This is a genomic window from Streptomyces gottesmaniae, from assembly GCF_031845845.1.
Taxonomy (GTDB): domain Bacteria; phylum Actinomycetota; class Actinomycetes; order Streptomycetales; family Streptomycetaceae; genus Streptomyces; species Streptomyces akebiae.
This window is the reverse complement of the sequence record NZ_JAVRFJ010000047.1, coordinates 1-57,518: the sequence shown is the minus strand read 5'-3', so window position 1 is coordinate 57,518 and position 57,518 is coordinate 1. Positions and strand designations below refer to the sequence as shown.

Annotated in this window: 49 protein-coding genes and 1 pseudogene (1 of these 50 running past the window's edge); 19 read left to right on the top strand and 31 right to left on the bottom strand. The window is 71.9% G+C overall.

The genetic code is table 11. The features are described from left to right. Window positions 1–1,142, top strand: the 3' portion of a protein-coding gene (cyc2, locus tag RM704_RS38035; protein ID WP_033529485.1) for a germacradienol/geosmin synthase Cyc2. It extends 1,066 nt beyond the left edge of the window; 1,142 of the gene's 2,208 nt are visible here — the last part of the coding sequence; its start codon lies beyond the left edge, outside the window; it ends in the stop codon at window positions 1,140–1,142. A 15-nt stretch (window positions 1,143–1,157) separates the two neighbouring features. Here the strand turns inward: cyc2 and RM704_RS38030 are convergent, their stop codons facing one another. Further along, complete coding sequence (locus tag RM704_RS38030; protein WP_078937268.1) at window positions 1,158–1,985, bottom strand: CTP synthase C-terminal region-related (seleno)protein; 828 nt, start codon at window positions 1,983–1,985, stop codon at window positions 1,158–1,160. A 110-nt stretch (window positions 1,986–2,095) separates the two neighbouring features. On the opposite strand from RM704_RS38030, the gene RM704_RS38025 reads away from it, so the two are divergent. Beyond that, entirely contained in the window at window positions 2,096–2,968 is an 873-nt protein-coding gene (locus tag RM704_RS38025; protein WP_033529495.1) for a LysR family transcriptional regulator, read from the top strand. 92 nt (window positions 2,969–3,060) lie between these two features. Continuing rightward, window positions 3,061–3,708, top strand: coding sequence for a PDZ domain-containing protein (locus RM704_RS38020; RefSeq protein WP_033529484.1), 648 nt, complete (start codon window positions 3,061–3,063; stop codon window positions 3,706–3,708). A gap of 44 nt (window positions 3,709–3,752) precedes the next feature. On the opposite strand, the gene RM704_RS38015 is transcribed toward RM704_RS38020, so the two are convergent. Beyond that, on the bottom strand, window positions 3,753–4,508 hold the full coding sequence (locus RM704_RS38015; protein WP_078937267.1) for a phosphodiesterase: 756 nt from the start codon (window positions 4,506–4,508) through the stop codon (window positions 3,753–3,755). A gap of 186 nt (window positions 4,509–4,694) precedes the next feature. Between RM704_RS38015 and RM704_RS38010 the strand changes: the two genes are divergently transcribed. The 3 genes from RM704_RS38010 to RM704_RS38000 all read left to right on the top strand — a co-directional run bounded on the left by RM704_RS38010 (window position 4,695) and on the right by RM704_RS38000 (window position 7,624). Then, window positions 4,695–5,315, top strand: coding sequence for a LysE family translocator (locus RM704_RS38010; RefSeq protein ID WP_033529483.1), 621 nt, complete (start codon window positions 4,695–4,697; stop codon window positions 5,313–5,315). A gap of 227 nt (window positions 5,316–5,542) precedes the next feature. After that, the gene (locus tag RM704_RS38005; RefSeq protein ID WP_052146237.1) at window positions 5,543–6,616 is read left to right on the top strand and encodes an aminopeptidase P family protein; all 1,074 of its coding nucleotides are present in this window, start codon (window positions 5,543–5,545) and stop codon (window positions 6,614–6,616) included. A 69-nt stretch (window positions 6,617–6,685) separates the two neighbouring features. Then, window positions 6,686–7,624, top strand: coding sequence for an aminoglycoside phosphotransferase family protein (locus tag RM704_RS38000; protein ID WP_033529481.1), 939 nt, complete (start codon window positions 6,686–6,688; stop codon window positions 7,622–7,624). A gap of 138 nt (window positions 7,625–7,762) precedes the next feature. Here RM704_RS38000 and treZ read toward each other — a convergent pair whose 3' ends face one another. Further along, window positions 7,763–9,508, bottom strand: coding sequence for a malto-oligosyltrehalose trehalohydrolase (gene treZ / locus RM704_RS37995; RefSeq protein WP_033529480.1), 1,746 nt, complete (start codon window positions 9,506–9,508; stop codon window positions 7,763–7,765). A 202-nt stretch (window positions 9,509–9,710) separates the two neighbouring features. On the opposite strand from treZ, the gene RM704_RS37990 reads away from it, so the two are divergent. From RM704_RS37990 to RM704_RS37980, 3 genes are all read left to right on the top strand, one after another. Next, window positions 9,711–10,262, top strand: a complete 552-nt coding sequence (locus tag RM704_RS37990; RefSeq protein ID WP_033529479.1) for an FHA domain-containing protein — start codon at window positions 9,711–9,713, stop codon at window positions 10,260–10,262. 193 nt (window positions 10,263–10,455) lie between these two features. Further along, window positions 10,456–11,823, top strand: a complete 1,368-nt coding sequence (locus RM704_RS37985) for a M14 family zinc carboxypeptidase (RefSeq protein WP_311592436.1) — start codon at window positions 10,456–10,458, stop codon at window positions 11,821–11,823. After that, window positions 11,820–12,227, top strand: coding sequence for an SSI family serine proteinase inhibitor (locus tag RM704_RS37980; RefSeq protein WP_033529478.1), 408 nt, complete (start codon window positions 11,820–11,822; stop codon window positions 12,225–12,227). The genes RM704_RS37985 and RM704_RS37980 overlap by 4 nt, the downstream gene beginning before the upstream one ends. Window positions 12,228–12,323: 96 nt before the next feature. On the opposite strand, the gene RM704_RS37975 is transcribed toward RM704_RS37980, so the two are convergent. From RM704_RS37975 to glgX, 4 genes and pseudogenes are all read right to left on the bottom strand, one after another. Continuing rightward, the gene (locus tag RM704_RS37975) at window positions 12,324–13,577 is read right to left on the bottom strand and encodes a M14 family zinc carboxypeptidase (RefSeq protein WP_033529477.1); all 1,254 of its coding nucleotides are present in this window, start codon (window positions 13,575–13,577) and stop codon (window positions 12,324–12,326) included. Between the two features lie 171 nt (window positions 13,578–13,748). Then, window positions 13,749–13,985, bottom strand: a pseudogene (locus RM704_RS37970) (hypothetical protein); the annotation flags it as partial. Window positions 13,986–14,013: 28 nt separating this feature from the next. After that, window positions 14,014–16,338 (bottom strand): malto-oligosyltrehalose synthase, encoded by a 2,325-nt coding sequence (treY, locus tag RM704_RS37965; RefSeq protein ID WP_033527591.1) that lies wholly within the window; start codon window positions 16,336–16,338, stop codon window positions 14,014–14,016. A gap of 55 nt (window positions 16,339–16,393) precedes the next feature. Next, on the bottom strand, window positions 16,394–18,523 hold the full coding sequence (gene glgX / locus RM704_RS37960) for a glycogen debranching protein GlgX (protein WP_033527590.1): 2,130 nt from the start codon (window positions 18,521–18,523) through the stop codon (window positions 16,394–16,396). A gap of 327 nt (window positions 18,524–18,850) precedes the next feature. Between glgX and RM704_RS37955 the strand changes: the two genes are divergently transcribed. The 3 genes from RM704_RS37955 (at window position 18,851) to RM704_RS37945 (ending at window position 21,430) form a co-directional block, all read left to right on the top strand. Then, complete coding sequence (locus RM704_RS37955) at window positions 18,851–20,098, top strand: DUF5919 domain-containing protein (protein WP_033527594.1); 1,248 nt, start codon at window positions 18,851–18,853, stop codon at window positions 20,096–20,098. 127 nt (window positions 20,099–20,225) lie between these two features. After that, window positions 20,226–20,948, top strand: a complete 723-nt coding sequence (locus RM704_RS37950) for a 3'-5' exonuclease (RefSeq protein ID WP_033527589.1) — start codon at window positions 20,226–20,228, stop codon at window positions 20,946–20,948. Beyond that, entirely contained in the window at window positions 20,945–21,430 is a 486-nt protein-coding gene (locus tag RM704_RS37945; RefSeq protein WP_033527588.1) for a GNAT family N-acetyltransferase, read from the top strand. Before RM704_RS37950 ends, RM704_RS37945 begins: the two co-directional genes overlap by 4 nt. A gap of 18 nt (window positions 21,431–21,448) precedes the next feature. Here RM704_RS37945 and RM704_RS37940 read toward each other — a convergent pair whose 3' ends face one another. Next, a complete protein-coding gene (locus RM704_RS37940; protein ID WP_033527587.1) occupies window positions 21,449–22,312 on the bottom strand; it encodes a phosphotransferase enzyme family protein in 864 nt (287 codons plus the stop codon). Between the two features lie 143 nt (window positions 22,313–22,455). On the opposite strand from RM704_RS37940, the gene RM704_RS37935 reads away from it, so the two are divergent. The 5 genes from RM704_RS37935 (at window position 22,456) to RM704_RS37915 (ending at window position 28,107) form a co-directional block, all read left to right on the top strand. After that, window positions 22,456–23,403, top strand: a complete 948-nt coding sequence (locus tag RM704_RS37935; protein WP_033527586.1) for a carbohydrate ABC transporter permease — start codon at window positions 22,456–22,458, stop codon at window positions 23,401–23,403. Then, window positions 23,400–24,233, top strand: coding sequence for a carbohydrate ABC transporter permease (locus RM704_RS37930; protein WP_033527585.1), 834 nt, complete (start codon window positions 23,400–23,402; stop codon window positions 24,231–24,233). Before RM704_RS37935 ends, RM704_RS37930 begins: the two co-directional genes overlap by 4 nt. Further along, the gene (locus RM704_RS37925) at window positions 24,233–25,516 is read left to right on the top strand and encodes an ABC transporter substrate-binding protein (protein WP_033527584.1); all 1,284 of its coding nucleotides are present in this window, start codon (window positions 24,233–24,235) and stop codon (window positions 25,514–25,516) included. The genes RM704_RS37930 and RM704_RS37925 overlap by 1 nt, the downstream gene beginning before the upstream one ends. A gap of 237 nt (window positions 25,517–25,753) precedes the next feature. Then, window positions 25,754–26,944, top strand: coding sequence for a macrolide-inactivating glycosyltransferase (mgt, locus tag RM704_RS37920; RefSeq protein WP_033527583.1), 1,191 nt, complete (start codon window positions 25,754–25,756; stop codon window positions 26,942–26,944). Between the two features lie 218 nt (window positions 26,945–27,162). Further along, window positions 27,163–28,107, top strand: coding sequence for a CDP-alcohol phosphatidyltransferase family protein (locus RM704_RS37915; RefSeq protein WP_033527582.1), 945 nt, complete (start codon window positions 27,163–27,165; stop codon window positions 28,105–28,107). Between the two features lie 86 nt (window positions 28,108–28,193). Here RM704_RS37915 and RM704_RS37910 read toward each other — a convergent pair whose 3' ends face one another. Then, window positions 28,194–30,467: an MMPL family transporter gene (locus RM704_RS37910; RefSeq protein WP_033527593.1), complete on the bottom strand. Its 2,274-nt coding sequence runs from the start codon at window positions 30,465–30,467 to the stop codon at window positions 28,194–28,196. Window positions 30,468–30,703: 236 nt separating this feature from the next. Here RM704_RS37910 and RM704_RS37905 point away from each other — a divergent pair, with 236 nt between their 5' ends. After that, window positions 30,704–31,252, top strand: a complete 549-nt coding sequence (locus RM704_RS37905) for a DUF1697 domain-containing protein (RefSeq protein ID WP_033527581.1) — start codon at window positions 30,704–30,706, stop codon at window positions 31,250–31,252. Between the two features lie 45 nt (window positions 31,253–31,297). Here the strand turns inward: RM704_RS37905 and RM704_RS37900 are convergent, their stop codons facing one another. From RM704_RS37900 to RM704_RS37800, 21 genes are all read right to left on the bottom strand, one after another. Then, entirely contained in the window at window positions 31,298–31,744 is a 447-nt protein-coding gene (locus RM704_RS37900) for a hypothetical protein (RefSeq protein WP_033527580.1), read from the bottom strand. A gap of 142 nt (window positions 31,745–31,886) precedes the next feature. Then, entirely contained in the window at window positions 31,887–32,630 is a 744-nt protein-coding gene (locus RM704_RS37895) for a sirohydrochlorin chelatase (RefSeq protein ID WP_033527579.1), read from the bottom strand. 5 nt (window positions 32,631–32,635) lie between these two features. Then, window positions 32,636–33,550, bottom strand: a complete 915-nt coding sequence (locus RM704_RS37890) for an ABC transporter permease (protein ID WP_033527578.1) — start codon at window positions 33,548–33,550, stop codon at window positions 32,636–32,638. After that, window positions 33,537–34,325 carry an ABC transporter ATP-binding protein gene (locus RM704_RS37885; RefSeq protein ID WP_033527577.1) on the bottom strand — a complete coding sequence of 263 codons (789 nt, stop codon included), beginning with the start codon at window positions 34,323–34,325 and terminating at the stop codon, window positions 33,537–33,539. Before RM704_RS37885 ends, RM704_RS37890 begins: the two co-directional genes overlap by 14 nt. A 36-nt stretch (window positions 34,326–34,361) precedes the next feature. Next, entirely contained in the window at window positions 34,362–35,471 is a 1,110-nt protein-coding gene (locus RM704_RS37880; RefSeq protein ID WP_033527576.1) for an aliphatic sulfonate ABC transporter substrate-binding protein, read from the bottom strand. A 235-nt stretch (window positions 35,472–35,706) separates the two neighbouring features. Then, window positions 35,707–37,041, bottom strand: coding sequence for a sulfate adenylyltransferase subunit 1 (locus RM704_RS37875; protein WP_033527575.1), 1,335 nt, complete (start codon window positions 37,039–37,041; stop codon window positions 35,707–35,709). 2 nt (window positions 37,042–37,043) lie between these two features. After that, on the bottom strand, window positions 37,044–37,982 hold the full coding sequence (gene cysD, locus RM704_RS37870) for a sulfate adenylyltransferase subunit CysD (protein WP_033527574.1): 939 nt from the start codon (window positions 37,980–37,982) through the stop codon (window positions 37,044–37,046). Continuing rightward, the gene (gene cysC / locus RM704_RS37865; protein ID WP_063774480.1) at window positions 37,979–38,563 is read right to left on the bottom strand and encodes an adenylyl-sulfate kinase; all 585 of its coding nucleotides are present in this window, start codon (window positions 38,561–38,563) and stop codon (window positions 37,979–37,981) included. Before cysC ends, cysD begins: the two co-directional genes overlap by 4 nt. A gap of 50 nt (window positions 38,564–38,613) precedes the next feature. After that, on the bottom strand, window positions 38,614–39,384 hold the full coding sequence (locus RM704_RS37860) for a phosphoadenylyl-sulfate reductase (RefSeq protein ID WP_033527572.1): 771 nt from the start codon (window positions 39,382–39,384) through the stop codon (window positions 38,614–38,616). Then, window positions 39,381–39,560 carry a hypothetical protein gene (locus RM704_RS37855; RefSeq protein WP_078937126.1) on the bottom strand — a complete coding sequence of 60 codons (180 nt, stop codon included), beginning with the start codon at window positions 39,558–39,560 and terminating at the stop codon, window positions 39,381–39,383. Before RM704_RS37855 ends, RM704_RS37860 begins: the two co-directional genes overlap by 4 nt. Continuing rightward, window positions 39,557–41,248 carry a nitrite/sulfite reductase gene (locus tag RM704_RS37850; RefSeq protein ID WP_033527571.1) on the bottom strand — a complete coding sequence of 564 codons (1,692 nt, stop codon included), beginning with the start codon at window positions 41,246–41,248 and terminating at the stop codon, window positions 39,557–39,559. Before RM704_RS37850 ends, RM704_RS37855 begins: the two co-directional genes overlap by 4 nt. Window positions 41,249–41,418: 170 nt before the next feature. Next, window positions 41,419–41,502 carry a putative leader peptide gene (locus RM704_RS37845; protein WP_309474722.1) on the bottom strand — a complete coding sequence of 28 codons (84 nt, stop codon included), beginning with the start codon at window positions 41,500–41,502 and terminating at the stop codon, window positions 41,419–41,421. Between the two features lie 92 nt (window positions 41,503–41,594). Further along, the gene (locus RM704_RS37840; protein WP_033527570.1) at window positions 41,595–42,176 is read right to left on the bottom strand and encodes a GNAT family N-acetyltransferase; all 582 of its coding nucleotides are present in this window, start codon (window positions 42,174–42,176) and stop codon (window positions 41,595–41,597) included. A gap of 58 nt (window positions 42,177–42,234) precedes the next feature. Next, window positions 42,235–43,578, bottom strand: a complete 1,344-nt coding sequence (locus RM704_RS37835) for a hypothetical protein (RefSeq protein WP_033527569.1) — start codon at window positions 43,576–43,578, stop codon at window positions 42,235–42,237. Between the two features lie 191 nt (window positions 43,579–43,769). Further along, window positions 43,770–45,098, bottom strand: coding sequence for a helix-turn-helix domain-containing protein (locus RM704_RS37830; protein ID WP_033527568.1), 1,329 nt, complete (start codon window positions 45,096–45,098; stop codon window positions 43,770–43,772). 376 nt (window positions 45,099–45,474) lie between these two features. Next, window positions 45,475–47,118, bottom strand: coding sequence for an acyl-CoA dehydrogenase family protein (locus RM704_RS37825; protein WP_033527567.1), 1,644 nt, complete (start codon window positions 47,116–47,118; stop codon window positions 45,475–45,477). Window positions 47,119–47,233: 115 nt separating this feature from the next. Further along, window positions 47,234–48,244: a 2,3-diaminopropionate biosynthesis protein SbnA gene (gene sbnA, locus RM704_RS37820; protein ID WP_033527566.1), complete on the bottom strand. Its 1,011-nt coding sequence runs from the start codon at window positions 48,242–48,244 to the stop codon at window positions 47,234–47,236. A gap of 43 nt (window positions 48,245–48,287) precedes the next feature. After that, a complete protein-coding gene (gene sbnB / locus RM704_RS37815) occupies window positions 48,288–49,328 on the bottom strand; it encodes a 2,3-diaminopropionate biosynthesis protein SbnB (protein WP_033527565.1) in 1,041 nt (346 codons plus the stop codon). Beyond that, the gene (locus RM704_RS37810; RefSeq protein WP_033527564.1) at window positions 49,325–50,407 is read right to left on the bottom strand and encodes a TauD/TfdA family dioxygenase; all 1,083 of its coding nucleotides are present in this window, start codon (window positions 50,405–50,407) and stop codon (window positions 49,325–49,327) included. Before RM704_RS37810 ends, sbnB begins: the two co-directional genes overlap by 4 nt. Further along, entirely contained in the window at window positions 50,404–52,899 is a 2,496-nt protein-coding gene (locus RM704_RS37805; RefSeq protein ID WP_033527563.1) for a non-ribosomal peptide synthetase, read from the bottom strand. The genes RM704_RS37810 and RM704_RS37805 overlap by 4 nt, the downstream gene beginning before the upstream one ends. A gap of 14 nt (window positions 52,900–52,913) precedes the next feature. Next, the gene (locus RM704_RS37800) at window positions 52,914–55,397 is read right to left on the bottom strand and encodes a Pls/PosA family non-ribosomal peptide synthetase (RefSeq protein ID WP_033527562.1); all 2,484 of its coding nucleotides are present in this window, start codon (window positions 55,395–55,397) and stop codon (window positions 52,914–52,916) included. Between the two features lie 593 nt (window positions 55,398–55,990). Here RM704_RS37800 and RM704_RS37795 point away from each other — a divergent pair. Next, on the top strand, window positions 55,991–57,115 hold the full coding sequence (locus tag RM704_RS37795; protein ID WP_192829665.1) for a YihY/virulence factor BrkB family protein: 1,125 nt from the start codon (window positions 55,991–55,993) through the stop codon (window positions 57,113–57,115). A gap of 165 nt (window positions 57,116–57,280) precedes the next feature. Here RM704_RS37795 and RM704_RS37790 read toward each other — a convergent pair. Further along, window positions 57,281–57,518, bottom strand: a 238-nt coding sequence (locus RM704_RS37790; protein ID WP_311592408.1) for a hypothetical protein, incomplete at its 5' end; no start/stop codon positions are given.

Sequence of the window (57,518 nt, the reverse complement as noted above, 5' to 3'; positions counted from 1 at the left end):
GCACGTCCGCCGCCGACGTGGGGGCCCTGCTCGCGACCGCCGCGGCGGAACGGCTGCGCGCCCATGTGCATGTGCCGTACCAGAAGGTCGGGCCCTCGCGACTCCCCGACTTCTACATGCCGTTCGAGGTCGAGCTCTGCCCCCACCTGGACGGCGCCCGTCCCCGCCTCACGGCGTGGACGCACGCGATGGGCATGCTGAGCGAGGGAGTCTGGGACGAGGAGCGGCTCGCCGCCGCCGACCTGCCGCTCTGCTCGGCGGGCCTCGACCCGGACGCGACCCCGGAGCAACTCGACCTCAGCTCCGCCTGGCTGGCCTGGGGCACCTACGGCGACGACTACTACCCCCTCGTCTTCGGACACCGCCGCGACCTCGCCGCCGCACGCCTGACCACCGCCCGGCTCTCCGACTGCATGCCCGTCGACGGTGAGCAGGTCCCGGTCCCGGCCAATGCCATGGAACGGGGCCTCATCGACCTCTGGTCCCGCACGACGGCGGCGATGACCCCCGACGAGCGGCGCGGCCTGAAGGCGTCCGTCGACAAGATGACGGAGAGCTGGGTGTGGGAGGTGTTCAACCAGATCCAGAACCGGGTCCCCGACCCCGTCGACTACCTGGAGATGCGACGCGCCACCTTCGGCTCCGACCTCACCCTGAGCATGTGCCGGATGGGCCACGGCCCACAGATCCCGGACGAGGTCTACCGCAGCGGACCCGTCCGCTCCCTGGAGAACGCGGCCATCGACTACGCGTGCCTCGTCAACGACGTCTTCTCCTACCAGAAGGAGATCGAGTACGAGGGCGAGGTCCACAACGCGATCCTCGTCGTGCAGAACTTCTTCGGCTGCGACTACCCGACCGCGCTTGGGGTGATCCACGACCTGATGACGCAGCGGATGCGGCAGTTCGAGCATGTCGTCGCCCATGAACTCCCGGTCGTCTACGACGACTTCGCGCTGTCGCGGGAGGCCCGCACCATCATGGACGGCTATGTGGCCGACCTGCGGAACTGGCTGTCCGGCATCCTCAACTGGCACCGGCGCGTCGACCGGTACAAGCCCGAGTTCCTCGCCCGCCGGGCCCACGGCTTCGTCCCGGACCGGCCACCGGTGCTGTCCTTCACCCCGGCGCACGCCCGCTGAGCGGGAGCGGCCGGTTCACGCCGGCCGGCGCACCGCCGCCCGGGTCGCGTGCTCGACCGCGGCCCGGGCGAACGCGCGCACGATCGGGTGCGGGCGGCTGCCGTCACCGGCCAGCTCCGGCTGGAAGAGCGTCGCCAGGAAGAAGGGGTGGTCCGGGAGCTCGGCGATCCGGACGTGCCCGTCCTCGTCGTGCCCGGAGAACCGCAGACCGTGTGCGCGCAGGGTGTCGAGGTGACGGGTCGGACCGTACGCGCAGAAGTACCGCTCGACCGACCGTTCGGCGTTCATCACGGACTGCGCGAGCGAACCGGGTTCGATGACGACCGTCCCCTCGTGCCCGACCAGGGAACACGCGAGCGGCTCGATCAGAAAGTCCTCGGCGTCCGGCTCGGTCTCGGCGTGCGCGACCCGGGTGAGCCCGCACCTGTGCCGGGCGTACTCCAGCAGCGCGTGCTGGAAGCCACCGCACGTGCCGAGGAACGGGATGCCCTCCTCCCGTGCGGTCCGGATGGCGGAGAGCACCCCGGCCTCACTGCGGTACGGGCTGCCGGGCACCACCCACACCGCGTCGAAGCCCCGTACGGCCGCCGCGTCGGCCTCGGCGTCCCCGGAGGGGATCCAGTACGCGTCGAGGACCAGCCGGTCGCGTCCGGCGAGCGCGTCGAGGAGGAGCGGGATCCGGCTGTGCGACACGACGTCGGGCGACCGGTCGCCGACGAGGGCCAGCCGGGCGGACCGGGCCGACAGGACGGACTCGGCCGACTGGACGGACCGGGCCGACCGGGCGTGGGAGGCGGACGGGACCGTGCGGGAAGAGGCGGGCTGTGCCGCGTCGTTCGTCATGCCGTCATCCTGGGCGCGGCCCGGACTTCACGTCCAACGATGATTTCCGTACCCCTCATAAGCATCCCTGATGGACCGCCCTGATGGACCGCTGGGCGATGCTGTCCGCCATGGATCCGCATCTGTTGCGCACGTACGTCACCGTGGCCCGGCTCGCCTCCTTCTCCGAGGCCGCGCGCGAGCTGGGCTACACCCAGTCCGCGGTGTCCCAGCACATCGCGTCGCTGGAGCAGGACCTCGGTGCCCCGCTGCTGACCCGGCGCCCCGTCCTGCCCACGGCGGCCGGCGAGCGGCTCCTCGAACACGCCGGCCCCCTGCTGCTGCGTCTGGAGGCGGCCCGCGCCGACGTCGTACGGATCGCGTCCGCGCCCGAGCACGGGCTGACGCTCGCGGTGACCCCGACGGCACTCGGCCCCCGGGTCGTCGCCGCGCTGCCCGCCGCCGGGGTGACCCTGCGGACCCTCGCCCGTGACGAGATCCCGGCGGCCGTCGCCACCGGCGCCGCCGACCTCGGTCTGGTCGACGGGCTCGCCGCCCCCAGCGACCCCCTCCGGCTCCCCGACGTGGCACCCCTGACCACCCGGGGCGTCGGCGAGGAACCCGTCTGCGTCCTGCTCCCCGCAGGCCACCCCTTCGCGCGGCGCCCCGGCCTCCGCCTCACCGACCTCGTCGACGCCCGCTGGCTCGACGCCCCCGGCGCCGGGCTCCCGCTGGACCGGCTCCGCACCGCGAGCGGTACCGGCGGTGTCCGCACCGCCCTCCGCTACGAGGGCACCGACCTGCGCACCCTCACCACCCTCGCCGCCGCCGGACACGGACTGACCGTCCTGCCGCGCGGCTTCGCCTCCGACGTCCCCGGCGCGGTCGCCGTCCCCCTCGTCGCACCCCGTCTCGTGCACCGTACGGAGATCGTCCACGGCGGAACGCCCGGCGGCGCGGCGGCGGCACTCGTGCGGGAGCTGACCGACCCGCGGCCGCTCTGAGCGCTCTATATGACGGGGCGTCAGTCTCACTCGTTCGTGGCTCGTCGAGCCGTGGTGCCCCGGGTAGGTCTCCGGCCGGAGGTGGCGACACCATGGAACAGACCGCGTTGCGGCCCAAGCCCATGCCCGGCGGGGAGTCCGGCGGCGACCGTCCGTCGGGCACCGCCCGGCGCCCGCACGCCGCACCCCGACGCGCCCGGCAACGACTGATCACCCTGCTGCTCGCCCTGGTCACCTGCGCGGCCCTGGTCCTCTCGGGGGTCGGGCTGGGCACGATGGGCGCCACGGTGATCGGCATGAGCAGGCTCGCCGAACTGCGGGAGCGGGCGCCTGGTGAGCCTGGTGCACCGGGCGCCCCAGGCGCTTCCGGCCGCCCGGACGTCGACGGCCGGGCGCGGGACGGCGTCCCCAAGTCGTCGCGGGGTGAGGGGAGTTCGGTGCACCAGGCCATCGGCGCGCCCGCCCGCCCCACGCTCGGTGTCGAAGCCGTCGACGCTCCCGCAGGCGCACAGGGCGGCGGCGCGCTCGTCGTCGGTGTCCACGTCCCCGGCCCCGGCTACGCGGCGGGTCTGGTCCGTGGCGACACCGTCCTCGCCCTGGGCGGCACCCGGACCGGCTCGGCCGCCGACCTCGCGCGGGCCGTCGCCGCCGCGCGCCCCGGGGTGGCCCTGAAGCTCCTCGTGCGGCACGCGAACGGCACCCGGCGGCACCTGGTCGCCGTACCGGGCGTCGTGACCTGACGGGCTCTCACCTCCTCCTCCGCGCGCCGCTGTACGTCGAACGCCTATGCGGCCACTCGGAAGTGACTGGTCAGCCGCCCCTCGTCGTCCAGCACATGGAACGCGAGCCCGGGCGGTGCCTCCCGGTCCGCGGCCGCGTCGCCCTCCCAGGGCAGCCGCAGCGTCCAGGTGACGCCGGGGCCGACGACCAGCGGACGCCCGGCGAAGGTGGTCGCGGCCGGTGTGTGGGCGTGGCCGGTGATGATCCCCGCGATCTCCGGCCGGCGCCCCAGCAGTCGGCCGAGCTTCGCGGGCTGGCCCAGCCGGTACCCGTCCGGCAGCGGGTGGTGGAGCGCCACCGGCGGGTGGTGGAAGGCGAGCAGGACGTGCCGGTCGCCGTCGAGTCCGTCCAGGGTCTCCTCGATCCAGGCGTACGTCTGTGCGTCCAGTTCGCCGTCGTCCTGACCCGGGATGCTGGAGTCGCACATCAGTACGGCCGCGTCCGCGAAGACGTGCACGCCGTTGACCGGTCCGTCGACGGGCGGTTCCCCGAGGAGCGCCTTGCGGTAGGGCGCCCGGCTGTCGTGGTTGCCCGGGCAGGTCAGCACCGGGAAGGGTGCCCCGCCCTCGCGCAACCCCAGCAGACGGGCCCCCTCCTCGTACTCGGCCTCCGTCCCGTGGTCCGCGATGTCGCCGGTCACCAGCAGCGCGTCCACCGGTCCCGGCAGCCCCCACAGCAGATCCCGTACCCGCTCGGCCCGCCGGGTGGCCCGCTCGCTCCCGTCCAGATGCAGATCACTGATGTGCGCGAGTACGAGCATCGTCGTACGCCTCCCTCGGGGCGTTGCCTTAATGGAACGATCGAATACAAGCATTAGTTCTAATGGAGAAGCAAACGACAAGCGTTAGTCGAGGTGGCCGGAGAGGGGTCGCGGACGGCGTGGACCGTGCGGACGGTCCGTGAAACGCGATAGCCGGATCCGCCGCGTCACGGGCACGATGGCGGGATGCTGAGCACCCTTCTCGCCTTCCTCGGCGCCTGCACCCTGATCGCCGCCTCGCCCGGCCCCAGCACGGTGCTGATCATCAAGGAGTCCCTGCGCAGCAGGCGTTCCGGCCTCCTGACCGTGCTCGGCAACGAGACCGGCGTCTTCGTCTGGGGCGTCGTCGCCGCGTTCGGCCTGACCGCGCTGCTGGCAGCCTCCGAGCTGGCGTACGACGTGATGCGGATCGTCGGCGCGATCGTCCTCGTCGTCTTCGGCGCGCAGACCCTGTGGCAGGCGCGCCGGACGAAGGGGCAGCCGGAGACCGTGGGGGAGGCGGCGGAGAAGAGCGGCTGGGCGTCGTACCGCGGCGGGCTGCTGCTCAACCTCGCCAACCCCAAGGCGGCGATCTTCGCGATGTCGTTCCTGCCGCAGTTCGTGCCTGCGGGCGCGCCCCATCTGCCCACCATGGTGGGGCTCGCCGCGCTGTGGGCGGTCCACGAGATCGGCTACTACAGCCTCTACGTCTGGTTCGTCGGCCGGATGAAAGCCGTGCTGTCGCGCGCGGGAGTGCGGCGGCGGCTGGAGCAGGTCTCCGGTGGCGTGCTGCTGCTCCTCGGCGCCCGGCTCGCACTGGAGAGCTGACAGGCGGGCCGTACGACCGTTGACGCCACGCGTCAATCGGCTCGCGTGTCCTGCGGTGGAGGGGCAGGATGCTGCCCGTAGCCCCAGGGAACTCCGAGCACACGGAGGCATGGATGACCGGCACGCCCAGCGACGGCACCGCGACCGCCACGACCGACGCCGGGCCCACGGCCCTCCCGCCCGGTGCGCCGCCCGCCGCCTTCACCACCGACGACCACCTGGCCCGGATGCGGCGCGCGGCGCGGGCCGCGGCGGAATCCGGGCTCGACGGTCTGCTGGTCGCGCCCGGCCCCGACCTGGTGTGGCTGACGGGGCACCGGCCGCCCGAGACCGAGCGGCTGACGATGCTGGTGCTGCGCGAGGGCGAGGACCCGGTGCTGGTGGTGCCCACCCTGGAGGCCCCCGACGCCGCCGAGGCGCCCGGCGGACCCGCGCTGACGCTGCGCGACTGGACCGACGGCGAGGACCCCTACGAGGCGGCCGTCTCCGTCCTCGGCCCACGCGGCCGCTTCGGCGTCAGCGACAACACCTGGGCACTGCACCTGCTGGGACTGCGGCGCCGGCTGCCGGACACGACGTACGTCGCGCTGACCGAGGCGCTCCCCCTGCTCCGGGCCGTGAAGGACGCGGCCGAGCTGGCGCGGATGGCGGCGGCGGGCGCGGCGGCCGACCGCGCGTACGAGGAGATCCGCCGGGTGCCCTTCGCCGGGCGCCGCGAGACCGACGTCGCCGCCGATCTCGCCGATCTGCTGCGGCGGTTCGGGCACTCCCAGGTGGACTTCACCATCGTCGCCTCGGGCCCGAACGGCGCCAACCCCCACCACGAGGCCGGCGACCGGGTCATCGGCCACGGCGACATGGTCGTCCTCGACTTCGGCGGGCTCAAGGACGGCTACGGCTCCGACACCTCCCGCACGGTCCACGTCGGCGAACCGGCCGCCGAGGAGCGCGAGGTGCACGACGTCGTGCGGGCCGCCCAGGAGGCGGGGTTCCGTGCCGTACGGCCCGGCGCGGCCTGCCAGGACGTCGACCGGGCCGCCCGCGCGGTCATCACCGAGGCCGGGTACGGCGACCGCTTCATCCACCGCACCGGGCACGGCATCGGCGTCACCACCCACGAACCGCCCTACATGATCGAGGGGGAGGAACGGCCCCTGGTGCCCGGCATGTGCTTCTCGGTCGAACCCGGCGTCTATCTGCCGGGCCGTTTCGGAGTCCGCATCGAGGACATCGTGACGGTCACGGAGGACGGCGGCCGACGCCTCAACAACACCCCGCGGGAGATGGCGATAGTCGACTGACCGCCCGCCATCCCGCTCTCCCGCACCCCAGATCTCTCAGATCTCCCGACCCCGGACGACGGCGCGACCATGACCCAGGCACCGACACCCACCGCGGACAGCGTCCGCCGGCTGGTCCGTTCCCTGCTGAAGAACGGGGAGGACAAGCCCGGCGGCAAGGGCGGCGACGGCCCCGACGTGCGACCCGTCGCCGGGGACGACACACACGGCACCTGGTGGGTCGGCACCCGCCATGTGCTGCGCCTCGTGACCGACCGGCACGGCGTCGGGCGGCAACGACGCGAACTGCGGCTGCGGGACCTGGTCCGCCCGCACATCGGCGTCGCCGTCCCGGTGAGCGTCGCGCACGGCGAGTGGTCCGGCGGGCTCACCTACACGCTCGACACGCGGCTGCCCGGGGGCACGGCCGAGGAGCACGAGGTGTCCGCCGTGGGCGAGGCCGATCTCGCGGCGCTCCTCACGGGGCTGCGCGAGGTGCCGCTGCGACAGGCCGAACAGCTCGGGGTGCCTCGGCTCGCTCCGCGCCCGCTGGAGGCGCTGCGCACGGCGGCGGCGCGCGCGGCACGGGATCTGGCGGAGGCCGACGAGTTCGACGCGGCGCGGCTCGGACAGCTGACGTCGGCGACGGCGGCGCAGCTGACGGCGCCGGCCGCCGTCCTGGTCCACCACGGGCTCACCGGCGACCACCTCGTCGTCAGCGCCGACGGCCGGGTCCGGGGGGTGCTCGGCTGGACCGACGCGGCCGTCGGCGACCCCGCCGAGGACATCGCCGGCCTCGCAGCGGCCGTCGGCTCACCGGCCGCCGTCCGCGCCGCCACCCTGGCCGGCTACGGCGCCCGCCCCTGTCTGCGCGGCCTCTGGCTGGCCCGCTGCGACACGGTCGTCCACCTCGCCGACGGTCTGCGGGGCCGGCACACCGCACCCCTGCCGGTCCTCCGCCACCGCCTGCGGCGCTCCTGGGAGCCGATCCTGCTGGAGCGGGTGACGGATCTGCGGGGCGAGGACTGAGGACGGGCGCGGACTTCCACAGGGCGCGGACCGGCCAGGGGCGCCCCAAGGCTCGGGGTCGCCCGTCGTACGGCTACCGCGGGCCGCGTGTGGCTGATCGCGCGGTTCCCCGCGTCCCCGTAGGGCCCGCGGCCCGGTTCACGCCACCGCCAGCACCACGCACGACTCCCCGCCCAGGGTCAGCACTCCGTCGGTCCCCGGCGCCTCCACCGGATCCCAGGCCGCGAGGACGCGTGCGTGGGGCACCCCGAGCGGGATCGCGGCCGTCTCCTTGCCCAGGTTCAGCGCCACGAGGACGTCGCCCCGGCGGAAGCCGAACCACCGGGTCTCCTCGTCGAAGGCGACCTTGACGTCGGAGAGGTCGGGGTCGGAGAGATCGGGCAGGGAGTGGCGCAGGGCGATGAGGGTGCGGTACCAGGACAGGACGCGGGCGTGGGGCTCACGCGGGAGTTCGGACCAGTCGAGGCAGGAGCGGGCCCGGGTCGCGGGGTCCTGGGGGTCGGGGACGTCCTCCTCCGCCCAGCCGTGCTCCGCGAACTCCCGGCGCCGGCCCCGCCGTACGGCCTCCGCCAGCTCCGGATCGGTGTGGTCGGTGAAGAACTGCCAGGGCGTGGACGCGGCCCATTCCTCGCCCATGAAGAGCATGGGCGTGAAGGGGCCCGTGAGGACGAGCGCCGCCGCGCAGGCCAGCAGACCGGGGGAGAGGGTCGCCGCGAGACGGTCGCCCTGGGCGCGGTTGCCGATCTGGTCGTGGGTCTGGGTGTAGCCCAGCAGACGGTGCGCGGAGACGCTCGTACGGTCCAGGGGGCGGCCGTGGCGGCGCTCGCGGAAGGACGAGTACGTGCCGTCGTGGAAGAACCCGCCCGTCAGGGTCTTCGCCAGGCCCGCCGGACCGGCGTGCGCGAAGTCCTCGTAGTAGCCCTGGGACTCGCCGGTCAGCGTGGTGTGCAGGGCGTGGTGGAAGTCGTCGTTCCACTGGGCGTGCAGGCCCAGCCCGCCCTGCGCTCGCGGGGTGACGAGGCGTGGGTCGTTGAGGTCCGACTCGGCGATCAGGAACAGCGGTCGGCGCACCTCCTCGGCGAGCGCGTCCACCGCCGTCGACAACTCCTCCAGGAAGTGCAGGGCGCGGGTGTCCTTCAGCGCGTGGACCGCGTCCAGCCGCAGGCCGTCCAGGCGGTAGTCGCGCAGCCAGGCGAGCGCGCTCTCCCGGAAGTACGCCCGCACCTCGTCCGAGCCGGGCGCGTCGAGATTGACCGCCGCGCCCCACGGGGTGTGGTGCCGCTCGGTGAAGTACGGACCGAAGACGGGCAGGTAGTTGCCGGAGGGGCCCAGATGGTTGTGCACGACGTCGAGCACCACCCCGAGGCCCAGCGCGTGTGCCGCGTCCACGAACCGCTTCAGCGCCTCGGGCCCGCCGTACGGCTCGTGCACGGCCCAGAGCGAGACGCCCTCGTAACCCCAGCCGTGCGTCCCGGGGAAGGGGCACAGCGGCATCAACTCGACGTGGGTGACGCCCAGTTCGGCGAGGTGCCCGAGGCGCTCGGACGCCGCGTCCAGGGTGCCCTCGGGGGTGTACGTGCCCACGTGCAACTCGTAGAGGACCGCGCCCGGCAGCCCGCGCCCGGACCACTCCGTACGCCAGGTGTACCGCCCCTGGTCGACAACCGCGCTCAGCCCGTCGGGGCCGTCCGGCTGGCGGCGCGAGCGCGGGTCGGGGCGCACCGGGCCGTCGCCGACGGCGAATCCGTAGCGCGTGCCGTCCGCGGCCTCCGCCTCGACCGTCCACCAGCCCGGCCGGTGCGGATCGCGCTCCATGGCGTGCGTGGTGCCCGCCCGGTGGAGGGTCAGACGGTCGGCCTGCGGTGCCCACACCTCGAACTGCACGGAACGGTTCTCCCTCGGCTGCCGGTCGTGGTCCTGGGTAGTCAGGGGGTTGCTCGTCCATCGTGCTGCAAACGAGATCGACGCGCGCCACGATCGGCTCTTTTGCACGCGCGAGTCGTACCGTCCTCCGGCATGTCCGCAGATGGTCACCGTTCACGGGTTGTCTGGACACCTCCCGCCTCGCTGACCGACAATCACCAGCGTGACGTCGTCCTTCGAGTTCCACACGTACCCCGCGCGGCTGTCGGACGCGGAGCGCGACCGCGCGCTGAGGGTGCTCCGTGACGGCGTCGCGCTGGGCCGCCTGTCACACGACACGTTCATCCGGCGGATGGAGCTGGCGCTCACCGCCCGCCGCTCCGACGAACTCGCCGCGCTCACCGCCGACCTGCCCGTCGAGAACCGCTGGTCCCGGCTGGTGCTCGGCACCGTGGGGCGGGTCTCCGGTTTCGGCGTGAAGCTGCGCCGGGCCTGGCAGGCCGAGCGGCTCCCCAAGCTCCAGCTGCCGCACCCGGCGAGCGGCCACGCCCTGCGGATAGGCCGCGATCCGGCGAGCGGGCTCCGGCTCAGCCACGAGACGGTCTCCCGGGTGCACGCCGAGCTGAGCCGACAGGGCGGTATGTGGATCCTGCGCGACCTCGGCTCCACCAACGGCACCACCGTCAACGGCCGTCGGGTGATCGGCGCGGCCGTCGTCCGCGACGGCGATCAGGTGAGTTTCGGCCGTATGGTCTTCCGCCTCTCCTCGGAATGACCTTGTGACCGACCCCACGGCAAAGCTCTGGCCTGGGATTTACGCAGCGAGTTTGTCAACTTCCCTTCCGTTCCGGAGTGTTGACGTACGTTCTCGGCCATGACTGACTGTGCTTACGCCATGCACACCAGGTGAACCGACGGCACCACATTCGTGGAGGTGTGCCCTGCCGCCACTCCTCCGCTATCCGACCGTGGACGAGTCGTACGCCCGCGCCGCCGCACTCGTCGCCCGGCATCCGCACCGCGCCCGACTGCGCCGCGTGGGCACCTCACGGGCGGGCACACCGATGTGGTTGCTCTCCGTCGGACGCGGCAGCCGCCACACCCTGATCGTCGCCGGCCCGCACGCCAACGAGCCCGTGGGCGGCGCCACCGTCCTCCGGCTCGCCGAACGCGCCCTGGCCGACCCCCGGTTGAGCGACGCCGCCGACACCACCTGGAACCTGCTGCTGAGCCTCGACCCCGACGGCTCCCGCCGCAACGAGGGCTGGCTGCGCGGCCCGTACACCCTCGGCCACCACTTCCGGCACTTCTTCCGCCCCGGCTTCCTGGAACAGCCCGAGTGGCTGCCCGACGGCGCGGCCGGCGCCGTGCTGCCGGAGACCCGCGCCCTGCTCGACCTCCAGGACGAGCTGCGGCCCTTCTTCCAGTGCTCGCTGCACGGCGTCGACGTGGGCGGCGGCTTCGTCGAACTGACCCGGGACCTGCCGGGCCTCGCCGAACGCGTCGCCCACGTCGCCGCCCGCTTCGCCATCCCGCGCGAGCTGAGGCCGTACGACACGCTCTACTGGCCCTGCCTCGGGCCCGCCGTCTACCGCATCCCGCCCCCGCGCCGGGGTGATCTGGCCGCCGCCATCACCGAGGCGGCCGTCGAGTCCACCTGGTTCCACCCGCACCGCCACGGCACGGTCACCGCCGTCGTCGAGGCGCCGATGTGGGGCGTGGCCGCCGTGGAGGACGCCTCCCCGGCGCCCGAGGCCGACGCCGTACTGCGCACCGTCAGCCGCGGCCTGCGCCGTGACACCCGGCTCCTGGAGGACCTCCTCACCCGCGTCCGCCCCTTCGTGAGCGGCGCCCCGGACGCCGCCCGGTTCCTCGCCCCGGTCGACGACTACGTCCTGGTCGGACCGGGCCTCGCCGACTCCTGGGACCCCGACGTCCACGACGGCGCCGCCCGGCCGCTGCCCCCGCTCGACACCGCCCGGCTCACCACCCTCGCCATCTCCGGCCGCCGGGTCGCCCTGCGCACCGCCGGACTGCTGCACCAACTGGTGACCCGCGCCGGGCACGACCCGGTCGGCGCACTGCCCGAGCTGGACCGCCTGATCGACCAGTGGTGCGCCGACTACCGCGACGGCTACGGGGCCCGTTGGATCCCCGTCGCCCGCCAGGCGGAGTACCAGGCCCGCGTCGTCCTCGCCGCGTTCGAACTGGCGGCCGGGCGCCCGCACCTGCCGGGGCCCGCCCCGCAGGCGCCCTGCCCGGACACCCGTGCGGACTCCCATTCGGGTGAGCAGGGATGGAGTTCCGAGCCCGCCGTGCCGATGCACCGGGAATGACGAACCCCACCCACGCGGTACGCGGCGGACTGCTCGCCGCCCTCGCCCTCCTCACCCTCGGCGCCTCGGCCCCCGACCGCGCGAGCGCCGTCCAGGGCGACTGGCTCTACGTCACCCTCACCCGGGGCGACGACCGCTCCTCCGACACCCGCGGCACCCTCCTTCTCTGCGACCCGCCCCAGGGCCACGGCCGAGCCGCCCAGGCCTGCGCGGAACTCCGCCGGACCGACGGCGACATCACCCGCATCCCCCATCGGAACTCCATCTGCACCGAGATCTACGCCCCCGTACGGGCCACGGCGGAGGGCCAGTGGAGCGGCAGGCCGGTCACCTACGAGCAGACGTTCGCGAACCCGTGCGTGATGGAGGCCCGCACGGGAGCGGTGTTCGCCCTGTCGGACTGACGACCGCCCGCTCCCTCAGGGGCCGGGCAACCGCGCGACCGGCCACCGACGGCCCGCGGCCGCCCGCCGACACGACGAGGCACAGCGGGTGGGCGCTCAGCTCCCCACCCCGTCCCGCGCACACGACGCGGCCGCCAGCACCGTACGAACCTGATGCTCCACCTGGTCGCCCACCGGTACCCACCGGGCACGGAACCGGTCGGTGAAGGACTCGCACCACTCGGCGACGAGCTCCTCCAGGAGGGGCACCCCCGGGTCGTCGGCCTCCCTCAGCACCCGCAACAGCATCGCCGCCGCCCGCAGCGGAAGCCGCCGTCCGAAGGCGTCCACACTGCCCACGTACGCCGTCGAAAGATCCGGCGGCGGCCCGTCCCTCCAGTCCCGGGCCAGCCCGGGCACCAGCGCCAGCGCCCACCGGGCGGCCCGCAGCAGCGGCCCCTCGGGGCCAGGCAGCCGGGGCAGCGCCTCGGCGAGGACCCCTTCCACCCGGCCCGCGTCCGTCAGGAGCCGCCTGGCCAGGTGCCGCAGCGCCGCCGCCGGGGCCGGGTGCGGGGCGGTGTCGTCCACCAGGTCGCTCGCCCACATCGGCACCTCGACGACCGCCGTCAGGCCGCCGTACCGGTGGGCGTGGTACCAGGTGCTGTGCCGGGCGTCGTCCGGCATGCTCGGGTACGCCGCGAGGCCGCCGGGCCGCGGCATCACGAACACCCCGGGCCCGGAGACGGGCCAGCCGGCGGCGTCGGAGGCGCCTCTCTCCACCGGTATGCCCAACTCGGCCGCGGACTTGGCGAACGGCTCGGCGAGCCCCGGTACGTCCTTCGTCAACTGCACCCAGCTGCCGCCCAGATCGGTGCCGTGCAGGGTCACCTGGAGGTAGGGCCGCAGCTCGTCCAGCACCCCCATCAGGGCGTGCGTCTCGGGCGGCAGCCGGTCCGGCGGCAGCACGGACGGCGACCACTCCGGCTGCTCGGGTCCGGCCGGCCGGAAGAACCCGAGGTGGTAGTCGAGGAGCGTGCGCGGCAGGGCGGTGGTGTGCAGGCTCGCCCCGTCCGGGTCCGCGCAGAGCACGAAGTGCCAGGACACGCCGGACCGCAAGGCCCGTTCCCGCACCACCCGTTCGGCCAGGGCGAGCACCGTGGAACCGCCGGTCGGCTCATTGGCGTGGGCGCCCGCGACGACCAGGACGGCGTGTCTCGCGTGCCCCACGGACAGCAGCCGCAGCGGGCGGCCGGCCCGCGAAGAGCCGATGCTCCGCAGGGCGCACAGCCCCGGCCGACGGGCCGCCAGGGTTCTCGCGGCCGACTCCAGTTCAGCCACCGTGGGATAACCGAGCTCCGACAGCAGACCCACCCCCGTCCCGTCCGACTGGCACCAGCGTCCGCGCGCCCGGCCCGGCCGAGCGGGGGACGTACCCAGTGTCCTCGCGCGCAAGGGGCGGCTCCCAGGGGCGCCCAGTCGCATTCACCGTCGTCCGGTACGGGAGCCGTCGCTCCCCGCCGCCCCCGTCGCGGGGCGTCGCCGTCACGTGCCGACCCGCTCCAGCAGCGTGACCGGCAGGGTTCCGAAGAGTTCCTCGACCCGTACCTCGCCGGTGTACTCCCGCTCTCCGCCGAGCACGTCGGCCCAGCGCCCCTCGGGCAGCGCCAGCCGGGTGTCACGCCAGCCTCCGGCCTGCGCCAGGCGCAGCGACAGCCGGGTCACCGCCGTGACCACCTCGCCGGAGCGTGTGAAGGCCGGACAGTGTTCGGCGCCCTCCCCCGCGCCGCCCCCGTCGCGGGGCGTCGCCTCACGTGCCGACCCGCTCCAGCAGCGTGACCGGCAGGGTTCCGAAGAGTTCCTCGACCCGTACCTCGCCTGTGTACTCCCGCTCTCCGCCGAGTACGTCGGCCCAGCGCCCCTCGGGCAGCGCCAGCCGGGTGTCACGCCAGCCTCCGGCCTGCGCCAGGCGCAGCGACAGCCGGGTCACCGCCGTGACCACCTCGCCGGAGCGTGTGAAGGCCAGACAGTGTTCGGCGCCCTCCCCCCGCGCCGCCAGCGGCGCGTACGTCGCCGCGTCCCCGAAGACCTCCGGCCGTCGCCCGCGCAGCCGCAGCGCCGCCTCGGTGAGCCGGAACTTCTCCGATCCGTCCTCGTGCGGAGCGAAGGCCCGCCGGTTGTCCGGGTCCACCAGGGCCCGGTACTCGGCCTCCGTCCCCTGGTACACGTCCGGCACCCCCGGCATCGTCAGCTGCACCAGGGCGGCGCCGAGAGCGTTCGCCCGCACATGGGGCGCCAGCTCCTCGCGCAGCGCGGCCACCCTGGCGTCCACGGCCGGCCCTCGTGCGACGAAGTCCGCCACCTCCTGCTCGTACGCCGGGTCCTGCTCGGTCCAGGAGGTGTGCAGCCCGGCCTCCCGCACATGCTTCAGCAGGGCCCCCTGAAGCCGTTCACCGGCGGCCGGACCGAGCCCGAACGCCGTCTGCCAGGCCGCCCACGCCAGCTGCGGATCCGGCACTCGCGCACCGTCCCCCGTCACCTCCGCCAGCAGGTCGGCCCACCGCCCCGGGCACTGCGCGAGCACCGCGATCGCCGCCCGTACGTCCGCGCTGCGCTTGGTGTCATGGGTCGACAGCACGGTCCCCGTGGCCGGCCAGTCGCGCTGCACCCGCGCGCAGTAGGCGTGGAAGTCCTCGGGCGACACGGCCGGGCGTCCCGGATCGCCGCCCACCTCGTTCGCCGACAGCAGCGGCACATAGCGGTAGAACGCCGTGTCCTCCACCGACTTCGCCCGCAGCGCCGACGAGGTCTGCGCGAACCGGGCCCGGAACTCCACATGGTCCGGCCCGTCGCCCCGGCCCAGCACCAGATCCCGTACGGCGTCCACCGACCGGGCCTCCTCGGGCACCACGAACAGCGCGCGCGCCTCGGCCGCGGCCGCCTCGGTGACGACGAGGGAGGGGTCCTCGGAGGTGTACGGCCGGTACACCTCCATCTGTGCGAGCAACTCGCACAGCGCGGTGCGCAGCGCCCACGGCGCCTGGTCGCGCAGCGCGAGGTCGGCGGAGCGCTCGCACAACCGGTGCGCCACCCGGGTGAGCCGTTCCACCTCCGCCACCAGCTCGTGCGTGAGCACCCGGTACGCGGCCCGTCGCACGGTCGCGTCCCACTCCCCGCCCCGGTCGGACTGCGCGTCCGTGAAGTGCCGGTACCCGCCCAGCAGCTCACCGGCCCCGGCCGGATCGGTGAACAGCCCGTCGACGTGCCGCAGCGCGTCGTAGCCGGTGGTCCCCGCGACCGGCCACGCCCTGGGCAGCGTCTCCCCGTCGGCCAGGATCTTCTCGACGACGGTCCACCGCCCACCGGTCGCCTCGTGCAGCCGCCGCAGGTAGGCGTCGGGATCGGCGAGCCCGTCGGGGTGGTCGACCCGCAGCCCGTCGACGACACCCTCGTCCAACAGCTGGAGGACCTTCGCATGGGTCGCGTCGAACACCTCCGGCTCCTCGACCCGCACCCCGATCAGCTCCGAGATGCTGAAGAACCGCCGGTAGTTCAACTCCGTACGGGCCAGCCGCCACCACGCCGGCCGGTACCACTGCGCGTCCAGCAGCTGTGGCAACGGCAGCTTCTCGGTGCCCTCCCGCAGCGGGAACACGTGGTCGTAGTACCGCAGCTCCCGCCCGTCCACCACGAACTGCTCGATCTCCGCGCCCAGCGGCCCGCCGAGCACCGGCAGCAGCACCCGGCCGCCCTGCGCCTCCCAGTCGATGTCGAACCACCGCGCGTACGCCGATCCCGGCCCCTCCCGCAGCACCTCCCACAGCGCCCGGTTGTGCCGGGGCGCCATGGCCATGTGGTTGGGGACGATGTCCAGGACCAGCCCGAGTCCATGGGCGCGCGCGGTCCGGGCCAGCTCCCGCAGCCCCTCCTCACCGCCGAGTTCGCCCCGCACCCGCCCGTGATCGACCACGTCGTACCCGTGCGACGACCCCGGCACCGCCTCCAGAACGGGGGAGAGATGCAGATGGGAGACGCCGAGCGAGGCGATGTACGGCACGGCCGCCGCGGCGGCGGAGAAGGGGAACCCGGGCTGGAGCTGAAGCCGGTAGGTGGCGGCAGGCACGACAGAGGTCATGGGGTCCTACGTACCCGCTGGGCGGGTTTTTGCGCGACCTGACACGCGACGCGCTCTAAGCCGGCCTCCTGAAGACCACCAGGCTCCGGTCCACCAACCGCACCCGCTCCCCGGCCGCCACCTTCGGCCCGTCCACCGGAACCGCGTCCTCCCGCCCCGTGTCCACCACCATCTGCCACTGCGGCCCGTGGTTCACCGGCACCACGAAGTCCAGTTCCGCCGCCGACGCGTTGACCATCAGCAGGAACGAGTCGTCGCTGATCCGCTCGCCGCGCGCACCCGGCTCGGAGATCGCGTTCCCGTTCAGGAAGACGCTGAGCGCCCCCGCCTGTGACGAGTCCCAGTCCCGCTGCACCATCTCCCGCCCCTGCGGTGTGAACCACGCGATGTCCGACAGCTCGTCGTGCGTCCCCTCCACCGGCCGGCCGTGGAAGAACCGCCGCCGCCGGAAGACGGGATGGTCCTTGCGCAGCCACACCATCGCCCGTGTGAACTCCAGCAGATCCCCGTAGACCTCCGCGCTCTCTCCGTCCTCCGCATCGGGCCAGGGCACCCAGGACAGCTCGTTGTCCTGGCAGTAGGCGTTGTTGTTGCCGCCCTGGGTCCGCGCGAACTCGTCGCCGTGGCTGAGCATCGGCACGCCCTGCGACAGCATCAGCGTCGCGATGAGGTTCCGCATCTGCCGGATCCGCAGCGCGTTCACCGCGGGGTCGTCCGTCTCGCCCTCGGCCCCGCAGTTCCAGGACCGGTTGTGGCTCTCCCCGTCCCGGTTGTCCTCGCCGTTGGCCGCGTTGTGCTTCTCGTTGTAGGAGACGAGGTCCCGCATGGTGAACCCGTCGTGGCACGTCACGAAGTTGATGGAGGCGAGCGGGCGTCGTCCGTCGTCCTGGTAGAGGTCGGAGGAGCCGGTCAGGCGGGAGGCGAACTCCGCGAGCGTCCGCGGCTCGCCCCGCCACAGGTCCCGCACGGTGTCCCGGTACATCCCGTTCCACTCGGTCCACAGCGGCGGGAAGTTCCCCACCTGGTAGCCGCCCTCGCCGACGTCCCAGGGCTCGGCGATCAGCTTCACCTGGGAGACCACCGGGTCCTGCTGGACGAGGTCGAAGAACGACGACAGCCGGTCCACCTCGTGGAACTGCCGGGCCAGGGTCGCGGCGAGGTCGAAGCGGAACCCGTCGACGTGCATCTCGGTGACCCAGTACCGCAACGAGTCCATGATCAGCTGCAGCACGTGCGGGGACCGCATGAGCAGGGAGTTGCCGGTGCCCGTCGTGTCCATGTAGTAGCGCGGGTCGTCCGTCAGCCGGTAGTACGACGGGTTGTCGAGGCCCTTGAAGGAGAGCGTGGGGCCCAGGTGGTTGCCCTCGGCGGTGTGGTTGTAGACCACGTCGAGGATGACCTCGATCCCGGCCTCGTGCAGTGCCCGGACCGCCGACTTGAACTCCAGCACCTGCTGACCCCGGTCGCCCCAGGAGGCGTACGCGTTGTGTGGGGCGAAGAAGCCGATGGTGTTGTAGCCCCAGTAGTTGCTGAGGCCCATGTCGGCCAGCCGGTGGTCGTTCACGAACTGGTGGACGGGCATCAGCTCCAGCGCCGTCACACCCAGCTCGGTCAGATGTTCGATGATCGCCGGGTGGGCGAGCGCCGCGTAGGTGCCGCGCAGTTCCTCGGGCAGCCCCGGGTGCCGCATGGTGAGGCCCTTCACATGGGCCTCGTAGATCACCGTGTGGTGGTACTCGGTGCGGGGCCGCCGGTCGTCGCCCCAGTCGAAGTACGGGTTGACCACGACCGAGGTCATCATGTGCGGAGCCGAGTCGAGGTCGTTGCGCTCCTCGGGCGCGCCGAAGTGGTAGCCGTACACCTCCTCCCCCCACTTGACCGAGCCGCTGATGGCACGTGCGTACGGGTCGAGCAGCAGCTTCGCGGAGTTGCAGCGCAGCCCCCGCTCCGGCGCGTACGGGCCGTGCGCACGGAAGCCGTACCGTTGGCCCGGCATCACGCCGGGCAGGTACGCGTGCCGCACGAACGCGTCCGTCTCGCGCAGTTCCACCGCCGTCTCGGAGCCGTCGTCGTCCAGCAGACACAGCTCTACTCGATGCGCGGCCTCCGAGAAGACCGCGAAGTTGGTACCGGCGCCGTCGTACGTGGCGCCGAGCGGATACGCCTGTCCAGGCCAGACCTGCATGGATACGACTCTTCCAGTTGTCGCGCGCCGCTGGGGCGACTCCGGGTGGAGTCTCCCCCAAACTGACGGAACCTCCTAGGACATACGTCCCTCCTGCCCAGCGGTGGCCACATCGTGACGCTCCGAGGGCCACCGGTGTCGGCTCCCGGTGGCCCGATCGCTATGAATCGCCTCACTCCTCGGGCGGTGGCTGACCGGAACAGCCAAGTGACGTGCGGTAGTTGAGAAACGACCTGTCCATCCGGCTGTATCGTCACCCGCTACCGGAGTACCCTTCCTTGATCGTTGAGTAGGGGTGAGCTCAGGGGAGCGGAAGGCGGTGTGTGGGTGGGCTCGGGAGGGCTGGAGTTGCCTCCTGGTGACGCGGGCGACACGGGTCACGAGGGGGACCCCACAGATGTCCCACCCGGCGCGGTGTCCCTGGCGCGGCCGATGGAGCGGGGCTCCATCGGCCCGGAACTGGACTGGAACGCCGACGCCTGGCTCGAAGTGCGTACGCGCGCCCAGCGGGCCGGCCGGGCCTACATCTGGCTGAACCTCGTCGAACAGCGGTTGCGCGCCGTGGTGGCCGCCGTGCTGCGCCCCATCTACGAGCCCGTCCACCACGACGACTGGGTGGTCGCCGCCGCCGGACCCGCCGGACAGGAGTGGGTGCAGCGGGCCGTCGCGGTCCGCGAGGTCAGCCGCCGCAAGGGCTATCTGCTCGACCCCGCCGACGACAACGTGCTGAGCTTCCTCACCCTCCCGCAGCTGCGCGAGCTGATGGTGCAGCACTGGCCCTGCTTCGAGCCCTACCTCGACGAGCGGCGCGACGTGGAACTGGCCCTGGACGAGCTGGAGGTCACCCGCAACGTCGTCTCCCGCAACCGGGCCCTCTCCGAGGCGGTCCTCGCCCAGGCCGAGCGCGCCTCCGCGAAGCTGCTGGAGATCCTGGGAGCCGGCAGCGACGTGCCCTCCGCGCGCAGGCTGCCCGTCGACGCGGTCGAGGACCTCGTCGGCGACCGGTACGCGGACGTCGTCGGCGTCCATCCCGACCGGGTGCGGCTGCTGCGGCAGTTCCCCGCCGAGGACCTCTTCGGCGGTGCCCGCCGCCTCGACGCCATCGGCATAGGCCTGAACCTCCTCGTGCAGAACTTCTCCGGGCGGCGGCTGGTACGGCTCGCCGAGTCCGGCTGCCGGGTGCGGCTGCTCTTTCTCAACCCCGCCTCCAGCGCCGTGAAGCGGCGCGAGCGCGAACTGGGCATAAAGAGAGGTGAGTTGAGCCGAGCCGTGGAGATGAACATCCTCCATATGCGCCGGGTCCGCTCCCGGCTGCGCGACCCCGACGCCTTCGAGATCCAGGTCTACGACGAGACCCCGCGCTTCACCGCCTACCTCGTCGACGGCGACGGCACGGACGGTGTCGCGGTCGTCCAGACCTATCTGCGGCGCACCCGGGGCATGGAGGCGCCCGTCCTCGTCCTGCGCGGCGGCAACCGGGTCCTCAAGGCGGACGAGAACGGCGAAGTCGGCCTTTTCGATACATACCGCGAGGAGTTCGAAGTGGCGTGGGCGGACTCCCGACCGGTGTCGTGAAGCGCGCCCCGACGCCGTGCCGACGGGCCCGGAGCGCGGGGAAGCGGAATGCGGTCCTCGGATTGTCAGTGGCCCATGCGATGGTGGTCGTCACTGGGGGAAAGCACCACCAAGAAGGGGGGCCAGCATGGGTTGGCACCGGCAGCTGCTGATCGGCTTCGACCTGGAGACCACCGGGACGGACCCGCGCGAGGCGCGCATCGTCACGGGCGCGGTGATCGAGGTCAGGGACGGGGAGCCGGTCGGACACCGGGAATGGCTCGCCGACCCCGGCATGGAGATCCCGGCGGAGGCGGTGGCGGTGCACGGCATCACCAACGCCCGTGCGACGGCCGAGGGCAGACCCGCCGACCAGGTCGCCGACGCCATCGCCGACGTCCTCGTCTCCTACTGGAAGACGGGCGTCCCCGTCGTGGCGTACAACGCGGCCTTCGATCTGACCCTGCTCTCCGCCGAGCTGCGCCGGCACGCCCTGCCGTCCCTGCGCGACCGGCTCGGCGGCCTCGACCCGGCGCCCGTCATCGACCCGTACACGATCGACCGCTCCGTGGACCGCTATCGCCGCGGCAAGCGCAACCTCGAAGCGGTCTGCGGGGAGTACGGCGTGCCGCTGGACGCGGCGCACGACGCCTCGGCCGACGCCCTGGCCGCCGCCCGGCTCGCCCGTGCGATAGCCGGGCGCCACCCGAAGGTCGCCGCCCTCGGCCCGGCCGAGCTGCACCGCCGCCAGATCGAGTGGTACGCGGAGTGGGCCGCCGACTTCCAGGCCTTCCTGCGCCGCAAGGGCAACCCCGAAGCGGCCGTGGACGCGATCTGGCCCCTGCGCGAGCTGGAGGACGAAACGGTATGACCGGCACGGAGATCTCCCTGCGCGAAGTACGCGACAGCGACCTGCCGTTCTTCTGGAGGCACTGGTCCGATCCCGAGGCACAGCGGGTGGCCGCCTTCACCGGGGCGTACCAGTACGACCGGGCGCTCTTCGACGCCCACTGGGCGAAGCTCCGCGCCGACCCCGAGGTGCTGAACCGCACGGTGGTCGCCGACGGTGCGGTCGTCGGCTCGATCGCGGTCTTCGGCCCACCGGACGAACGCGAGATCACCTACTGGATCGACCGCGCCCACTGGGGCCGGAACATCGCCACGGCCGCCCTCACCGCCCTGATCGACCTCGTGCCCACCCGTCCCCTGCACGCCTGTGCGGCCGCCGACAACACCGGCTCGATCCGTGTCCTGCAGAAGTGCGGCTTCGTCATCACCGGCCAGGACCGGGGCTTCGCCCGGGCCCGCGACGCCGAGATCGACGAAGTGGTGCTCATGCTCCCGGCCGCCTGAGCCGGTTGCCAGCCCGGATCAGAACGGGTACCAGCGGACCGTCTCGTCCCCGTCGCGCAGCGAGGCGACGCGGCGTTCGAACTCGGCGGCCGCCGCCGGGTTGCTCGGCGCGTGCTGGGCCACCCAGGCGCAACTCGCCGTCTCACGGGCGCCCCGCAGCACGGAGCAGCCCTCCCACTCCCGCACGTCCCAGCCGTACGTGGCGGTGAAGGCGTCGTAGTCCGGCGTCGGCAGGCCGTAGCGGTCGTGGGAGAGGGCCATGACGACGAGGTCGTGTTCGCGGAGGTCGCCGGAGAAGGTCTCCAGGTCGACGAGGACCGGGCCGTCCGGGCCGATGTGGACGTTGCGGGGGAGCGCGTCGCCGTGGATCGGCCCCCGTGGCAGGTGCGGGGTGAGTGCGGCCGCGGCCGCCGCGAACCCGTCCCGGCGCTCACGGAGATACGCCGCGTCCGCCGGGTCGATCGCGTCACCGGCGAGGCGCAGCCAGCGCTCCACGCCGCCGAGGAGCTCACGGCGGGGCAGGTCGAAGGGCGGCGTGGGCAGCGCGTGGACCAGCCGAAGGAGTTCGGCCAAATCGCGCGGTCCGGCGGGGCGTACGGGATCGGGCAGGCGGTGCCACACCGTCACCGGATGTCCCTCCACCAGCAGTGCCTTCGCCTCGGCGGCCCGCACCGCCGGGACGCCCGCCTCGGCGAGCCAGGCGGCGACGTCCAGCTCGCGGCGGGCCCGGTCGAGGAGTTCGGCGTCGCGGCCCACCTTGACCACCAGGTCACCGGCGGCGAACACCGCGTTCTCGCCCAGCGCGAGCAGCCGTGCCGTGCCGGCCGCGCCGGGCAGCACCTCGGCCGCGACCAGTACCTCCCTGGCCCGTGCCTCGTCCATCCGCCGCCTCCCTGTCCGTACCGCCGACGCCGCGCTCGTGGCATCGGGTTCACGCCATCTGGGGGACAGTCTCGCATTCGCACAGGTCGGACCCGGTGCGCGGTGCCTTGACGCCCTGTCATGCCCTCAGCACCATGACGGACATGACCTTGGCGACCGCGCAGCCGAAACGCCCGCGACCGGCCAAGCGACGCACTCCGGCGGACGGCCCGGACCGGCGCCTGATCGACCACGGCGCCTGGTTCCTGGTGCTGCCCGCGCTCATCCCCGTCCTGGTGCTCAGCGTCGGACCGCTGCTGTACGGGATCGCGCTGGCGTTCACCGACGCGCAGTCCGGCCGGACCGAGCCCACCCGGTGGATCGGCACCCTCAACTTCCAGGACCTGCTGCACGACACCCTCTTCTGGGACTCCTTCCGCATCGGTCTGCTGTGGGCCGTCGGGGTGACCGTCCCGCAGTTCGTGCTCGCCCTCGGCCTCGCTCTCCTGCTCAACGAGCCGCTGCGGCTGCGCTGGCTGGCGAGGGCGCTCGCGATCATCCCCTGGGCGATGCCGGAGGTGGTCGTCGGCATCATGTGGCGGCTCGTCTACAACCCCGACGCGGGCATCCTCAACGAGACGGTCCGCGACCTGGGCCTGGGCGACGGCCGCGACTGGCTGAGCGGACTGGCCACCGCGCTCCCCGCCGTCATACTCGTCGGCGTCTGGGCGGGCATGCCCCAGACGACCGTCGCCCTCCTCGCCGCTCTGCAGAACACCCCGCGCGAACTGCACGAGGCCGCCGCGATGGACGGCGCGGGCGCCTGGCGCCGCTTCCGCACGGTCACCTGGCCCGCCATCAGACCCGTCGCCCTCGCCATCTCGGCGCTCAACCTGATCTGGAACTTCAACTCCTTCGCCCTGGTCTACGTCCTGACCAACGGCGGACCGGGCGGCCGTACCCGCCTGCCGATGCTCTTCGCCTACGAGGAGGCCTTCCGCTACGGGCAGTTCGGGTACGCGGCGGCGATGGGCTGTGTGATGGTCGCGGTGATCTCGACCGTCCTGGCGTTCGTGCTGGTCGGTCGACTGCGGCGGGGTGACGACGCATGAGGAGCGGCAGGGCGGCGCGCACCGGCCAGTACCTGGCCCTGCTCGCGTATCTCGTCTTCCTCGCGTTCCCCTTCCTCTGGCTGGTCTCCACCGCCTTCAAACCCGCCCGCGAACTGGGCAGCCTCCACCCGACCTGGATCCCGAAGGACCCGACCCTCGCCAACTTCCGGCAGGCCTTCGACGAGCAGCCCCTGCTCCAGGCCGCGCTCAACTCGCTGGTCGCGGCGGTCGGCGCGGCCGTCGTCGCCGTGCTGATCGCGACGCCGATGGCGTACGTCATGGCCAGGCACCGCACGAAGCTGTCGCGGATGGCGACCGGCTGGGTGGTGGTCAGCCAGGCGTTCCCGTTCGTGCTGGTGATCATCCCGCTCTTCCTGGTGCTGAAGAACCTCCGGCTGATCAACTCCGTGCCCGGGCTGATCATGGTGTACGTGGTGTGGGCGCTGCCGTTCGCGCTGTGGATGCTCGTCGGCTATGTCCGGGCGGTGCCCGCCGAGTTGGAGGAGGCGGCGGCGGTCGACGGGGCCGGGAGGCTGCGCACCCTGGTGTCGGTGACGGCGCCGCTGCTGGCGCCGGGCATCGTGGCGACGGCGCTGTTCGCGTTCATCACCGCGTGGAACGAGTTCTTCTTCGCGCTGGTCCTGCTCAAGACGCCGGAGAGACAGACCCTGCCGGTCGTCCTCACCCACTTCATCGGCGCGGAGGGCGTGGCCGACCTCGGCCCGCTGGCCGCCGCCGCGTTCCTCGCGACGCTGCCCTCGTTGGTCGTCTTCGCGGTCATCCAGAAACGGATCACGGGCGGCATGCTCGCCGGGGCGGTGAAGAACTGATGCGCGCACGACGGCTCCTCGCGGCCCTGCTGCTGTGTCTCCTCGTCGCGGGCTGCACCGGCGGCGAGGCACCCTCCGACGACGGCCGGATCGTCCTGCGCTTCCAGTCCCTGGCCTGGCAGGAGGAGTCCGTCGCCGTCAACAAGGAGCTGGTGGCGGAGTGGAACGCCGCCCATCCCGACGTCGAGGTCGAGTACCTCCAGGGCAGTTGGGACAGCGTCCACGACCAGCTGCTCACCTCCTTCGAGGGCGGTGAGGCGCCGGACATCATCCACGACGCCTCCGACGACCTCGCGGACTTCGCCCACGGCGGCTACCTCGCCGATCTGCGCGAGCTGCTGTCCGAGCGGCTCAGGGCGGACATCCCGGCCCACAGCTGGGAGACGACGACCTTCGGCGAGGGGATCTACGGGGTGCCGTTCCTCCAGGAACCGAGGGTCCTCATCGCCAACGCGAGCTGGCTGCGCGAGTCCGGCGTGCGTCTTCCGACGCCCGAGGACCCGTGGACCTGGGCGGAGTTCCGCGAGGTGGCGAAGGAGCTGAGCGGCGCCGGGAAGTACGGCGTGGCCTGGCCGTTGAAGGAACCGGTGTCGGCCACCCTGAACCTCTCCCTCTCGGCGGGCGGACAGCTGTTCCACCGGGACGCGGACGGCAAGGTCGAGGTCCGGTTCGGGGGCGCCGACGCAGTCGTCCCGAAGACCGTGCGCGACGGGGTGAACGCCGACGGGAGCGCGCCCGCCACCACCCTCGGCATGGGCGGTTCCGACACCCTCCCCGGTTTCTTCGGCGGCAGGTACGCGATGGTCCCGCTCGGCTTCTCCTACCGTCAGCAGATCGTCCAGCAGGCCCCGGAGGGCTTCGACTGGCAGGTGCTGCCCGCCCCGGCCGGCGCCGGCGGGCTCACCCAGGGGGTCAGCCCGCAGACCCTCTCCGTCGCGGAGGACAGTCCGCACAAGGAGGAGGCCACCGCGTTCATCGACTTCCTCCTGCGTCCCGACAACATGGTCCGCCTCGCTCTCGGCGACTGGATGCTCCCGACCGGTACCGAGGCGCTCCAGGATCCCGCCCTGCGCACCACCGAGCACGACTGGGCCACCGGCACCGCCCTCGCCGCCCATCTCCGCCCGGCCCCCGCCCAGTCCGTGCGCGGCTACCCGGAGTGGAAGGACAAGGTCGCCACCCCCGCCTACCAGGAGTACTACAGCGGCGCCATCGACCTCGACGAACTACGGGAACGGTTGGAGGACGACGGAAACCTGGTGCTGGCGCGCTATCAGCGGTGAGGGCGGGGGCCGGGTGGGGCGCGTTGTCGGGTGCGGGTGCGTGGGGCTTCTCGCGCAGTTCCCCGCGCCCCCAAGAGACCAGGCCCTGCGGGCCTGAAAAGCACCGGGCGCAGCCCCTGCTTTTCAGGGGCGCGGGGAACTGCGCGAGAAGCCCCACCGGGCGGCACCCGGCAACGCGCCCTACGGCCATCGCCAAATAAGTTGCACGAGACGTCTCGTCTCTCGTACCGTCGGCGCATGACCTCCCACATCGCCATGTTCTCCATCGCCGCCCACGGTCACGTGAACCCGAGCCTCGAAGTGGTCCGCGAGCTGGTGGCCCGCGGTCACCGGGTCACGTACGCGATCCCGCCGGCCTTCGCGGAGAAGGTGGCCGAGACCGGTGCGGAGCCGAAGATCTGGCACTCGACACTGCCCGGCCCCGACGCCGACCCCGAGGCATGGGGGAGCACGCTCCTCGACAACGTCGAGCCCTTCCTGGAGGACGCGATCCAGGCCCTGCCGCAGCTCGTCGAGGCCTACGAGGGCGACGAGCCCGACCTCGTGCTGCACGACATCACCTCGTACCCGGCGGCCGTCCTCGCCCACCGCTGGGGCGTCAAGGCGATCTCCCTCTCCCCGAACCTGGTCGCCTGGACCGGCTACGAGGAAGAGGTCGCCGAGCCCATGTGGGCCGAACCGAAGAGGACGGAACGCGGCAAGGCGTACTACGCCCGCTTCCAGGCCTGGCTGGAGGAGAACGGGATCACCGAGCACCCCGACCTGTTCGTCGGCAGGCCCGCCCGCTCCCTCGTCCTCATCCCCAAGGTGCTCCAGCCGAACGCCGACCGGGTCGACGAGAGCCGCTACACCTTCGTCGGCGCCTGCCAGGGCGACCGTGCGGCGCAGGGCGACTGGCGGCGGCCGGCCGACGCGGAGAAGGTGCTCCTCGTCTCGCTCGGGTCGGCCTTCACCAAGCAGCCGGACTTCTACCGCGCGTGCGTGCGGGCCTTCGGCGAGCTGCCCGGCTGGCATCTGGTGCTCCAGGTCGGCCGGCACGTCGACCCGGCGGAGCTGGGGGAGATCCCGGCCCGCGTGGAGGTCCGGGACTGGGTGCCGCAACTGGCCGTCCTTCGGCAGGCCGACGCGTTCATCACCCACGCGGGCGCCGGCGGCAGCCAGGAAGGGCTCGCCACCGCCACCCCGATGGTCGCCGTACCGCAGGCCGTCGACCAGTTCGGCAACGCCGAGATGCTCCAGTCGCTCGGTGTCGCCCGCCATCTGCCCAGGGAGGAGGCGACCGCCGAGACCCTGCGCGAGGCGGTCCTCGCCCTCGTCGACGACCCCGAAGTGGCGCGCCGCCTCAAGGAGATCCAGCGGCAGATGGCGGGGGAGGGCGGCACCCGACGGGCCGCCGACCTCATCGAGGCGGAACTCGCAACCCCCTGATAGCAGGGCAAGCAGGTTGGTTCCACGCTTACCATGAAATCACGGCACTTTTTAGGTTACGTTCAGGTAACGCCGGGTCCGCACGGAACGCGCACTGACTCTGTTACCGGGTTCGACCGTTACCCCCTCCGAAAGGTTGTGTCCGGCGGTTCTTGTGCCTCGGGTGAACGACTTCCAAGCTGAGGATGAATTCATTTCGAACGCCAGGAAGTTGACCCATGCGCCGAGACATACCCGACCTCGCGGAAGTGCGCCGCCTCACGCAGAAGAAGCGGGATGCCTGGTGGACCGTGCTGCTCGTCGACCCGGTCGCCACACCCCTGGTGCGGCTGACCGCGAAGTACACGAGGATCACGCCCAACCAGCTGACCTGGGGCGCCTTCCTGCTGGGTCTGGTCTCGGCAGCCTTCTTCGCGCTGGGTGACTGGCGCTGGCTGATCGCCGGCGCCGTCGTCTACCACCTGAGCTTCATCCTCGACTGCATGGACGGCAAGGTCGCCCGCCTCACCGGCCAGGGGTCCGTGTTCGGGGCCTGGCTCGACTTCGTCTTCGACCGGGTCCGGGTCGCGGCCTGCTCGGTGGCCCTGATGGCCGGGCAGTACCAGCGCACGGGGGAGACCTTCTACATCTGGCTCGCCGCCGCCGTCATCGGCTGCGACGCGCTGCGCTACATCAACTCCCTGGAGACCTTCAAGGTCCGCCACACCATGCGCAAGCAGATCAAGGCCCGGCTCCGTGAGGCCCGCCGCGCCGAGAACGAGCGGGAACTGGCCTTCATGGAGGACCTGCTGCGCGAGAACCCCGAGGCCGACATCGAACAGGACCTGCGTACGGCCGCCGCCGAGGTCACCCAGGCCGCGCCGCAGGCCCAGGTCGTCGACCTGCACCAGGAGTTCCGCCGCCGCTTCCCCCTCTACTTGCGCGTCCGGTCCTTCCTGCTGCGCCACCGGGTCCGCCCCCACCTGATCAGCGGCATCGAGTTCCAGATGGGCGTCTTCATGATCGGCCCGATCGTCGACTCGGTGATGACGACGACCATCGTCTCCGGTGTCCTGCTGCTCGTCTTCGAACTGGCCATCGTCTACAAGCTGTTGCTCTCCACCCGTGACTTCACCCGTACCCTCGACTCCTTCGACCGGGGGGACGTCGCCAAGGCGGCCTGAACCGACGGGCACGGACACGGGCACGGACACGGATGTGGGCCGGGGCGGTGACACCGCCCCGGCCCACATCCGCGCTCAGGACCCGATCAGACCCGTACCCGCTCGTCCCGCTCGTCCCGCGCGTCCCGGTCGGCCGGCGCCACCGGCTCCGGGGACTCGTCGTGGGTGAGGTCCGGCAGCCGGTTCAGCCACTTCGGCAGGTACCAGTTGCGCTCGCCGAGCAGCGCCATCACCGCCGGGAGGAGCACGCCCCGGATGATCGTCGCGTCGATGAGGACGGCGGCCGCGAGGCCCACACCCATCTGCTTCATCGACTGCATGGACAGCGTCCCGAAGATCGCGAAGACGGCGACCATGATGACGGCGGCGCTGGTCACGACCCCGGCCGTGGTGACCACACCGTGCCGGATCGCCTCCGTCGTCGTACGCCCCCGCAGCCGCGCCTCACGGATGCGCGAGACCACGAACACGTGGTAGTCCATCGACAGCCCGAACAGGATCACGAACAGGAACAGCGGCAGCCAGGTGATGATGGCGCCCACGCCTTCCGCGCCCACCAGCGAGGCGCCCCAGCCGTGCTGGAAGACCGCGACGAGGATGCCGTACGCGGCGCCCACCGACAGCAGGTTCAGCATGATCGAGGTCGCCGCGATCGTCAGCGAGCGGAACGACAGCAGCATCAGCAGGAAGGCGAAGACCACCACGAAGGCGAAGACCGGGACCACGGAGCCGACCAGCTGGTCGTTGAAGTCCTGGTTGCCCGCGACCTGCCCGGTGACCGGCGCCTCGACCCCCTCGACCTTGCCGAGCGTGGCGGGCCGCACCTCGTCGCGCAGCTTGTCCAGGCTCGCGCCCGCCTCGTCCTGGTCGGAGCCGCCGACCAGCGGCACGTACACGAACGCCACGTTCCGCGCGTCGTGCACCTTGATCTCCACCGGGCCGCGCGAGGCGCCCGAGGCGACGGCCTCCTCCTTGAAGTCGGCCAGCGCCGCCCGCACCTCCGGGGCGTCGATGTCCTTCGCCCTCACGACCACCTCGGCCGGCTCGGTACCTCCGGGGAAGGCCTCGTTGACCCGGTTGTAGGTCTGCACGATCGGCAACGAGTCGCCGAACTCCTGGTCCAGCGTCAGGTTCTGCGTCTTCATCCCGATCGCAGGCGCCGCTACGGCGAGCAGCGCGCCGCTCGCCACGACCAGCGACAGCGCCGGCCTGGCCAGCACGACCCGCAGGACGGCGTTCCAGAAGCGGCTCTCCGAACCGCCTCCGGAGCGGCCGTTGCCCCGCCGCTTGTCCGGGTGCAGGAACGGGATGCGCCCCTTCTCGACCCGCTCGCCCAGCAGCGACAGCAGCGCGGGCAGCACCGTGACCGAACCGACCATCGCGACGGCGACGACCATCAGCGACGCCAGACCCATCGCCTCGAACTCGGCGAGCCCCGTGAACAGCATGCCCGCCATCGCCACGCACACCGTGACACCGGAGACGACGATGGCGCGGCCACTGGTCGCGGCGGCCACCCGCAGCGCGGCCTGCGCGTCCCGGCCCGCCGCCCGCTCCTCGCGTTCACGGCGCAGATAGAACAGGCAGTAGTCGACGCCGACGGCCAGACCCACGAGCAGCATCACGGAGCTGGCGGTGTCGCTCATCGGGATCACATGGCTGACGATGGCCATCAGACCCATCGTCGCGATGATCGCGGTGATCGCCAGCGCCACCGGCAGGAGCGCCGCGACGACCGCGCCGAACGCGATCAGCAGGATGCCGAGCGCCACCGGCACGGCCGAGTACTCGGCCTTGCGGAAGTCGTCCCCGAAGGCGTCGTCGAACGTCTTCATCATGGAGGCGCCGCCGATCTCCTCGATCCGCAGCGTCCCGTGCTCCTGCTGGACGTCCGCGACGGCCTCCAGCACCGGCTCGATCCGCTCGCCCGCGGTGTCCGAGGCGCCCCGCACGTCGAACTGCACCAGAGCGCTGCGGCCGTCCTTCGAGATCGTCCGCGTGTCGTACGGTGAGGTCACGTCCGTGACCTCACCGGTCTTCTCGACGGCCTTCATCACGTCGTCGACGGCGGCCCGGAACGCGGAGTCGGTGGCCCGGGTGCGGTCGTCCTTCGCCTGGATCAGGACGGTCTCACCGGCGGGCTCCTCGATCCCGGCCTCCTCGATGATGTGGGCCGCCGTGCTGGTCTCCCCCTTGAGCTGATCGCTGTCCTTGACCTCGACCGAGCCCACGGCCGAGCCGATCCCCATCGCCAGGACGACGAACAGCATCCAGACCCCGACGGCCGCCCAGCGGTGCCGGGCGCTCCAGCCGCCCGCCCGGGCGGCGATCCCCCGCACCCGTACCTCTCCGTTCCCCATGTCGGGCCAGCCCCCTCGCATGCGATGGCGACCCCCTGCCGCCACCTTTCGTTTCGAAGGTATGAGCCGGATAAGGGCATCTCGTCGTGCTGTCCGGTGAACCCCACGGCCTGTGGGTCCTCCCCTCGGACCCCGCTCCCTCCGCACCAGGGAGGACAGTGGCCCCTTACATCCATCCCGGGTTCTCGGGGCCGCCCCTCAGGGTGCTCCCGCCCCGCGGTGCTTATGGTGTGCCCATGACGACGTACGCGGCGCTCCTGCGCGGGATCAACGTGGGTGGCAGCAAGAAGGTCCCGATGGCCGACCTCCGCACCCTCCTGACCGGCCTCGGCCACGACGGTGTGGCCACCTACCTCCAGAGCGGCAACGCGGTCTTCACCAGCGACCACGGCGACGAGAACTCCCTCGCCGCCGAGATCACGGCGGCCATCGGGAAGCGGTTCGGCTTCACGGTGGACGTCCTGGTGCGCGACCACGCGTATCTGGAAGGCGTCCGGGAGGCGTGCCCGTTCCCGGCGGCGGAGTTGGAGGGCAGGCAACTGCACGTGACGTATCTGTCGGAGACCGTGGACGCGACCCGCTTCGAGGGGATCGACGCACCGGCCTTCCTGCCGGAGGAGTTCAGGATCGGGGACCGGGCGTTGTACCTGTACGCCCCCGACGGCCTGGGCCGCTCCAAGCTGGCGGAGGCCCTGTCGAAGCCCCGCCTCCTGAAGGGCCTGACCGCCACGACCCGCAACTGGAACACGGTGGTGAAGCTGGCGGAGCTGACGCGGGCCGGCTGACCGGATCGGCGCCGGCACGCGCGTCGGCCTTGCCCCGCCGGACGACTAGTTGATGCAGGCCATCCAGGCCGGGTAGTGCGACGACGGACCCACGTAGAGGGCCGCACAGGCGTGGCCGTTCTTCTTGGTCTTCTTGGTGACCTCGACGTAGTCGTCCCGCTTGACCTTCGGGTACTTGTCGTTGTGCCAGGTCTTCTGGTTGGTGACCGTCAGCCGGGCCTTGAAGGAGTTCTTGTTGTAGCTCTTCACCGAGGCGACGAACTGGTTGGTCCTGGCGCCGGCGTTGCCCTTCGTGCGGTACGTGATGCAGACCTTCACATCGTGCCGCTCGTCGCACTTCTGGGTCTTGAGCTTCTTCTTGGCCGCCTGCGCCGACGCCGACGTGACGGTGCCGGAGTCCGCCGAGACGCTGCTGCTCGCCAGGACGGGCGAGGCGGAGCCGGCGAGAGCGGCCAGGGCCACGGCCGTGGCCGCGGTGGTCTTGAATCGCACTTCAGTTCCTCCCGTTTGGTGGTGCTCACCCAGCCTGTCGCCCGACGGGTGTGCGCTACAAGGGAGTTGAGGTGCATCTGAGGCGAAAGTGACCCAAGAGGCAGTGTCCGAAAGGGCAGGGCCCGGGGACGCCGACGGCGGTTCAGGCCGCGGTGAGCTGCCCCTGCCGGAGCGCGCCGGCGTACCGGCGCAGCAGCAGCGCGGCCAGTTCGGGGGCGGGGCCGAGCACCTCGGCCAGCACGTCCGCGCCCGCCTCGTCCGCGCCGGCGACGATCCGGTCCGGCAGCCGGCCGGGCGCGATGACGTACGGCGCCACGGCCACCCGGGCGCAGCCGAGCGCCCGCAGCTCCCGTACGGCGTCCTCCGTGCGGGGGAGGGATGCGGAGGCGAACGCGGGCCGCACGGCGCACCAACCGGTGTGCCGCCACTCCCGCGCGATGTCTGCGATCACCGCGATCGCCTCCGGGTCGGTGGACCCCGCCGAGGCCAGCACGACCCCGGTCGAGGACTTGTCGGCGGGGCTCAGCCCCGCCTCGTACAGCCGGCGTTCGAGGGCCGACAGCAGCAGGGGGGACGGGCCGAGCACCTCCGCCTGGCGGACGTGCAGACCCGGTGGTGCCTCGCGCAGGACCGTCGGGATGTCGGCCTTGGCGTGGAAGGCGCGGGTCAGGAGCAGCGGCAGGGCCACCACGTCCCGTACGCCCTCCGCCGCCAGCGACTCCAGCACCCCCTGGACCGAGGGGAGGTTGAAGTCCAGGAAGCCGGTCTCCACACGCAGCCCGGGGCGCATCGCCCGTACCCGCCCCACCAGGGCGTGCACGGTCGCGGCGTGCCGCGGGTCGCGGCTGCCGTGGGCGATGACGAGGAGGACCGGCTCGTTGAACATGTGGATCAGCTCTTCACCAGCAGGCCGCGGCCGCGCAGGACCCGCCGCTCCAACGGGCTGAAGATCAGCAGATCGATGGCGATACCGACCAGCAGGATCAGGAAGATGGCGAGGAAGACCGTGGCCATGTCGATGTTGGTGCGGCCGTTCTCCAGCAACTGGCCGAGACCGACACCGAGGTCGGGGTGGTTGGCGATGATCTCCGCCGCCATCAGCGAGCGCCACGAGAACGCCCAGCCCTGCTTCAGACCGGCCAGATAACCGGGCAGCGCGGCCGGCATCACGATGTGCCAGGCGCCCTGGAGCCCGGTGGCGCCCAGGGTGCGGCCCGCCCGCAGATACAGCGGGGGCACCTGGTCGATGCCGGAGACCAGACCGTTGGCGATCGAGGGAACCGCGCCGAGCAGGATCACCGCGTACATCATCTGGTCGCTCAGGCTCAGCCAGACCACGGCCGGCGGCACCCACGCCACCGACGGCAGCGACTGCAGACCGGAGAGGATCGGACCGATCGCCGCCCGCACGAACCGCACCCGGGCGACCAGGATGCCGAGCGGCGTGCCGATCGCCAGCGCGATCAGGAAGCCGAACAGGCCACGCGAGACACTCGTCCAGATGTAGCCGAGCAGCTTGCCTTCCAGCCAGGCCTGCTCCGCCGCGTCCCATACGGCGGACGGCGGGGGCAGCTTGCCCGGGTCGGTGACGACGCCGAACGACACCAGCCCCTGCCACACCGCGAGCACCAGCAGGACCGCGGTGATCGGCGGCACGATCTTCTGCCGGAACGTCTGGCTGAAGGGAGGCCGGCCGGTGCCGGGCGTCTCCAGGGCGTCGAGGCCCGCCTCCACCGCCCCGAGCCGGTCCTTGTCGGCGGCCGGGGCGTCGATCCTGTCCGTCGCCCTCGTCTCACTGCTGGCCATGACGGCGGATCTCCTCACGAAGGACATCGGTGATCTCCAGGGACAGCTCCGCCACCGGAGCGTCCTCGATACGGCGGGGCTGCGGGATGTCGACCCGCCACTCCCGGGCGATCCGGCCCGGGCGCGAGGACAGCAGCACGACGCGCTGCGCGAGGCGCACCGCCTCGCGCACGTTGTGCGTGACGAACAGGACGGAGAGCTGCGTCTCCTCCCAGATCCGGGTCAGCTCGTCGTGCAGCACGTCCCGGGTGATCGCGTCGAGCGCCGCGAACGGCTCGTCCATCAGCAGGAGCTTGCTCTCCTGGCCGAGGGCCCGCGCCAGCGCCACCCGCTGACGCATACCGCCGGACAGCTCGTGCACCCGCTTGCCGTACGCGCCCTTCAGCCGGACCAGCGAGAGCAGGTCCTCGGCGCGCTCGCGCCGCTCGTTCTTCGGAACCCCCCTGAGCTTCAGGGCGAGTTCGATGTTCTTGCCCGCGGTCAGCCACGGGAACAGGGCGTGCTCCTGGAACATCAGAGCGGGGCGCCCGTCGGTCGTGATGCTGCCCTGGGACGGGGCGTCGAGCCCCGCCACCAGGTTCAGCAGTGTGGACTTGCCGCAGCCCGAGGCCCCCAGAAGGGTGACGAACTCGCCCGGAGCGACATCAAGGGTGATGTCGTCGAGCACCAGCTGCTGCCCGGTCGGCCCGGCGAAGGACTTCGATACGTGCTCGATACGGGCGGCGTGCTCGACGGCCTCAGTGCCGTCGGCGGCCTTGGCGAGTGCGGTGGCCATGGTCGTCACCTCCTGGGAACGTGGCGGACTGCGCGGTTACTTGACGCCGAGACCGGCGTCGTCGACCTCGGACTCGCCCTCGGACTTCAGGACCTTGTTGAGGATCGACAGGTCGTAGATGCCGTCGAGCAGCGGGTTCTCCAGCAGACCGGCCTTGACCGCGTGCTCCGCCTCGGTGTTGAGGGTGGCGGCCAACGGGTCGTTGGTGAACTGGATCGACTTCCAGGCCGGGTCGAGGACCTTGGCGTCCAGCGCCTTGCCGGAGTCCTCCTTCAGCCGGGCGTTGGCCGCCGCCTTCGCCTTCTCCGGGTCGGAGGCGATGAAGGCGTTGGTCCTGACCGCGCCCCGCAGCACGGCCTCGACGACCTTGGGGTGCTCCTTGAGGAAGTCCTGCCGCACGATGATGTTCGTGATCACGAACTTCTTGTCCGGCCACAGGTCGGCCTCGTCCAGCAGCACCTTGGCGCCCTCGGCGACCAGCTTGGACGCGGTCGGCTCCGGCACCCAGGCACCGTCGATCGAGCCCGACTTGTAGGCGTCCGGGACGATCTTGTTGTCCGTACGGACCACCGAGACGTCGCCCTTGCCGCTCTCGGCGTCGACCTTCCAGCCCTGCTCGGCGATCCAGTTGAGGAACGCCACGTCCTGCGTGTTCCCGAGCTGCGGCGTCGCGATCTTCTTGCCCTTGACGTCCTTCAGGGACTTGATCTTGTCCGGGTCGACGACGAGCTTCACGCCACCGGAGGCCGAACCGCCGATGATGCGCAGACCCTTGCCGGCGGACTTGGTGTAGCCGTTGATCGCGGGGGAGGGGCCGATCCAGCCGATGTCGATCGACTTCGAGTTGAGCGCCTCGATCTCGGAGGGCCCGGCGTTGAAGGTCGCGTACTCGGCCTTCGTGGCGCCGAGCTCCTTCTGGAAGATGCCCTCCTGCCGCCCGACCAGGGCGGTGGCGTGCGTCAGGTTGCCGAAGTAGCCGATCTTGACGGTGTCGAGACCCTCGATCTTCTTGGCCCCGGCGGCGACCTCGGCGGTTTCGTCGTCCTTGGCCTGGGAGCCGTAGCCGCAGGCGGCGAGGGCGAGGAGGGGAAGCGTTGCGATGACCGCGACGGAGCGCCGGAAGGCGGATGAGCGGTTGGCAGGCACGGGAGGTGTTCCTCTCGGAGGCCCGGCGGTCACAGCCCTGCGGGGTGTGGCCGGGGAATCAGGAAAAGGGTCTTCGTCGCAACGGGGACGTCCGGTGGGGGGACGGGGCGCGCAAGCGGTGCGCGTACGTCATCGCACACATCGCGCCACTCCGCCCTGCCCGCTCCCGAGGGCGCCGCTGCCCACACGGCCGCCCTCCTTCGCGAACGTCGCGTAGAAGTCCTGGGGGTTCATGTCAGAAGTCCCACCCGTCGTCCTCGGCCTCGCCCTTGACGGGCTCCGGGGAGGCGAACGACTCGCCGACCATGCCGGCCGTCAGCGTGGTGCCGTCGGACGGGTCGATCAGGATGAAGGAACCGGTGCGGCGGGAGTCGGCGTAGGAGTCGACCGGCAGCGCCTCCGCCGTACGCACCTTCACCCGTCCGATGTCGTTGGCGACGAGCTGTCCCGGGTGCGGGTGCAGGGACAGGTCGTCGAGCGTCAGCCGGGACGGGATGTCCTTGACGATCGCCTTGACCGTGCGGGTGCCGTGCTTGAGCAGCACCCGGTGGCCCACCGTGAGCGGCAGGTCGGCCACATGGCAGACGGTCGCCTCGATGTCCTGCGTGGTCGCGGGCGCGTCCTTGCTGGGCACGATGAGGTCGCCGCGCGAGATGTCGATGTCGTCCTCCAGCAGGACGGTCACCGACTGGGTGGTCCAGGCGACGTCGACCGGCTCGCCCAGCAGGTCGATGCCGGAGATCTTCGACGCCCGGCCCGACGGCAGCACGGTCACCGACTCGCCGACGCGGAACGAACCGGCGGCGATCTGGCCCGCGTAACCACGGTAGTCGGGGTGCTCGGCGGTCTGCGGCCGGATCACGTACTGCACGGGCAGCCGGGCGTGGCAGTGGCTCAGGTCGTGCGCGACCGGGACCGTCTCCAGGTGCTCCAGGACGGTCGGACCGCCGTACCAGTCCATGTTCGCGGAGGGCTCCACCACGTTGTCACCGGCCAGCGCCGAGATCGGGATGGCGGTGATCTCCGGGACGCCCAGCTCGGACGCGTACGCCGTGAACTCCTCGGCGATCCGCGCGAAGACCTGCTCCTCGTACGCGACGAGGTCCATCTTGTTCACCGCGAGGACCACGTGCGGGACCCGCAGGAGCGCGGCGATCGCGGCGTGCCGCCGGGTCTGCTCGACGACGCCGTTGCGCGCGTCGACCAGGATCACCGTCAGCTCGGCGGTGGAGGCGCCGGTGACCATGTTGCGGGTGTACTGCACGTGGCCGGGGGTGTCGGCGAGGATGAAGCGGCGGCGGGTGGTGGCGAAGTAGCGGTAGGCCACGTCGATGGTGATGCCCTGTTCGCGTTCGGCGCGCAGGCCGTCGGTGAGCAGCGCGAGGTCGGGGCCTTCCTGGCCGCGGCCGGCCGATACCCGTTCCACGGCCTCCAGTTGATCGGTGAGGATCGACTTGGAGTCGTGCAGCAGGCGGCCCACCAGGGTGGACTTGCCGTCGTCGACGGAACCCGCGGTCGCGAACCGCAGCAGCGTGGTGGCCGAGAGCTCCTCGGCGGTGATGGTGCTCATGGCTAGAAGTACCCCTCGCGCTTACGGTCTTCCATCGCGGCCTCGGACATCTTGTCGTCGGCACGGGTCGCGCCCCGCTCGGTGAGCCGGGAGGCGGCGATCTCGGTGATCACGGCGTCCAGCGTGGTCGCGTCCGAGTCGACCGCGCCCGTGCAGGACATGTCACCCACGGTCCGGTAGCGGACGAGCCGCTTCTCGACGGTCTCGCCGTCCTTCGGGCCGCCCCACTCACCGGCCGTCAGCCACATCCCGGCCCGCTGGAACACCTCACGCTCGTGGGCGAAGTAGATCTCCGGCAGTTCGATGCCCTCGCGGGCGATGTACTGCCAGACGTCCAGCTCGGTCCAGTTGGAGAGCGGGAAGACGCGGACGTGCTCGCCGGGCGCGTGGCGGCCGTTGTAGAGGTTCCACAGCTCGGGGCGCTGGCGGCGCGGGTCCCACTGGGAGAACTCGTCCCGCAGCGAGAACACCCGCTCCTTGGCGCGCGCCTTCTCCTCGTCGCGGCGGCCACCGCCGAAGACGGCGTCGAACTTCTCCGCCTGGATCTTCTCGGTCAACGGGACGGTCTGCAGGGGGTTGCGGGTGCCGTCGGGACGCTCGCGCAGGACGCCGCGGTCGATGTAGTCCTGGACGGAGGCCACGTGCAGCCGCAGCCCGTGCGCGGCCACCGTGCGGTCGCGGTAGTCGAGGACCTCGGGGAAGTTGTGTCCGGTGTCGACGTGCAGCAGGGAGAAGGGGACCGCCGCGGGGGCGAAGGCCTTCAGTGCCAGGTGCAGCATGACGATGGAGTCCTTGCCGCCGGAGAAGAGGATCACCGGCCGTTCGAACTCGCCCGCCACCTCGCGGAAGATGTGGACCGCCTCGGACTCCAACGCGTCCAGGTGCGACAGGGTGTACGGGGTGCCGGTCTCCCCGGAGACGGCGGCGACGGTCGTCGTCATGCCAGACCCCTCTCGGTGAGCAGCTTGTGGACCAGCGCCGCGGACTCCTGGACCGTCTGGTCCTGCGACTCGATGCGCAGGTCCGGGGTCTCGGGAGCCTCATAGGGGTCGTCCACGCCGGTCAGCCCGGAGATCTCGCCGGCCGCCTGCTTGGCGTACAGACCCTTCACATCGCGTTCGGAGCACACCTCGACCGGCGTCGCCACATGCACCTCGACATACGCGGCACCGCTCGCCGCGTGGCGCTTGCGGACCGCCTCGCGGCTGTCGGCGTACGGCGCGATGACCGGCACGAGCGCCTTGACGCCGTTGCGGGCGAGCAGATCGGCGAGGAAGCCGATGCGCTGCACGTTGGTGTGCCGGTCGGCGCGGCTGAAGCCGAGGTCCGCGGTGAGGAACTCACGGATCTCGTCACCGTCGAGGACCTCCACGAGGTGGCCGTCCTCGCGCAGGCGGGCCGCGAGCTCGTAGGCGATGGTGGTCTTGCCGGCGCTCGGCAGACCCGTGAGCCAGACGGTGGCTCCGGTGGCTCCGGTCGTCACTGGGTTCTCCTGGTTCGTCACAGGAACGGGGACCGTCACGGGGACGGTGTTCTCGGTGGTGTCAGTGGTCTCGGCAGGCGCTGCGGCGGTCACAGGTGCAGCCCGCACTCGGTCTTGGCGTTGCCCGCCCAGCGGCCCGCCCGCGCGTCCTCGCCGGGGGCCACCCGCCGGGTGCAGGGGGCGCAGCCCACGGACGTGTAGCCGTCCATGAGCAGGGGGTTGGTGAGCACCCCGTGTTCGGCCACGTACGCGTCCACGTCGTCCTGTGTCCAGCGGGCGATCGGGGAGATCTTGACCTTTCCGCGCTTCTCGTCCCAGCCGACGACCGGGGTGTTGGCCCGGCTCTCGGACTCGTCGCGGCGCAGTCCGGTCGCCCAGGCGTCGAAGCGGGTCAGGCCCTCTTCGAGCGGCTTGACCTTCCGCAGGAAGCAGCAGAGGTCGGGGTCGCGGTCGTGCAGCTTGGGGCCGTACTCGGCGTCCTGCTCGGCGACCGTCTGCCGCGGGGTGATCGTGATGACGTTGACGTCCATCACGGCCTCGACGGCGTCCCGGGTGCCGATGGTCTCCGGGAAGTGGTAGCCGGTGTCCAGGAACACGACGTCGACGCCGGGCCTGGCCCGGGAGGCGAGGTGCGCGACGACCGCGTCCTCCATGGAGGAGGTCACGCAGAAGCGCTTGCCGAAGGTGTCCACGGCCCACTGGAGGATCTCCAGGGCCGAGGCGTCCTCCAGGTCGCGGCCGGCCTGCTCGGCGAGCGCCTTGAGCTCGGCGCGCTTCGCCGCGTCCGGGTCGGTCGCCTCCGGATCGGCCGCGTCCGCCTGGGACGCGGATGTATCGGAATCCGCCTGAACGGCAGTCATATGTGATCCCCTCCGCTGTCGGCTCGTTGCAGCCCCCGGGACAACAACCCCAGGAACTTCAACTGGAAGGCTCGATTGCACGCCCCGCATTCCCACGCCCCGTGACCTTCTTCGTTCGGGCGCAGGTCCTCGTCACCGCAGTAGGGGCAGTAGAAGGGCGCGGCTCGCTCGCTCACGACAGCGCCTCCTCGGAAGCGCGCGTGACCCATGCGGCGAACCGCTCGCCGTCCTCGCGCTCCTCCTGGAAGCGCTTGAGCACGCGCTCGACGTAGTCGGGGAGGTCGTCGGCGGTGACCTTCAGACCGCGCACCTTGCGGCCGAAACCGGCCTCCAGACCGAGCGCGCCGCCCAGGTGCACCTGGTAGCCCTCGACCTGCTCGCCCTCGTCGTTCAGGACGAGCTGTCCCTTGAGACCGATGTCCGCCACCTGGATACGCGCACAGGCGTTCGGGCAGCCGTTGATGTTGATGGTGATCGGCTCGTCGAACTCCGGGATCCGGCGCTCCAGTTCGTCGATGAGCAGGGAGCCGCGCGCCTTCGTCTCGACGATGGCGAGCTTGCAGTACTCGATGCCGGTGCAGGCCATCGTGCCGCGCCGGAACGGCGACGGGTGCACGGTGAGGTCCAGGGCCTCCAGGCCGGCGACGAGCGAGTCGACCTGCTCCTCGGTGACGTCGAGCACGATCATCTTCTGCTCGACGGTGGTCCGGACCCGTCCGGAACCGTGCGCCTCGGCGAGGTCGGCGATCTTCGTCAGCGTGGTGCCGTCCACCCGGCCCACCCGCGGGGCGAACCCCACGTAGTAGCGGCCGTCGTTCTGCTGGTGGACGCCCACGTGGTCGCGCCAGCGGGCCACCGGCTGGTCGGGCGCCGGGCCGTCGACGAGCTTCCGCTTGAGGTACTCGTCCTCCAGGACCTGACGGAACTTCTCCGTGCCCCAGTCGGCGAGCAGGAACTTCAGCCGGGCGCGGGTGCGCAGGCGCCGGTAGCCGTAGTCACGGAAGATCGAGATGACACCCTCGTACACGTCCGCGACCTCGTCCAGCGGCACCCAGGCGCCGAGCCGCTGCCCGATCTTGGGGTTGGTGGACAGACCGCCGCCGACCCAGAGGTCGAAGCCGGGGCCGTGCTCGGGGTGGCGGACACCGACGAAGGCGATGTCGTTGATCTCGTGCGCCACGTCGAGCAGCGGCGAGCCGGAGATCGCGGACTTGAACTTGCGGGGCAGGTTCGAGAAGTCGGGGTTGCCGATGATCCGCCGGCTGATCTCCTCCATCGCGGGCGTGCCGTCGATGATCTCGTCGGCGGCGATCCCGGCGACGGGTGAGCCGATGATCACACGAGGAGTGTCGCCGCAGGCCTCGGTGGTGGACAGGCCGACGGCCTCCAGCCGCTCCCAGATCTCGGGCACGTCCTCGACCCGGATCCAGTGGTACTGGACGTTCTGCCGGTCGGTGATGTCGGCCGTGCCCCGCGCGAACTCCTGCGAGATCTCGCCGATCACCCGCAGCTGCTGGGTGGTGAGCCGACCGCCGTCGATCCGCACCCGCAGCATGAAGTACTTGTCGTCCAGCTCCTCCGGCTCCAGGATCGCGGTCTTGCCGCCGTCGATGCCGGGCTTGCGCTGCGTGTAGAGGCCCCACCAGCGCATACGGCCGCGCAGGTCGTTGGGGTCGATGGAGTCGAAGCCGCGCTTCGAGTAGATCGTCTCGATGCGTGTCCGCACATTGAGACCGTCGTCGTCCTTCTTGAACTGCTCGTTGCCGTTCAGCGGGGTGAAGTGCCCCGCGGCCCACTGGCCCTCACCACGGTGACGGCTCACCTTGCGGCGGGGCGTGGCGGGGTTCTGCGGGGTGGCGGCCATGGTGTGTATGTCCTTCGGGAAAGGCGTGGGAATCGGCTCTGACCCGCGCTTGCGCGCGCATGCGGGCACACGCGGTCAGCGTGTGCGGCGCCTGCGCGTCCTTGCGCGGGCTGAAACAGAGGAGGGTGCGGCGCTGTCGCCCGGGGTCGTCCAACCCCTCGCGGTCGGGCTCAGCTCACCGGACAGATGGCGCTGGACATGCGGCCGAGGTCGACGTGCCGCCGACTCACCAAGGCAATTCCAGTTCCAGACATGACGGAAGCGTGGCACGCCTCTTTAGACCGAGTCCACCGTCATCCACATTCCGGACAAGGTTGTCTCGCATCGCGAGACAATGTGATGTGAGTCATGGTGTGGACGGGATTGCGCCGGGCCACGGCCCCGGCGCGGTGGCGTCGGCCTCCTCCGTCACCTTGGTGTCGAACAGGGTGAAACCCCGCCGAAGGTAGTTCCCCATGGCGTGCTCCCCGTCCCGGGAGCAGGTGTGCAGCCAGACGCGCTTGGTCGGCGGCAGCCCCGGCCACCGTTCGGCGAGGTCCCAGGCGCGGGCGGTGCCGCACGACAGCAGATGCCCGCCGATGCGGCGCCCCCGGAACCCCGGGATCAGCCCGAAGTAGACGATCTCCACGACCCCGCCGTCCTGCGGCTCCATCTCCACATAACCGGCGGGCGTGCCCCGGTCGTAGGCGACCCAGGTCTCCACACCGGGCCGCTCCAAATGGTCACGCCACCGCTCGTACGACCACGACAGCCGGTCGATCCAGAGGACGTCCCCGCCGACCGAGGCGTACAGGAAGCGGCTGAACTCGGGGGAGGGGACCTCGGCGCGCATGACGCGGACGTCGTCGCCCTCGGGCGCCGCCGCGGGAAGCAGATCGCTCGGCGAGTTCTGCTCCAGGGACCAGGTGGTGACGGGACTGCTGCTCATGGGGCCCAGAAAACCACGCGACCCGACCCGCCTCCAAGGTCGGGCCGGGTCCCCGGTCCTAGTCGAGCGTCCCGTCGACGTCCGACAGCTTCACCGCGTACAGGACCCGCTCGGGGATGGGGTCGGTGAGCGTCCAGACCTCGTCGGTCTCCGGTGAGTAGGAGAGGGAGGCGGTGTGCCGTCCCCAGCAGCCGTACGAGCGGACGCCCGGCTTCTCGTCGGCCCCGTCCGCGCACTTCGCGGCCTCGGCGCCGTCCTTGTCCTGCCGCCAGAGCGTGCCGCGGCTCTCGCGCTCCTCGGCGGCCTGGTCGACGTACCACTTCCCCTGGTGGGCGAGGACACCCCCGACGCCGGAGGCCTCCGTCTCGTACGCCTCGGTGGCGACGACGTCGCTCCGGCGGCCCGTGGTGGTGAGCAGGCCGGTGCGGTCGGCGGTGAAGTCGAGCGCGTAGCGCCAGACGCGGCCGGGCCGCTCGCCGCCCGGCCGGGACCGCTCGCTCGCGACGACGCTCGGCGGGGTCGACGTCCGGTCGAGGGAGAGCGAGCCCAGGCAGGGCACCCCGTCGTCGTCCCGCGGATCGCAGCCGCCGCCCGTCGGCGGGGTGTAGGAGGCGACCGCCGGCAGCGCGTACCGGTAGTGGTGGGCCGACCAGCCGTCGCCGGACCTGCCGATCGCCTCACTGTCGGTCACGTCGGCGCGCAGGAAACGGGCCAGGTCGAACACGTACAAGGAATCGTCCTGCCCGCCTCGGCTCCGCGGGCCCCGCGCGGTGACGATCAGCTTGTCCTCGTACCAGGCCATACCGCCGAGCCGGGCGCGCAGACCCTCGAAGCCCCGCTCGCCGACCGTCGGCACGACCAGCAGAACCCAGCGGTACCTGAGGTTCGACGGGTCACTGGCGTCGACGAACGCGACCCTGGCGAGCCCCTCGTCGGCGGCGCCGCTGTGCGACCAGCCGGACGCGATGACCCGGTTGTTCCGGGACGTGGTGACCGAGCGGGGGACCCACCTGTCGTCGACCGCGTCACCGGGCTCCCAGCAGTACGCCCGGGCGGCGGCCGGCTCGACGGGGAGATTGTCCTTCTCGGTGCTGAAACAGTCGGCCTCGGCGCGCATCGCGTGGTTCGCGCTCCCCAGCACCTCGTCGAGACCGACCCCGCCGCCCATCTCGTCGGTGAGGGTCCGCAGCCCGGCCTTGTCGGTCAGGGTCTCCCGGAGCTGGAGCGCGCGCAGCTCGCCGGCCGAGGTGATCGAGGAGAGGGCGCCCGGCGTCCCGCCGCCCGCCGCCTGCGACGTGCTGATCAGGGTGGCCGCCGCCGTGAGCGCCAGCGCGGTCCCCGCCAGGGACGCGCGCAGCGCACGCCCCCTTCTGCGTCGGCGGTGCCTGCCGCGGTGCTTCATAAAACCTCCCGGGGAAGGCCAACTGCCCAGCGAAAACAAGATCTTGACGGAGAGGCAGGTGGGGCGGCCTGGCAGCGATGCTACGCCAGTGGGACACGTGTCACGCCGAGGTCCCGGGAAATACCGGGAGATCCCTCACCCCGACGCCATGATCCGTTCACCGGTACGAGGTTGAGATGTTCGGCGGGGGCTCAGAGGTTCGGCCCGGCCCGCTCGTGCCCCGACGGCCCGTCCGTCCCGAGGAGGCCACCCGGCGCACCACCCCGCGCACGCACCACCCCCGGCGCCACCGAGTGCGGCAGCAGGTCCAACGGGGTGTCCGGGAGCAGGACTTCGACGTCGGCGCGCTCGGTGAAGCGGTACGGCCGGTGGTCGAGGTAGGCGCCGAGATAGCGGCGTACCCGGGACATCTCGGCACGGACCGTGACGGTGCGCGCGGGGTCGCCGAACATGTCGTCGGCGAGCGCGGAGGCGCTGCGCCCACCCCGGTGGAGGGCGAGCAGGTACAGGAGTTCGGCGTGCCGGGGAGTGAGCTCATGGGTCCAGGAGCCCGCGAAGCCGGCGACGGTGACGGTCCAGCTGCGCGGGTGGGAGACGTCCAGGGTGATGTGCGTGGCGGTCGGGGCGGACGTGGGCTCCGCCACCGGGCGTATCAGCCAGCCCGCCGGCAGCGGCTCGACGGTGCACGGGCCGAACGCGGGCAGCAGACAGCGGCCCGGGGAGAGGGACTTGGGCAGGGCGACCCGGCTGGTGTACGGCATGCCGGTGACCGCGGCCGTCCAGCCGTCCCGGTCGACCGCGATCGCGCGGCCGCCGACCCGGGCGAGCACCGGGGCCGCCACCGCGCGGAGCTGTTCGAGCGAGGTGAGGTGGAGCTCCCGGAGGTGGGCCTGGGCGAGTTTGGCGACTGAGTCGACGAGCGCGAGCGTGGAGGGGTGCAGCGTCTCCAGGGGGCCGCTGATGTCGACCGCGCCGAGGAGACGGCCGTCGCGCGGATCGACGATGGGGGCGCCGGTGCAGGTCCAGGGGTGCAGGGCGCGCACGAAGTGCTCGGCGGAGAACACCTGCACGGCGCGGCGGGAGACCAGGGGCGTGCCGACGCCGTTCGTGCCGACGGTCTCCTCGCGCCAGTCCGAGCCGATCCCGAGCCCGTGCCCGTCCGCCTTGCGCAGGACGGCCGTACTGCCCTCCCGCCACAGCACCCGGGCGTCCGCGTCCGCGACCATCATGATGTGCTGCGTGGTGTCCGCCAGCGACAGCAGCCCCTCACGGAGCACCGGCAGGACATGGCGCAGCCGCGAGGTCCGACGACGACGCTCGACCTCGTCCCGGCCGAGGAGGTCGGACCGGAAGTCGTGGTCGGGGTCCACGCCGCCGCGCACCACGCGGCCCCAGGACTCCCGGATCGCGGGGCGCGGGGCGGGTTTCGAGGGCCGCCCGTCGAGAGTGGAGGCGCGTACCTCGCCGAGGACCCGGGCCGCCCGGGCGGCGTCCGTGGCGGTCAGCCGCGTGACTTCCATCGGCGAGTGCGGCACACGTTCCTCCCCGGCCGGCCGGTCCGCTCCACGGCCCCTGGTGGCCATGGAAGTACGGATCCGCGCGACGGCGTCGACTGCGGGTCTCCTAGTGTGCCGTTCTTCGGCCACGGAGGGGCGGCCTCCGGCCACAGAGCGCCGACGACTTGCAACCCCCTGCAACCCTGGCGGACCGGCCCGTGCTCCTTGAAACTTGTTCAACGCCGCCCGGTGCGGCGTCCGCGCTCCGCTCCGAGGGGCCACAGAAGCGGGGGTGGTGCCGTGTCGGCGCAGCACCACCCCCGTGCCGGACGGCCCGGTCGCACCACTCGAAAGAGCGGGCACGCGCCGCGCGGAGGGGCGTCCCCCGTACGGCTGCGGCTCAGCTGACGGGACGGGCCCGTTCCACCACCGAGGCCAGATCCAGGGTGTGCGGCAGCGTGCCGAAGGCCGTGCCCCAGTCGCCGCCGAGCCGGGAGGCGCAGAAGGCGTCCGCGACCGCCGGGGGCGCGTACCGCGTGAGCAGCGCGCCCTGGAGGACGAGCGCCAGCCGTTCCACGAGTCGGCGTGCGCGGGCCTCGACGCCGTCCAGATCGGCGAGTTCGGTCAGCAGCGCCTTGATCGCGCCGTCGAGACGGTGGTCCGCGCCGCGTGCCCGGCCCACCTCCCGCAAGTAGGCGTCGAGGGCCTGCGGTTCGCGCTGCAGGGCGCGCAGCACGTCGAGCGCCTGTACGTTCCCGGCGCCCTCCCAGATGGAGTTGAGCGGAGACTCGCGCAGCAGGCGCGGCATGCCCGACTCCTCGACGTAGCCGTTCCCGCCCAGGCACTCGGAGGCCTCCACCACGAGCGGGGCGCAGCGCTTGGTGACCCAGTACTTGGCGACCGGGACCGCGAGCCGCAGGAACGAGCGTTCGTGTCCGTCGCCCGCCTCGGCCGCGTCGTACGCCGAGGCCAGCCGCATCGCCAGCGTCGTCGCCGCCTCGGACTCCAGCGCCAGATCGGCCAGCACGTTCCGCATCAGCGGCTTGTCGACCAGCCGCCCGCCGAACGCCTCCCGGTAGGTGCAGTGATGCACCGCCTGCGCGACCGCCTGCCGCATCAACGAGGCCGCGCCCAGCGCGCAGTCCAGCCGGGTGGCCGCCACCATCCCGATGATCGTGTGCACCCCGCGCCCCTCGTCCCCGACGCGGCGCGCCCACGTCCCGTCGAACTCGACCTCGGCGGAGGCGTTGGACCGGTTGCCCAGCTTCTCCTTCAGCCGCTGGATGCGGAACACGTTCCGCGAGCCGTCCGCCAGCACCCGGGGCACCAGGAAGCACGTCAGCCCGCCCGGAGCCTGCGCCAGCACCAGGAACCCGTCGGACATCGGCGCCGAGCAGAACCACTTGTGCCCCGTCAGCTCGTACGTCCCGTCCTCGGCCAGCGGCCGCGCCGCGCTGGTGTTGGCGCGTACGTCGCTGCCGCCCTGCTTCTCGGTCATGCCCATCCCGAAGAGGGCGCCGGCCTTGCGGTGGGCGGGACGCATGTCCCAGTCGTAGAGCTGCGAGGTCAGCCGCGGCTCCCACTCCGCGGCGAGTGCCGGGTCCGTCCGCAGGGCGGGCACCGCCGCGTGGGTCATGGACAGCGGGCAGCCGTTGCCGGCCTCGACCTGGGTCCACACGACGAACGCCGCCGCCCGCCGCACATGACCGCCGGGCCGTGTCCAGGCCGCCGTCAGCCCTGCCGAGACCCCCTTGCCGAGCAGCCGGTGCCAGGACGGATGGAACTCGACCTCGTCCACCCGGTTCCCGTACCGGTCGTACGCCCGCAGCTTCGGCGGATTCTCGTTCGCGAGCCGCCCCCACTCCTGCACCTGCGCGGAGCCGGCCGTACGGCCGAAGCCGGACAGCTCGCTCCGCGCCTCCTCCAGCGTCTCCGGCGCCAGATGCCGCTCGACCGCCTCCGTCAGGACCCTGTCGGCGGCGAAGACGTCGTAGTCCACCAGGGGCGGAGCCTGATTGGTCACTTCGTGGGTGCTCGATGCCATATCCGGAACCTACCCGTCGGTATCGCGTCGTCACGGCGGCGCTCACCAGTATCCGGCGGGCAGGCGTCCGGCGCCGGACCGGGACCACTCCGGCGCCGGAGCGCGGGCACCCGGCTCAGACGGGCGCCGCGAGCTCGCCCGTGCCCAGGCCGCCCGTACCGAACTCCTCCTCCCGTTCGAGCACGGCATCCCCGTACTGCTCCAGCGGCCAGCCCGGCCGGTAGATGGTGTCGAGGTAGCGCTCGCCGAGGTCCGGGGAGATCGCCACCGCCGTGGTGTCGGGCGAGCCGTTGCGGGCCAGCCACTCGCCGGCACCACTGACGACCGTGCCCGTGGAGCCCCCGAAGAGGAAGCCCCGGCGGGCCATGCGGTGACAGGCCCGTACGGTGTCGACCTCCTCCACCCGGACGACGTCGTCGACGTAGGACGCGTCGAGGAGCGCCGGCGTCACGCTCGTGCCGAGCCCCGGGATCATCCGGCGGCCCGGCGCCCCGCCGAACGCGACCGACCCCACACTGTCCACGGCGACGATCCGCACCCGGCGCCGCCGCTCCCAGAACCACTGGGCACAGCCCATCAGCGTCCCGGAGGTGCCGACCCCCACGAACAGCACGTCCAGGCGCGGGAACTGCCGGGCGACGGCGGGCGCGGTGGTGCGGTAGTGCGCCTGCCAGTTCGCCTCGTTGGTGTACTGGTCGAGCCACACGTACCGCGGATCGGTGGCGCACAGCGCCCGGACGTACGAGATCCGCGCCCCCAGGAAACCGCCGTGCGGGTCCGGCTCGGAGATGACGTGCACCCGGCTGCCCAGCGCCTCGATCACGCGCCGGGTCTGCGGATTGCACCGGGAATCGGTCACGCACAGAAACCGGTAGCCCCGGCTCGCCGCGATCATGCTCAGCGCGACGCCCAGATTGCCGGACGACGATTCGACGAGCGTCGAGCCCGGCCCGAGACGGCCCTCCCGTTCGGCGGCCCGCACCATCTCGGACGCGGCCTTGAGCTTGATCGAGCCGGCGAAGTTGAACCCCTCGCACTTCAGGAAGAGCCTGTGTCCGACGACCTGGCGCAGATCGACGTACAGCTCCTCCTCGTTGAAGTCCGTGGGAACGGATATGACTGGCACCGCTGCCCCCCTGGTTGTGCGATGTACTCGCTGCGTCCGGCGGTCAGCCGTGGCGGCGCAGCTCGTGGAAGAAGTCGTCCACGAGCCGTAGTCCGCCGGAGCGGGCCACCTCCGCGTGGACATGTGCGCCGACCGCGAGGTCCAGGACCCCGAGGCCGAAGGGCGAGAAGACCACCGGACGGTCCGCCGGCACGGTCGCCCGGCCGGTGAGGACGTCGTGGAGCGTTCCGTCGAGGAAGTCCCGCGCGCCGGTGAGCTGTTCGGTCAGGTGCGGTGACGTGTTCGCCTTGAGGCAGTGCTCGACGTCGTCGACGAAGTTCGCCGACGCGAGCAGCACCCCGGGCGCGAGATCGCGCAGCGACACGTGCAGCACCAGGGGGTTGTGGGCGAACCACTTCGGTTCGTGGATGTGCGGTTCGCCCGCGATCGTCGCGAAGACCACCAGGTCGCTCGCCCGGATCACGTCCTCGGCGCTGTCGTGCACGGTCACCCGCCCGGCCGCGCCGGACCGCTCCAGGTACCCCCGGAACCCGGTCGCGCTGTCCGCGGCCAGGTCGTGCACCCCCACCTCCTCGAAGGCGAAGCCGGTCGCCGTGAGGTACGTGTGGACGTACCGGGCGATCAGGCCCGTGCCGAGGAAGCCGACGCGGGCCGGGCGCGGCGCCCCCCGGCGCGCGCTCAGCCGGTCGGCCGCCAGCGCCGCCGACGCCGCCGTCCGGGTCGCGCTGATGACCGAGGCCTCCAGACACGCGAACGGATAGCCCGTGGCGTGGTCGTTGAGGATCAGCACGGCGGACGCGCGCGGCAGCCCGGACGCCGTGTTCTCCGGAAAGCTGGAGATCCACTTCAACCCGTCCACCTGGAACCTCCCGCCCAGCGAGGCGGGGAGCGCGATGATCCGCGAGGTGGGGCGGTCGGGGAAGCGGAGGAAGTACGACGGCGGGTTGACCGTGTCGCCCGTCTCCCCGTCGCCGTGCAGCAGATAGGCGGACTCGACCAGTTCGACGATCTCCCGTTCCCGGCCCCGCAGGGCCTGCTGCACCTGGGCGCCGGAGATCACGGCGAAACCCGGAACCTCGGTCATCGGAAACTCACCTCGTCCTTCGTGCCGGAGTCCTTCGAGGGGGATGCCTGCGGCCGCACCGGATCCGCCAGGCCCACCAGCACCTCGCGCGTGCCCTCGAAGGGCTCCCGGCTGTGGGCGCAGCGGATGTTGTCGACGAGCAGCAGGTCGCCCGGCCGCCACGGGGTGCGGACGGTGTGCCTCTCGTAGACCTCGTTGAGCGTCGAGACGACATCGGCGCCGATCGGGTCGCCGCCGCCGTAGCGCGTGTTGAAGGGCAGGCCGTCGGCCCCGTACAGGTCCACCAGGTACTCGCGGACCTCCGGGTCCATGGTCCATTCGCTGAGGAACGCGATCTGGTTGAACCAGCAGCGCCGGCCGGTCACCGGATGCCGGAGCACGGCGGCCCGCCGCTGCCGGGTGTGCAGCGACCCGTCGGGCTGCCAGGCGAACTCGACGGAGTGCGCCCGGCAGTACGCCTCGACGACCGTCCGGTCGGCGGTGCCGAACGCCTCGGCGACCGACGCGCCGATCTCGTCGTTGTACGAGCGGGTGAGCAGCCAGCCCTCCCGCTCGAACCGCTCGGTCAACTCGGCCGGCAGTGCCGCGAGGACGGCCTCGGCGTCCGCGACACCGGTCTCCCCGCCCCGCTCGGCGGCCTCCAGACAGGCGAAGAGCATCAGGCCGGGGAACTCCAGCGCGTAGCTCGACTCGTGGTGCATGCACATCGGCTGGTTCGGCGGCCAGGCCGTCGAGGAGTACACGCCGTCCGCGTACGTCCGGCGCGGGGCGAACGCCTCCTTCTCGGTGGTCAGCGTGGCCGCCATCTCGTGGAAGACCGCGCCGACCTCCGCCGCGTCGCTCAGGCCGAGCCCGCGCACGAGCAGTGAGCCGTGTTCGGCGACGGCGGCCCGCAGGGCGCCGCGGTGTCCGGCCGCCCAGCGCGCGGCGGGCTCGGCGGGGCGGACGGCGATCAGCGGCGGCTTGTCGGTCGAGAGCTCGACGTCCGGCAGGGCGAGAGCGGCCGGGGACGGTGTCGAGGGGTCCGTGTCCCCGCGGCGGCGGCGCGCCGCGCCGCGTCGACGGCTCAGAAAGCTCACGACGGCCTCCCCACGGTCTCGGCGGCGGAGCGCGGCGTCGCGTCGGCGGCCCCCGCACCGGCCCTCGTGTCGATCAGCCCGGCCAGCCCGGCCAGGGTCGGATGCGCGATCACGTCCTTGGGCGACACCGCCCGGTCCAGGGCGATCGCCAGCTTCACCGCCGACAGCGAGGTGCCGCCCCGGTCGAAGAAGTGGTCGTGCCGGCCGATCCGGTCCCGCGGCACGCCGAGCACCTCGGCCCAGACGGCGGCCAGCCGCTCCTCGGTCGGCGTGGCCGGCGGCTCGTCCGACTCGCCCCGCAGCGCGTCGAGCTCCTCGGCCAGCGCGGTCAGCGTCCGCCGGTCGGTCTTGCCGTTGGCGGTCAGCGGCAGGCTCTCCCGCCAGTGGAACACCGACGGCACCATGTACGCCGGCAGCGACGCCGCCAGCCGGTCCCGCAGCTCCTCGGCCGCGAGCGGCCGGCCCGAGTGGAAGGCCACCAGTCGCGCGCCCCGGGCGACCACCACCGCGCCGTCCCGTACACCCGCCACCTTGAGCAGGGCGTTCTCCACCTCGCCCAGCTCGATGCGGAACCCCCGCACCTTGACCTGGGTGTCCCGGCGGCCCAGGAACTCCAGTTTGCCGTCGGGCCGCCAGCGCCCGTGGTCCCCGCTGCGGTAGAGCCGCTCACCGGGCCGGTACGGATCGGTGGTGAACGCCCGCGCGGTGCGTACGGGATCGTTGACGTACCCGCGCCCCACGCACACCCCGGAGAAGACGATCTCACCCGGCGCGCCCAGCGGCACGAGGGCGAGGTGCTCGTCGACGACGTACACCCGGACGTTCTGGACGGGACGGCCCAGCGGCACCCGGTCGCCCTCCGGAGCGCGGTCCATCACCTCGTGGTTGGTGTCGTCGGAGGTCTCGGTCAGCCCGTAGGCGTTGACCAGCGGTATGCCCGGCTCGGTGGCGAACCAGCGCTCCGCCAGCTCCTTCTTCAGCGCCTCCCCGGTGACCGACACCCGGCGCAGATGAGGCAGTTCACGGGGGTGCTGCTCCAGATGGGCGAGGACCGCTTCGAGGTACGACGGCACCACCTGGACCACGTTCGCCCGGCCGTCCGCGATCCGGTCGAGGAACCGCCCGGCGTCCAGGATCACCTCCTGCTCCACGAGCAGCGTCCGCCCGCCGGCCAGGGGCGCGGCCAGCAGCTGCCACAGGGAGATGTCGAAGCACTGGGGCGCGGTCTGCGCGACCACGTCCCCCTCGCCGATGCCGAGGTCGTCGAGCTTGGCGTGGAGGTGGTTGACCATCCCGGCGTGCTCGCACATCGCGCCCTTGGGCTCGCCCGTGGAACCGGACGTGAAGTAGATGTACGCCAACCGGTCCGGCCCGATGTCCAGGCCGAGGTCGGAGTCCGGATGGGCCTCGGCGTAGGCCTCCTCGACCAGCAGCCGCCGCACCCCGGGCAGGGCGGCCAGGGCCCGGTCCAGCGTGGCCGTGCCGCCCCGCTCGGTGAGCACCAGCTCGCAGCCGGCGCGGGTGAGAATGGTGGCGACGCGCTCGGCGGGGAAGTGCGGCTCGACGGGCAGGTAGACGCCGCCCGCCTTGAACACCGCGAGCACGGCCGCCATCCAGTCCAGGTTGCGTTCGGTCACCACGGCGACGACGCCCTCGTGGCCGAGTCCCCGGACCAGCAGGGCCCGACTGAGCTGGTTGGCGCGGGAGTTGAGCTCGCGGTAGGTCCAGCGCCGGTCGCCGTGCACGGCGGCGACCGCGTCCGGGTGCGCCACCACCCGCTGCTCGAACAGCTCGTGCACCCGGCGGTCGGGCAGTTCGCGCCGTGGCCCGGCCAACCCGTCGAGCTGGAGGAGCAGTTCGTCGTCCGCGACCAGGCTCCGCCGCCCGTGCCCGGCGTCCGGTGCGGTGGCGAGCAGGGTCAGCGCGGTGACGTGGTACCCGGCGACGCGAGCCGCGGCGTCCTCGTCGAGCACGTCCGTGCGGTACCGCAGCCGCAGCGCCTGACCGTCGTCCCGGTGCACCAGGCCGACCCGCAGGACCACCGCCTCGTCGAGGTCGCCGTCGCCCCCGCTGGTGTCGAGCACGGTCTCGAACGGCGGTTCGTTCAGGCGGAGTTCGTGCCGCAGGGCGGCCACCGGGTACGCGGCGTGCGTCAGCAGCTCGGCGGTGGCCCGTCGGGTCTGCTCCAGCAGGGCGCGCCAGGTGCCGCCGGGCGCGGTGGTGAGCCGGCAGGGCAGCAGCCGGCCGTCCTCCAGCCAGCCGGTGGTGATCTCGGCCTCGCCCGACAGCGCGGAGAGCGCCTTGGCGTGCGCGGCGAGCAGTGCGGCCGTGCCGTCCGCCGCGGGCAGCACTCCTTCCGGAAGGGGTACTTCGTGGGCGGCGACCCCTTTCGCCGGGGTGGCGCTCCACCGCGGTATCACGGTCCGCCCCCCGGCGGTGAGCACCTCGTGCCAGTACTTCCGGGCAGCGTCGCCCGGCTCCGACCGTTCCATGTTCTTCCCCCGATTCACCGTGTTCCGGTGGTCTCCGTCGCCGGGTTCCCGCCCCAGCGTGCGTGCGGCGGCACCTCCTCGCCCTTCATCAGGAAGGAGTCGGGCGCCAGCACGGCCCCCTCACCCAGCGTCACGCCGTAGTGGACGAACGCCTGGACCTCCAGCGTGCAGCCGGCGCCGATCGTGACGTGGTCGGACTTGTAGGTGCCGTCCTCCTGCGAATGTGCCTGGATCTTGCTGCCGGCGGCGAGTGTGCAGTCGTCCCCGACGGCTGTCAGCGTCCGCTCGGTGATGTACACCCCGTCGTCGAAGACCCGGCGCCCGATCCGGACCCCGAGCAGCCGCCAGACGAGGTTCTTGTACGGGGTGCCGTTGAGGATCTGCAGATGCGTGTCGGGCAGCTTCCACAGCCGCTCCTGCCGCCAGAAGACGGGGTCGTAGATGGAGCAGAGCCGGGGGCGCAGGGGCCGGAAGCCGGTCAGCGTCCGTTCCACCAGCGCGTGGTAGAGGGCGTTGAAGACCAGTGCCGCCAGGGGCAGCGCGGCGAGTGCGAGCGGTGCCGCCGGGCCGTCGCCGTGGCCGTAGAGGTCGAAGGCCGCGAAGCCGAGGACCGTGAGTGCGCAGGTGTGCAGCCAGCGCAGGAACAGGAACAGTGCCATCGAGCGCAGGTTGAAGCGGTTCTTCGCGGTGAGCCTGCGGCGCAGTTCCGCGCCCTCCCGCAGATGGTCGAAGCGGCTGTCGCGTTCGACCGAGCGGGGTATCTCGAAGGGCGGCGAGCCGAGCAGTCCGACCCCTTCGCGGATCTCGCCGTCCAGGGGCACCAACACCTTGGTGGCCAGCAGACAGTTCTCGCCGGTCCGGCCGCCGACCGGGTAGGCGATGGCGTTGCCCAGGAAGTTGTGCCCACCGATCGTCGTCCGGGAGACCCTGAAGGAGGTGCCGGAGTAGTCGGCGTTCATGACCGAGAGGCCGTCGGCGACCATCGTGCCGCTGCCGACCCGCACCAGGTACGGCGTCTCGTGCCGCACCTCGGTGCCGAAGTTGGACCCGGTCTGCTCGACGCGCGAGAGGTCGTACCCGAGGGCCTTGAGGCAGGGGACGATGTACGAGCTGTCGCCGCACAGCCACGTGAAGAACTTGATGTTCGTCAGACGGGTGATCGTGCGGTGCACCGAGTAGTGGAAGCCGTAGAGCGGATAGACGCGGTCGGGCTTCACCAGCGGGCGCAGCAGCCGCGGTACGACGAACACCACGACGGCTCCGACGGCGATCGAGGCCACGAACAGCGTGAGCGACAGGGCCATCGCCTCGACGTAGAAGCGCCCCGAGGTGGTGTGCCGCGCCGCCGGGTCGAGCAGGGTGTCCAGCTCGGGCGCGGCGGTCAGCAGCAGATAGGCGCCGCCGACGGTCAGCGGCACGTACAGCAGCAGGGTCTGGAGCAGGGAGGCGAGTCCGTACCCGGCCCGGCGCAGCGTGCCGCGGGGGAGCGGGGGGACCCGAATGTGGTCCACGTCCGTGGGGCGGGCCGGTGAGCCGTGCCAGCTCTCTCCGGCCGGGACGCACTCGCCGGCGCGCAGCGCGGAGGAGTGGCCGAGCTGGGAGCCGTCGCCCAGGGCGGTGTCGATGTCGAGGACGGTGTGCTCGCCGACGAAGGCGTCCCGGCCGAGGGTGACGGTGCCGGTGCGGATGCGTCCGGCGCGTGCCCGGTAGCAGAGGAAGGAGCAGTCCTTGCGGATCACCGTGCCCGCGCCGATGGTCAGCAGGTCGGTGCAGACCGGGAGGGTGCGGCTGAGGATCGTGACGCCCGGTCCGATGCGGGCGCCGAGGGCCCGCAGGTACAGCACGTACAGCGGGTTGCCGACGAACAGGGCCATCGGGCTGGTGCGCAGCAGTGCCTTGACGAGCCAGAACCGCAGGTACGCCGGGCCCCACACGGGGAACTCCCGCGGCTTCCACCGACCGATCAGCAGCCACTTGGCGGCGACCGGCAGGGTGCACAGGGCGAGGAAGGCGAGCGCTCCGAAGACGGTCGAACGCAGATAGATCCCGACCGTCCCGGAGGCGTCCGCCACCCACTCGTACCCGTGTACGTATCCGGAGGTGGCGAGCAGGCAGTATCCGGCGAAGAGGAGCAACTGCAGCACACCGCACAGGACATAGCGGACCGTGCTGCCCGGGGGCACGGTCTCGGCGGGCTCGGGCGGGGCGTCCGGCGCCGGTGCCCGGGTCAGCGCGGCGGCGAGGCCGCGGATCGTCGGGTGGCCGTAGACGTCCCGGATGGACACCGACGGCAGATCGGGGTGTTTCCTGACGCGGGCACAGAAATGCGCCATCGTCAGTGAGTTGGCACCGAGGTCGTCGAAGAAATGGCTTTCTGCGGGCACGTGTTCGATGTGTACGACGCCGGCCAGAACTTCGGCGAGGAGTCGCTCGACGGCGGTGTACGATTCCGCCGCGTCCGGCTCGGCCCCCTGGACCTCGCCCGGTATTTCCACCACGGGTCGTGGCGCTGGCAATGTCATTGAATTTCTCCGCGACAGGTATTGCGATGGAAGGCGCCCGGGGGTGAACGGGACGGCGCGCGGAATGACAGAAGAAGGGGGGAGGGTGACGGGAACGGAAAATGGTGACGTGTGTGGCGGAATGGATCAGGCCTGGTCGGAGCCCGGACTGATTCCCCGGTGTGCGCTGGGCCGGCACCTGTTCCGGAGGGGCGCAGCGGAATGCAATCCGGATTCTTTCGGTACCTTCGTGAACCGGTCAAGGGAGGTCGGGTAATTGACTCTTTCCCGCCCCTTTCGCGATCTCGTCCGGCCTGTCGGACCTGAGTCTCTGTGCCGCTCCAGCGGGGAACTTTCCAAAAGGACGGCACAAACACGCTCGCGCGCTCCGCTTGCGGCTCCTCGATGATTCGGCCAGCACGTTCATGACAGAAAAGGCGATTCGGAATCACCTTTGGTTTCTGCTGGGTTTCCCTTTGTTTGCTGCCCCGTGACGCGACCGGAGGGGACCGTGCGTCGCAGGCGGACCCTGTCGCGGCAGGCGGCCCCGGGAGGTGAGGGCGGCACGCGCAGGCGGATACCTTTAGGGCGTGCAGCCAGCAAGTCAGTCACCCCCACCGTCCGAGAGCCCCCATGGGCGTCTCCACCGTGCTCGCGCCCTCTACCGGGACGTCTCCAAGCGCAGGACCGCCTGGCTGCTCCTGAAGGACACCGTCAACTCCTGCATCGAGTACCGCATCCTGGGCCTCGCGGCCGAGGCGGCCTTCTTCACGCTGCTCTCCGTGCCGCCGCTGCTGCTCAGCATGATCGGCCTGCTCGGCTACGTCGACGACTGGACCGGCGCCGACACCATCGCCAGCCTGGAGCTCAACATCCTGGAGGCGTCGCGCACCGTCCTGTCCGAGAAGGGCGTCGCGCAGATCGCGCAGCCCATCCTGGACGACGTGATGAGGGGCGGTCGCCCCGACGTCATCTCGATAGGATTCCTGTTCGCGCTGTGGTCCGGCTCCCGCGCGGTGAACGTCTTCATCGACACCATCACCGTCATGTACGGCCTCGACGGGGTCCGCGGCATCGTCAAGACCCGCCTCATGGCGTTCCTGCTGTTCATCGTGGCCCTGCTGATCGGCTCGATCGCCCTGCCGCTGATGGTCGCCGGGCCCGACGCCGTGGTCCGGATCGTCCCCTGGTCGGCGACCGTGGTCCAGGTCCTCTACTGGCCCGTCGTGATCGTCCTGTCCATCGTCTTCCTGACGACGCTCTACCACGTCTCGGTGCCGGTCCGCTCCCCCTGGGTCGAGGACGTCCCCGGCGCCCTGGTGGCCCTCGCCATGTGGGTGCTGGGCAGTTTCCTGCTCCGCATCTACCTGACGAACACGGTCGAGGGCGCGACGATCTACGGCTCCCTGGCGGCCGCCGTAGCCGTCCTGCTCTGGATCGGCGTGGGCGCCTTCGCCGTCCTCGTCGGCGCCGCCGTCAACGCCGCGATCGACCGTGTCTGGCCCGCCGCCGCCACGGCCGCCGCCCGCGCCGCCAACGAGCGCCTGCGCGAGGAGCAGGCCGCCGAGTACGTCGCCCGCGCCGCGGCCGCCCGCTCCCACGACCCGGAGGACCCCGACATGCCCTCCGAGTTCCCCGAACGCTGGTCCCGCTTCCTCCCGCCCGAGGACGTCACGTCGAGGCTGCGGTCGCCGGTGAAGAAGGGCGAGGAGTAAGGAGCCCTGGGGGAGGAGTAAGGAGCCCTGGGGGAGGAGTGAGGAGCGCTGGGGGCGTGCGCCGGGGCAGTCCCCGGGGTGTGCGGCGCGGTGGCCCCGGGGTGCTCACCACCTGGCCACCGCGGGTCTCGCGGGGGCGGGGTGCGGTGGCTCTCCGGTCGTCGGTCAGCCGCGCGTTGTGCGAGGGACGCCGGGGAGCGGCCGTCCGCCGACAGCGGGTCCCCTGAGAGGCGCGGGGAACCGCGGCACCGGCCACGAACGGCCCCGCGGCCCGCCGAACGCCGGTACGCCGAGGGTGCTGACGCCTTCCGGGTCCTCGGTGAACGCCGGTACGCCGAGGGTGCTGACGCCTTCCGGGTCCTCGGTGAACGCCGGTACGCCGAGGGTGCTGACGCCTTCCGGG

Bases quoted from the DNA above. Each gene is read 5' to 3' on its own strand.
- RM704_RS37840 (WP_033527570.1), bottom strand. From the start codon at position 42,176: ATGAGCAGCAGTCCCGTCACCACCTGGTCCCTGGAGCAGAACTCGCCG.
- RM704_RS37830 (WP_033527568.1), bottom strand. From the start codon at position 45,098: ATGGAAGTCACGCGGCTGACCGCCACGGACGCCGCCCGGGCGGCCCGG.
- RM704_RS37885 (WP_033527577.1), bottom strand. From the start codon at position 34,325: ATGGCCACCGCACTCGCCAAGGCCGCCGACGGCACTGAGGCCGTCGAG.
- RM704_RS37930 (WP_033527585.1), top strand. From the start codon at position 23,400: ATGAGGAGCGGCAGGGCGGCGCGCACCGGCCAGTACCTGGCCCTGCTC.
- RM704_RS38010 (WP_033529483.1), top strand. From the start codon at position 4,695: ATGCTGAGCACCCTTCTCGCCTTCCTCGGCGCCTGCACCCTGATCGCC.
- cysD (WP_033527574.1), bottom strand. From the start codon at position 37,982: ATGACGACGACCGTCGCCGCCGTCTCCGGGGAGACCGGCACCCCGTAC.
- RM704_RS37945 (WP_033527588.1), top strand. From the start codon at position 20,945: ATGACCGGCACGGAGATCTCCCTGCGCGAAGTACGCGACAGCGACCTG.
- RM704_RS37915 (WP_033527582.1), top strand. From the start codon at position 27,163: ATGCGCCGAGACATACCCGACCTCGCGGAAGTGCGCCGCCTCACGCAG.
- RM704_RS38000 (WP_033529481.1), top strand. From the start codon at position 6,686: ATGACCCAGGCACCGACACCCACCGCGGACAGCGTCCGCCGGCTGGTC.
- RM704_RS37805 (WP_033527563.1), bottom strand. From the start codon at position 52,899: ATGGAACGGTCGGAGCCGGGCGACGCTGCCCGGAAGTACTGGCACGAG.
- RM704_RS37895 (WP_033527579.1), bottom strand. From the start codon at position 32,630: ATGTTCAACGAGCCGGTCCTCCTCGTCATCGCCCACGGCAGCCGCGAC.
- RM704_RS38005 (WP_052146237.1), top strand. From the start codon at position 5,543: ATGCGGCGCGCGGCGCGGGCCGCGGCGGAATCCGGGCTCGACGGTCTG.
- treY (WP_033527591.1), bottom strand. From the start codon at position 16,338: ATGACCTCTGTCGTGCCTGCCGCCACCTACCGGCTTCAGCTCCAGCCC.
- RM704_RS37835 (WP_033527569.1), bottom strand. From the start codon at position 43,578: ATGAAGCACCGCGGCAGGCACCGCCGACGCAGAAGGGGGCGTGCGCTG.
- RM704_RS38030 (WP_078937268.1), bottom strand. From the start codon at position 1,985: ATGACGAACGACGCGGCACAGCCCGCCTCTTCCCGCACGGTCCCGTCC.
- RM704_RS37845 (WP_309474722.1), bottom strand. From the start codon at position 41,502: ATGTCTGGAACTGGAATTGCCTTGGTGAGTCGGCGGCACGTCGACCTC.
- RM704_RS37980 (WP_033529478.1), top strand. From the start codon at position 11,820: ATGACGAACCCCACCCACGCGGTACGCGGCGGACTGCTCGCCGCCCTC.
- RM704_RS37860 (WP_033527572.1), bottom strand. From the start codon at position 39,384: ATGACTGCCGTTCAGGCGGATTCCGATACATCCGCGTCCCAGGCGGAC.
- RM704_RS37950 (WP_033527589.1), top strand. From the start codon at position 20,226: ATGGGTTGGCACCGGCAGCTGCTGATCGGCTTCGACCTGGAGACCACC.
- RM704_RS38015 (WP_078937267.1), bottom strand. From the start codon at position 4,508: ATGCTCGTACTCGCGCACATCAGTGATCTGCATCTGGACGGGAGCGAG.
- RM704_RS37905 (WP_033527581.1), top strand. From the start codon at position 30,704: ATGACGACGTACGCGGCGCTCCTGCGCGGGATCAACGTGGGTGGCAGC.
- glgX (WP_033527590.1), bottom strand. From the start codon at position 18,523: ATGCAGGTCTGGCCTGGACAGGCGTATCCGCTCGGCGCCACGTACGAC.
- RM704_RS37875 (WP_033527575.1), bottom strand. From the start codon at position 37,041: ATGAGCACCATCACCGCCGAGGAGCTCTCGGCCACCACGCTGCTGCGG.
- mgt (WP_033527583.1), top strand. From the start codon at position 25,754: ATGACCTCCCACATCGCCATGTTCTCCATCGCCGCCCACGGTCACGTG.
- RM704_RS37925 (WP_033527584.1), top strand. From the start codon at position 24,233: ATGCGCGCACGACGGCTCCTCGCGGCCCTGCTGCTGTGTCTCCTCGTC.
- RM704_RS37940 (WP_033527587.1), bottom strand. From the start codon at position 22,312: ATGGACGAGGCACGGGCCAGGGAGGTACTGGTCGCGGCCGAGGTGCTG.
- sbnB (WP_033527565.1), bottom strand. From the start codon at position 49,328: ATGACCGAGGTTCCGGGTTTCGCCGTGATCTCCGGCGCCCAGGTGCAG.
- RM704_RS37825 (WP_033527567.1), bottom strand. From the start codon at position 47,118: ATGGCATCGAGCACCCACGAAGTGACCAATCAGGCTCCGCCCCTGGTG.
- RM704_RS38020 (WP_033529484.1), top strand. From the start codon at position 3,061: ATGGAACAGACCGCGTTGCGGCCCAAGCCCATGCCCGGCGGGGAGTCC.
- RM704_RS37935 (WP_033527586.1), top strand. From the start codon at position 22,456: ATGACCTTGGCGACCGCGCAGCCGAAACGCCCGCGACCGGCCAAGCGA.
- RM704_RS37910 (WP_033527593.1), bottom strand. From the start codon at position 30,467: ATGGGGAACGGAGAGGTACGGGTGCGGGGGATCGCCGCCCGGGCGGGC.
- RM704_RS37890 (WP_033527578.1), bottom strand. From the start codon at position 33,550: ATGGCCAGCAGTGAGACGAGGGCGACGGACAGGATCGACGCCCCGGCC.
- RM704_RS37850 (WP_033527571.1), bottom strand. From the start codon at position 41,248: ATGGCCGCCACCCCGCAGAACCCCGCCACGCCCCGCCGCAAGGTGAGC.
- RM704_RS38025 (WP_033529495.1), top strand. From the start codon at position 2,096: ATGGATCCGCATCTGTTGCGCACGTACGTCACCGTGGCCCGGCTCGCC.